This window comes from Faecalibacterium sp. An192 (assembly GCF_002160175.1).
Classification (GTDB): domain Bacteria; phylum Bacillota; class Clostridia; order Oscillospirales; family Ruminococcaceae; genus Faecalibacterium.
Genome location: NZ_NFKB01000014.1, coordinates 1 through 57,196 on the forward strand (window position 1 = coordinate 1; position 57,196 = coordinate 57,196).

General features: G+C 60.5%; 45 protein-coding genes, 1 tRNA gene, 1 other RNA gene, 1 pseudogene and 1 riboswitch (1 of these 49 cut by a window edge). Of the genes and pseudogenes, 19 read left to right on the top strand and 29 right to left on the bottom strand.

The features are described 5' to 3' along the window. Positions 1 to 180 precede the first annotated feature (180 nt). Together B5F27_RS06210 and B5F27_RS06215 are read left to right on the top strand one after the other, a co-directional pair. Positions 181 to 1,062 carry a PRD domain-containing protein gene (locus B5F27_RS06210; protein ID WP_087365501.1) on the top strand — a complete coding sequence of 294 codons (882 nt, stop codon included), beginning with the start codon at positions 181 to 183 and terminating at the stop codon, positions 1,060 to 1,062. A 112-nt stretch (positions 1,063 to 1,174) separates the two neighbouring features. Next, positions 1,175 to 3,310, top strand: coding sequence for a PTS transporter subunit IIABC (locus tag B5F27_RS06215; RefSeq protein ID WP_087365503.1), 2,136 nt, complete (start codon positions 1,175 to 1,177; stop codon positions 3,308 to 3,310). 383 nt (positions 3,311 to 3,693) lie between these two features. Here B5F27_RS06215 and B5F27_RS06220 read toward each other — a convergent pair whose 3' ends face one another. The 3 genes from B5F27_RS06220 to dctP are packed head-to-tail and all read right to left on the bottom strand — an operon-like array spanning position 3,694 to position 6,527. Beyond that, on the bottom strand, positions 3,694 to 4,995 hold the full coding sequence (locus B5F27_RS06220) for a TRAP transporter large permease (RefSeq protein WP_087365505.1): 1,302 nt from the start codon (positions 4,993 to 4,995) through the stop codon (positions 3,694 to 3,696). A 3-nt stretch (positions 4,996 to 4,998) separates the two neighbouring features. Next, a complete protein-coding gene (locus B5F27_RS06225; protein ID WP_087365507.1) occupies positions 4,999 to 5,478 on the bottom strand; it encodes a TRAP transporter small permease in 480 nt (159 codons plus the stop codon). A 26-nt stretch (positions 5,479 to 5,504) separates the two neighbouring features. Further along, a complete protein-coding gene (gene dctP / locus B5F27_RS06230; protein WP_087246212.1) occupies positions 5,505 to 6,527 on the bottom strand; it encodes a TRAP transporter substrate-binding protein DctP in 1,023 nt (340 codons plus the stop codon). A gap of 513 nt (positions 6,528 to 7,040) precedes the next feature. Between dctP and B5F27_RS06235 the strand changes: the two genes are divergently transcribed. Next, positions 7,041 to 7,574 (top strand): FMN-binding protein, encoded by a 534-nt coding sequence (locus tag B5F27_RS06235; protein WP_087365509.1) that lies wholly within the window; start codon positions 7,041 to 7,043, stop codon positions 7,572 to 7,574. A gap of 279 nt (positions 7,575 to 7,853) precedes the next feature. After that, positions 7,854 to 9,263, top strand: a complete 1,410-nt coding sequence (locus tag B5F27_RS06240; protein ID WP_087365511.1) for a S41 family peptidase — start codon at positions 7,854 to 7,856, stop codon at positions 9,261 to 9,263. A 106-nt stretch (positions 9,264 to 9,369) separates the two neighbouring features. Here B5F27_RS06240 and B5F27_RS06245 read toward each other — a convergent pair. Then, a pseudogene (locus B5F27_RS06245) lies at positions 9,370 to 10,835 on the bottom strand (recombinase family protein); the annotation flags it as partial. A gap of 281 nt (positions 10,836 to 11,116) precedes the next feature. Here B5F27_RS06245 and B5F27_RS06250 point away from each other — a divergent pair. Beyond that, on the top strand, positions 11,117 to 11,911 hold the full coding sequence (locus B5F27_RS06250; protein WP_242962112.1) for a glycoside hydrolase family 16 protein: 795 nt from the start codon (positions 11,117 to 11,119) through the stop codon (positions 11,909 to 11,911). A gap of 73 nt (positions 11,912 to 11,984) precedes the next feature. Here the strand turns inward: B5F27_RS06250 and B5F27_RS06255 are convergent, their stop codons facing one another. The 4 genes from B5F27_RS06255 to B5F27_RS06270 form a co-directional block, all read right to left on the bottom strand. Beyond that, on the bottom strand, positions 11,985 to 14,417 hold the full coding sequence (locus tag B5F27_RS06255) for a glycoside hydrolase family 3 protein (protein ID WP_087365515.1): 2,433 nt from the start codon (positions 14,415 to 14,417) through the stop codon (positions 11,985 to 11,987). A 123-nt stretch (positions 14,418 to 14,540) separates the two neighbouring features. Then, positions 14,541 to 15,386 carry a carbohydrate ABC transporter permease gene (locus B5F27_RS06260; RefSeq protein WP_087365517.1) on the bottom strand — a complete coding sequence of 282 codons (846 nt, stop codon included), beginning with the start codon at positions 15,384 to 15,386 and terminating at the stop codon, positions 14,541 to 14,543. Continuing rightward, complete coding sequence (locus tag B5F27_RS06265; protein ID WP_087365518.1) at positions 15,383 to 16,330, bottom strand: sugar ABC transporter permease; 948 nt, start codon at positions 16,328 to 16,330, stop codon at positions 15,383 to 15,385. The genes B5F27_RS06260 and B5F27_RS06265 overlap by 4 nt, the downstream gene beginning before the upstream one ends. Positions 16,331 to 16,406: 76 nt before the next feature. Next, positions 16,407 to 17,816 (bottom strand): twin-arginine translocation signal domain-containing protein, encoded by a 1,410-nt coding sequence (locus tag B5F27_RS06270; RefSeq protein ID WP_087365520.1) that lies wholly within the window; start codon positions 17,814 to 17,816, stop codon positions 16,407 to 16,409. 252 nt (positions 17,817 to 18,068) lie between these two features. Here B5F27_RS06270 and B5F27_RS06275 point away from each other — a divergent pair, with 252 nt between their 5' ends. Both B5F27_RS06275 and B5F27_RS06280 read left to right on the top strand, forming a co-directional pair. Beyond that, positions 18,069 to 20,771 carry a cellobiose phosphorylase gene (locus B5F27_RS06275; RefSeq protein WP_087365522.1) on the top strand — a complete coding sequence of 901 codons (2,703 nt, stop codon included), beginning with the start codon at positions 18,069 to 18,071 and terminating at the stop codon, positions 20,769 to 20,771. Between the two features lie 52 nt (positions 20,772 to 20,823). Then, complete coding sequence (locus B5F27_RS06280) at positions 20,824 to 23,235, top strand: glycosyl hydrolase family 65 protein (protein WP_087365524.1); 2,412 nt, start codon at positions 20,824 to 20,826, stop codon at positions 23,233 to 23,235. A 70-nt stretch (positions 23,236 to 23,305) separates the two neighbouring features. Here the strand turns inward: B5F27_RS06280 and B5F27_RS06285 are convergent, their stop codons facing one another. Next, positions 23,306 to 24,100, bottom strand: coding sequence for an AraC family transcriptional regulator (locus B5F27_RS06285; RefSeq protein WP_087365526.1), 795 nt, complete (start codon positions 24,098 to 24,100; stop codon positions 23,306 to 23,308). Positions 24,101 to 24,965: 865 nt separating this feature from the next. Here B5F27_RS06285 and B5F27_RS06290 point away from each other — a divergent pair. The 3 genes from B5F27_RS06290 to B5F27_RS06300 all read left to right on the top strand — a co-directional run bounded on the left by B5F27_RS06290 (position 24,966) and on the right by B5F27_RS06300 (position 27,809). Further along, positions 24,966 to 26,372, top strand: a complete 1,407-nt coding sequence (locus B5F27_RS06290; protein ID WP_144066489.1) for a relaxase/mobilization nuclease domain-containing protein — start codon at positions 24,966 to 24,968, stop codon at positions 26,370 to 26,372. Next, on the top strand, positions 26,350 to 27,306 hold the full coding sequence (locus tag B5F27_RS06295) for a ParB N-terminal domain-containing protein (RefSeq protein ID WP_087365531.1): 957 nt from the start codon (positions 26,350 to 26,352) through the stop codon (positions 27,304 to 27,306). The genes B5F27_RS06290 and B5F27_RS06295 overlap by 23 nt, the downstream gene beginning before the upstream one ends. Positions 27,307 to 27,512: 206 nt before the next feature. Then, positions 27,513 to 27,809, top strand: a complete 297-nt coding sequence (locus tag B5F27_RS06300) for a hypothetical protein (RefSeq protein ID WP_087365533.1) — start codon at positions 27,513 to 27,515, stop codon at positions 27,807 to 27,809. 21 nt (positions 27,810 to 27,830) lie between these two features. Here the strand turns inward: B5F27_RS06300 and B5F27_RS06305 are convergent, their stop codons facing one another. Both B5F27_RS06305 and B5F27_RS06310 read right to left on the bottom strand, forming a co-directional pair. After that, positions 27,831 to 28,112: a hypothetical protein gene (locus tag B5F27_RS06305; RefSeq protein WP_087365534.1), complete on the bottom strand. Its 282-nt coding sequence runs from the start codon at positions 28,110 to 28,112 to the stop codon at positions 27,831 to 27,833. Positions 28,113 to 28,291: 179 nt separating this feature from the next. Then, positions 28,292 to 28,376: transfer RNA gene (locus B5F27_RS06310), tRNA-Tyr, on the bottom strand. A gap of 451 nt (positions 28,377 to 28,827) precedes the next feature. Between B5F27_RS06310 and B5F27_RS06315 the strand changes: the two genes are divergently transcribed. Together B5F27_RS06315 and B5F27_RS06320 are read left to right on the top strand one after the other, a co-directional pair. Continuing rightward, positions 28,828 to 29,961: a sodium ion-translocating decarboxylase subunit beta gene (locus B5F27_RS06315; RefSeq protein ID WP_087246196.1), complete on the top strand. Its 1,134-nt coding sequence runs from the start codon at positions 28,828 to 28,830 to the stop codon at positions 29,959 to 29,961. A 77-nt stretch (positions 29,962 to 30,038) separates the two neighbouring features. Continuing rightward, entirely contained in the window at positions 30,039 to 30,161 is a 123-nt protein-coding gene (locus tag B5F27_RS06320; protein WP_087246195.1) for an OadG-related small transporter subunit, read from the top strand. Between the two features lie 60 nt (positions 30,162 to 30,221). Here B5F27_RS06320 and B5F27_RS06325 read toward each other — a convergent pair whose 3' ends face one another. Beyond that, entirely contained in the window at positions 30,222 to 31,085 is an 864-nt protein-coding gene (locus tag B5F27_RS06325; RefSeq protein WP_087246194.1) for a patatin family protein, read from the bottom strand. Between the two features lie 286 nt (positions 31,086 to 31,371). On the opposite strand from B5F27_RS06325, the gene B5F27_RS06330 reads away from it, so the two are divergent. Then, positions 31,372 to 31,965, top strand: coding sequence for a xanthine phosphoribosyltransferase (locus tag B5F27_RS06330; protein WP_087246193.1), 594 nt, complete (start codon positions 31,372 to 31,374; stop codon positions 31,963 to 31,965). 58 nt (positions 31,966 to 32,023) lie between these two features. On the opposite strand, the gene B5F27_RS06335 is transcribed toward B5F27_RS06330, so the two are convergent. Then, positions 32,024 to 35,674, bottom strand: a complete 3,651-nt coding sequence (locus tag B5F27_RS06335) for a UvrD-helicase domain-containing protein (RefSeq protein ID WP_087365537.1) — start codon at positions 35,672 to 35,674, stop codon at positions 32,024 to 32,026. Next, a complete protein-coding gene (locus B5F27_RS17405; RefSeq protein ID WP_087365540.1) occupies positions 35,671 to 39,018 on the bottom strand; it encodes a PD-(D/E)XK nuclease family protein in 3,348 nt (1,115 codons plus the stop codon). Before B5F27_RS17405 ends, B5F27_RS06335 begins: the two co-directional genes overlap by 4 nt. A 102-nt stretch (positions 39,019 to 39,120) precedes the next feature. Between B5F27_RS17405 and ruvX the strand changes: the two genes are divergently transcribed. Further along, positions 39,121 to 39,552 carry a Holliday junction resolvase RuvX gene (gene ruvX / locus B5F27_RS06345; protein WP_087365542.1) on the top strand — a complete coding sequence of 144 codons (432 nt, stop codon included), beginning with the start codon at positions 39,121 to 39,123 and terminating at the stop codon, positions 39,550 to 39,552. 3 nt (positions 39,553 to 39,555) lie between these two features. On the opposite strand, the gene B5F27_RS06350 is transcribed toward ruvX, so the two are convergent. Continuing rightward, entirely contained in the window at positions 39,556 to 40,275 is a 720-nt protein-coding gene (locus tag B5F27_RS06350) for a peptidylprolyl isomerase (protein WP_087365544.1), read from the bottom strand. A 246-nt stretch (positions 40,276 to 40,521) separates the two neighbouring features. On the opposite strand from B5F27_RS06350, the gene B5F27_RS06355 reads away from it, so the two are divergent. The 3 genes from B5F27_RS06355 (at position 40,522) to B5F27_RS06365 (ending at position 42,095) form a co-directional block, all read left to right on the top strand. After that, positions 40,522 to 40,836 carry a DUF1292 domain-containing protein gene (locus B5F27_RS06355; RefSeq protein ID WP_087246188.1) on the top strand — a complete coding sequence of 105 codons (315 nt, stop codon included), beginning with the start codon at positions 40,522 to 40,524 and terminating at the stop codon, positions 40,834 to 40,836. Positions 40,837 to 40,867: 31 nt separating this feature from the next. Next, positions 40,868 to 41,072, top strand: a non-coding RNA gene (ssrS, locus tag B5F27_RS06360) — 6S RNA. Positions 41,073 to 41,402: 330 nt separating this feature from the next. Continuing rightward, positions 41,403 to 42,095 (top strand): redoxin domain-containing protein, encoded by a 693-nt coding sequence (locus B5F27_RS06365; RefSeq protein ID WP_087365570.1) that lies wholly within the window; start codon positions 41,403 to 41,405, stop codon positions 42,093 to 42,095. A gap of 50 nt (positions 42,096 to 42,145) precedes the next feature. On the opposite strand, the gene uvrC is transcribed toward B5F27_RS06365, so the two are convergent. The 8 genes from uvrC to B5F27_RS06405 form a co-directional block, all read right to left on the bottom strand. Then, on the bottom strand, positions 42,146 to 43,993 hold the full coding sequence (gene uvrC, locus B5F27_RS06370) for an excinuclease ABC subunit UvrC (protein WP_087365547.1): 1,848 nt from the start codon (positions 43,991 to 43,993) through the stop codon (positions 42,146 to 42,148). 85 nt (positions 43,994 to 44,078) lie between these two features. After that, positions 44,079 to 44,342, bottom strand: a complete 264-nt coding sequence (locus B5F27_RS06375) for an HPr family phosphocarrier protein (protein WP_087246186.1) — start codon at positions 44,340 to 44,342, stop codon at positions 44,079 to 44,081. 238 nt (positions 44,343 to 44,580) lie between these two features. Continuing rightward, positions 44,581 to 45,426: a tRNA (guanosine(37)-N1)-methyltransferase TrmD gene (gene trmD, locus B5F27_RS06380; RefSeq protein ID WP_242962113.1), complete on the bottom strand. Its 846-nt coding sequence runs from the start codon at positions 45,424 to 45,426 to the stop codon at positions 44,581 to 44,583. Between the two features lie 2 nt (positions 45,427 to 45,428). Beyond that, on the bottom strand, positions 45,429 to 45,962 hold the full coding sequence (rimM, locus tag B5F27_RS06385) for a ribosome maturation factor RimM (protein ID WP_087246185.1): 534 nt from the start codon (positions 45,960 to 45,962) through the stop codon (positions 45,429 to 45,431). 67 nt (positions 45,963 to 46,029) lie between these two features. After that, a complete protein-coding gene (locus B5F27_RS06390; protein WP_087246184.1) occupies positions 46,030 to 46,263 on the bottom strand; it encodes a KH domain-containing protein in 234 nt (77 codons plus the stop codon). Between the two features lie 15 nt (positions 46,264 to 46,278). After that, complete coding sequence (rpsP, locus tag B5F27_RS06395; protein WP_087246182.1) at positions 46,279 to 46,521, bottom strand: 30S ribosomal protein S16; 243 nt, start codon at positions 46,519 to 46,521, stop codon at positions 46,279 to 46,281. Positions 46,522 to 46,626: 105 nt separating this feature from the next. Further along, a complete protein-coding gene (gene ffh, locus B5F27_RS06400; RefSeq protein WP_087246180.1) occupies positions 46,627 to 47,967 on the bottom strand; it encodes a signal recognition particle protein in 1,341 nt (446 codons plus the stop codon). Between the two features lie 42 nt (positions 47,968 to 48,009). After that, positions 48,010 to 48,393 (bottom strand): sigma factor-like helix-turn-helix DNA-binding protein, encoded by a 384-nt coding sequence (locus B5F27_RS06405; RefSeq protein WP_242956856.1) that lies wholly within the window; start codon positions 48,391 to 48,393, stop codon positions 48,010 to 48,012. Positions 48,394 to 48,602: 209 nt separating this feature from the next. Between B5F27_RS06405 and B5F27_RS06410 the strand changes: the two genes are divergently transcribed. Together B5F27_RS06410 and B5F27_RS06415 are read left to right on the top strand one after the other, a co-directional pair. Next, the gene (locus B5F27_RS06410) at positions 48,603 to 49,511 is read left to right on the top strand and encodes a pyridoxal-phosphate dependent enzyme (RefSeq protein ID WP_087365549.1); all 909 of its coding nucleotides are present in this window, start codon (positions 48,603 to 48,605) and stop codon (positions 49,509 to 49,511) included. Positions 49,512 to 49,550: 39 nt separating this feature from the next. Then, on the top strand, positions 49,551 to 50,879 hold the full coding sequence (locus B5F27_RS06415; protein WP_087365554.1) for an MATE family efflux transporter: 1,329 nt from the start codon (positions 49,551 to 49,553) through the stop codon (positions 50,877 to 50,879). Between the two features lie 71 nt (positions 50,880 to 50,950). Here the strand turns inward: B5F27_RS06415 and B5F27_RS06420 are convergent, their stop codons facing one another. From B5F27_RS06420 to B5F27_RS06440, 6 genes are all read right to left on the bottom strand, one after another. Further along, positions 50,951 to 52,111, bottom strand: coding sequence for a ribose-phosphate pyrophosphokinase (locus B5F27_RS06420; RefSeq protein WP_087246174.1), 1,161 nt, complete (start codon positions 52,109 to 52,111; stop codon positions 50,951 to 50,953). 207 nt (positions 52,112 to 52,318) lie between these two features. After that, positions 52,319 to 53,470, bottom strand: a complete 1,152-nt coding sequence (metK, locus tag B5F27_RS06425) for a methionine adenosyltransferase (RefSeq protein WP_087246172.1) — start codon at positions 53,468 to 53,470, stop codon at positions 52,319 to 52,321. 92 nt (positions 53,471 to 53,562) lie between these two features. Beyond that, positions 53,563 to 53,661: riboswitch (SAM riboswitch) on the bottom strand. A 93-nt stretch (positions 53,662 to 53,754) separates the two neighbouring features. Next, positions 53,755 to 54,420: a deoxyribose-phosphate aldolase gene (deoC, locus tag B5F27_RS06430; protein ID WP_087246170.1), complete on the bottom strand. Its 666-nt coding sequence runs from the start codon at positions 54,418 to 54,420 to the stop codon at positions 53,755 to 53,757. A 166-nt stretch (positions 54,421 to 54,586) separates the two neighbouring features. Further along, positions 54,587 to 54,727: a hypothetical protein gene (locus tag B5F27_RS16930; RefSeq protein WP_164488778.1), complete on the bottom strand. Its 141-nt coding sequence runs from the start codon at positions 54,725 to 54,727 to the stop codon at positions 54,587 to 54,589. Positions 54,728 to 54,802: 75 nt separating this feature from the next. Beyond that, positions 54,803 to 55,297, bottom strand: a complete 495-nt coding sequence (locus tag B5F27_RS06435) for a GtrA family protein (RefSeq protein ID WP_242962114.1) — start codon at positions 55,295 to 55,297, stop codon at positions 54,803 to 54,805. A gap of 130 nt (positions 55,298 to 55,427) precedes the next feature. Continuing rightward, positions 55,428 to 57,196, bottom strand: partial view of a bifunctional 4-hydroxy-3-methylbut-2-enyl diphosphate reductase/30S ribosomal protein S1 gene (locus tag B5F27_RS06440; protein ID WP_087365556.1) — the 3' portion only. Its footprint extends 139 nt past the window's final position; 1,769 of the gene's 1,908 nt are visible here — the last part of the coding sequence; the start codon falls outside the window, past its right edge — the gene reads right to left on this strand; the stop codon is at positions 55,428 to 55,430.

Consider the following 57,196-nt stretch of genomic DNA (forward strand, 5'->3'; position numbering starts at 1 on the left):
CCTGAATGTGGCTGTATTTTCTGGGCATAGCAAAGACCTCCTGTAGTAGTTTTATTCTACCACAGGAGGCCTTCTTTTTTCACTGTCTACTTTTACTGGAGCGGTTCATTGAGGGGGTTGGTCTTTTCTTTTTCCCGTTTTGCCGTTTAAATTGGCATACTGCGACAAGGAGGCTGCAGGATGCGCATTAAAAAAGTCATCAACAACAACATCCTGTGCGTCATTGATGAAAAGGGGCACGAGAGCATCGTCACCGGCCGGGGGCTGGGTTTTGGCCGGAAGGTGGGCGAATTCGTGAACCCCGCCGGGGTGGAAAAAATCTACCGGATGGAGGACAAAACCGGCCAGCGCCGGCTGCGGGAACTGGTGGAGCAGATTCCCCTGGAACACCTCCAGCTGACCGAACAGATGATCGAGGTCATCCGCGCCGAGATCCACCAGCCCCTCAACGAGTCTCTCCTCATTACGCTGGCCGACCACGTCAGCTTTGCCATCCAGCGCAAAGCCCAGGGCATCGAGTTCAAAAACCCTCTGGCCGGCAGCATCCTCTGTTATTATCCCACCGAATACCATCTGGGCCAGAAATGCCTGGACATGATCCGCACCCAGTGCGGCGTCCAGCTCAACGCAGACGAGGCGGCGTTCATCGCCCTGCACATCGTCAACGCCGAGCTGAACACCGACATGAGCGAAATGTACGGCATCACCCGCCTCATCGACGGGGCGGTGGAGGTGGTGGAATACTTCTATCGGGACCAGGGCGCCTTTGACCGGGAATCCCTGGACTTCAACCGGTTTGTGGTGCACCTGCGCTACTTTGCCCAGCGGCTGTTTCAGGACAAGATGATCCCCGACAGCCCGGACGAAGGCGACGTGGCCTTCCGGGAGATGATCGCCCGCAGCTGTGCCCAGCACTACAAATGCGCCCAGTGCGTGGCCGAGTATGTGCGGAACACCTGGCACAAAGAGCTCTCCCAGGAGGAGCTGGTCTATCTGACCATCCACCTCAAGCGGGTGTCGGCCGGCCTGCGCCGGAACACCGGCACCGCTCCTACCCCGTAACGTCTGCGCCCCGGCGCAGGCTGCACATAGAACCCGCGGCCTCCTGCCTGTCCGGCAGGAACCGCCTTTTGCCCGAATATCCACCCAAAAATGACAGGAGGTAAGCAATTTTATGAAAGACAAGATCTTCGGCGTATTGCAGCGTGTCGGCCGGTCCTTCATGCTGCCCATCGCCCTGCTGCCCGTGGCGGGCCTGCTGCTGGGCATCGGCAGTTCTTTCACCAACGAAACCATGCTGGAGGCCTACGGCCTGACCGGCGTCATCTACCCCGGCTCCATCATCTACACCGTGCTGGACATCATGAACCAGTGCGGCAGTGCCGTCTTTAACAACCTGGCCCTGCTGTTCGCCATGGGCGTTGCCATCGGCATGGCCAAAAAGGAAAAGGAAGTGGCCGCCCTGTCCGGCGCCATCGCCTATCTGGTCATGAACACCGCCATCTGCGCCATGATCAATGCCGCCGGCGGCGTGGAAGCCATGGCCCCCAACACCACCACCTCCATGCTGGGCATCACCACCCTGCAGATGGGCGTGTTCGGCGGTATCATCGTGGGTCTGGGCGTGGCCGCTCTCCACAACCGCTTCTATAAGATTCAGCTGCCCCAGGTGCTCTCCTTCTTCGGCGGCACCCGTTTCGTTCCCATCGTCAGCACTGCTGTCTACCTGCTGGTGGGCATCGCCATGTTCTACGTCTGGCCGGTGGTTCAGACCGGCATCGGCATGCTGGGCAACCTGGTCATCAGCTCGGGCTACGCCGGCACCTTCATCTACGGCCTGGTGGAGCGCGCTCTGATTCCCTTCGGCCTGCACCATGTGTTCTATATGCCCTTCTGGCAGACCGCCGTGGGCGGCACCGCCATCATCGACGGCGTCACCGTTCAGGGCGCGCAGAACATCTTCTTCGCCGAGCTGGCCTCCAAGACCGTCACCGAGTTCTCGGTGGACGCCACCCGGTTTATGTCCGGTAAGTTCCCCCTCATGATCTTCGGTCTGCCCGGCGCCGCTCTGGCCATGTACCGCGCCGCCCGCCCCGAAAAGCGCAAAGTGGTGGCCGGCCTGCTGCTGTCCGCTGCTCTGACCTCCATGCTCACCGGTATCACCGAGCCTCTGGAATTCACCTTCCTGTTCGTGGCTCCCGTGATGTACGCCGTCCACTGCGTGTACGCCGGTCTGGCCTACATGCTGATGCACATCCTCAACGTCTGCGTCGGTATGACCTTCTCGGGCGGTCTGATTGACCTGACCCTGTTCGGCATCCTCCAGGGCAACGCCAAGACCCACTGGATCTGGGTGGTCATCGTGGGTGCTGTCTACTTTGTCCTGTACTACTTCACCTTCACCATCATGATCCGCAAGATGGACCTCAAGACCCCCGGCCGCGAGGCGGACAACGAAGAAACCAAGCTGTACACCCGCGACGACTTCAAGGAAAAGACCGGCATCGGCCCCGACGGCTCCAAAGGCGCCAGCGGCGATACCGTCTCGGCCACCATCCTGCGTGGTCTGGGCGGCAAGGCCAACGTCTCGGACGTGGACTGCTGCGCCACCCGTCTGCGCGTGACGGTGGTGGATTCCTCCAAGGTCAATGACAGCCTCCTCAAGCAGAGCGGTGCCTCGGGCGTGGTTCACAAGGGCAATGGCATCCAGGTCATCTATGGACCTCAGGTGGCCGTCATCAAGTCCAACCTGGTGGACTTCATGGAAACCCCTGCCGCCAGCGCTCTGGACACCGCTGCTCCGGCTCCCCAGCCGGCTGAGCCCGCTCCCAAGCCCGCCGCCCCCGCCAAGACCATGACCGCCGCCGTTCTGGGCGCTCACATGGCCGGCACCGTGGTGCCCATGGCCGAGGTGAAGGACGAGGCTTTCGCCTCCTGCGCACTGGGCGAGGGCGCCGCCATCGAGCCCACCGAGGGCAATCTCTATGCCCCCGCCGACGCCATGGTGGACAACCTCTTTGACACCCACCACGCCATCAGCCTGGTGACCTCTTCCGGCGCAGAAATCCTGCTCCACATCGGCATCGACACCGTCAAGCTGGAGGGCAAGTACTTTACTCCCCACGTCCAGGCGGGCCAGAAGGTCAAGAAGGGCGACCTGCTCATCAGCTTTGACATGGACGCCATCCGGGCCGCAGGCTACCTGTGCACCACCCCCATGATCGTCTGCAACACCGACGATTATGCCGCCGTCAAGGTGCTGGCCTCCGGCCAGGTCAAGCCCGGCCAGGATCTGGTGGGCCTCGAATAATTTCGTTTGCGTTTCTCCTCCTCATTGTTCCAGATACAGCCGCCCGTCTGCACTCCCTTGCAGGCGGGCGGCGCCTTTTTGTGTCCGGCGCTCCCCGCTCTGCGGTAAAGCTCTCCCGGCCAGGACAGCGGAAAAGCGCCCCTCTCTTCGGGCAGAAGCCGCTGTAACCTGCACCAGGGCCGGCCTCGACTGGGTGGACAGCTCCCCCCGCCCTCTGGCCTCCCTCCGCGCCCCAGCTTACCGCCCGGCCCAAGAAAGCCCCCACAGCCCCCGGCTCACCCGCCGGGGGCTGTCTGTATGACAAAGGAAAAGCGGCGCTTTCCAGAGGCGAAAACGCCCGGAAAGCGCCGCTTTCAGCGCAGGGATCTAGAGGGAATGCCGCCTTAGGCCAGACCAGCCAGCTGAGGCAGCGCCATACTGATGGCGGGAATATAGGTCACCAGCATCAGGCCCAGCAGGATGGCTACATAGTAGCACAGCATATAGGGCATGGTCTTGGACAGGCTGGTGCGGCCCACCTTGATGGCCACAAAGAGGGTGTTGCCCACCGGCGGGGTGATGTTGCCGATGCAGAGGTTATACACCAGGATCAGACCGAACTGGATGGGGTCCATTCCAAAGGTCTTGACGATGGGCAGGAACAGCGGGGTAAAGATCAGGATGGCGGGGGTGACGTCCATGAAGGTGCCTGCCACCAGCAGGATCACGTTCATGATGAGCAGGATGATGATGGGGTTGTCGGTGATGCCCAGCAGGGCGGCGGAAACCGCCTGGGGGATCTGCAGGAAGGCCATGACCCAGCCCAGAATGTTGGACACGCCGATCAGAAAGACCACCATGCCGCTCATCTTGGCGCTGTCCACCACGATCTTCCAGAAGCTCTTGAGGGTGATGTTGCGGTAGCAGATGCCCAGGATCAGGGCGTACACCACGGCGATGGCCGAGCCCTCGGTGGCGCTGAAGACACCGGCGATGATGCCGCCGATGACCACGACAATCAGGGACAGGGAGGGAATGGCCTGCAGGGTGGCCTTGCCCAGGTTGGACCAGCTGAACTTGCCGGGGGTGCCCTTATAGCCCTTCTTCTTGGCGATGATGATGGCCACCACCATGCAGCAGACCGCCCAGATCAGGCCCGGCAGGTAGCCGGCCATGAACAGAGCTGCCACCGAAGTGCCGCCGGCGGCCAGAGAATAGGTAATCAGCGCGTTGGAGGGAGGAATCAGCAGGCCGGAGGGAGCCGAAGCGCCGTTGGTGGCAGCGCACAGGGCCTCGTCGTAGCCCTGCTCCTCTTCGCCTTCACGGACCATGGAGCCAACGGCGGCGGCCGCAGCCGAAGCCGAGCCGGAAATGGCGCCGAACAGGGCGTTGGCGCCCACGTTGGTCACCAGCAGGGCGCCGGGCAGCTTGCCCAGGATGGCCATGACGAAGTTGACCAATCGCTTGGCGATGCCGCCCTGGTTCATCAGGTTGCCCGCCAGGATGAAGAACGGAATGGCGGTCAGGCTGAATTTACTCATGCCCACAAAGATGCGCTGGGCGCCGGTGACCACCGAAATATCCAGGGGAACGGTCTGCAGGATGGTGAACAGGGAGGCGATGCCGATGGAGTAGGAGATGGGCACACCCACCACCAGCAGAACCGCGAGGATGACAATAATCATCCCGAGAGATTGCATGGCCATAACTTACGCTGCCTCCTTCTTGCCTTTGCAGATATCGTAGATGTTGAGGATGGTGTAGAGGATGTTGATGACGCCGCAGATGGGCATGGTGACATAGAATACGCCCACCGCAACCCCCAGCGAGGAGGTCATCTGGCCCATGGCCAGCTGGGTGATGGCGTAGCCGCCGTACACCAGGATGATGCCGGAGAAGGCCATAGCCACCAGCTCACCAAAGACAGCGAAGAATTTCTGCAGGGCAGCGGGCATTTTTTCCACCACCACGGGGATGTTCATGTGGCCCCGCTCACCGGTGATGAGGGATGCGCCAAACAGGCTGGCCCAGGCAAACAGATAGCCCACCAGCTCCTCGGACCAGGTGGAGGGGTTGTTCAGGACGTAGCGGGTAAAGACCTGCCAGACGGTCAGGGCCGTCATGGCAATGAGGCTGCCCCCCGCCAGACCATTCATAATGAGATTCAGCACCTTACGGATGGATTGCATAACGTGGAACACTTCCTTTCTCGCGCTCAGGCCTCGTACTCGGCATTGTAGGCCTGGATCCGCTCATAAATGGGGGCCAGGTCGGGGTATTGGGCCAGCATCTCCTCGTGCATGGGGGCCACAGCCTCCTGGAAAGGAGTGATGTCGGGGTAGATGAAGTTGACCCCCTGCTCGTTCTGGGCCTTGTCCTTGGCGGCCTCTACGGCGTCGCCCCAGGCGTCCCGCTGGGTCTGGTTGACGATCTCGAAGCCCTCGTCAAAGATGGCCCGCTCCTCGGCGCTCAGGTCTTCCATGAAGCCCAGGTTGCCGATGAGGATGTCGGGGATCATCTGGTGCATGGTGTAGGAATAGTACTTGCAGACGTCGCCGTGGCCGTTGTCGGTCAGGGCCAGCTCGTTGTTCTCGGCGCCGTCCAGCATCTGGGCCTGAAGGGCGGTATACACGTCACCGAACCCCATGGGGGTGGCCGAGCCGCCCAGCAGGTCCATCATCCGCACGTTGGTGGGAGACTGCTGCACGCGGATCTTGAGGCCCTTCAGGTCGGCGAGGGTGTTGATGGGGGTCTTGATGGTGTAGAAGTTGCGGGTGCCGGCGTCCAGCCAGGTCACCGCCTCAAAGCCTGCCTGCTTGGTGGACTCAAAGATGGGGCCCACCACCTCGGGGTCATCCATGGCGGCATGGTAGGCCTCGGCGCTGGAGAACAGATAGGGCAGGTTGAACAGGGTGTAGTTCTGGGAGAAGGTCTCCAGCAGGGAGTTGGACGCCACGCAGAAGGTGATGGCGCCGGTCTGGGTCAGCTGCACCATCTCGTTCTGGGAGCCCAGCAGCTCGCTGGGGAAGATCTGAACGTCGTACTTGTCCCCCAGCTTTTCCTCGATGAAGGACTCAAAGGCCAGCAGACCGGTGTGGGTGGGGTGGTTGGTGGACTGGTTGTGTCCAATGCGGATGATTTGCAGGCCGTTGTCGGCAGAGCCGGCACAGCCGGACAAACCGCTCGCAGCCAGAACGGCCATCGCCGCCAGGAACGAGCGGCGAGAAATTTTTTTCATAAGCATTCTCTCCTCCTTGGTAACCAAAGTTATCCCGGCGAAAAGCCGCACTTTGTTTCATATTTCTACTATATCCTACTTGCATTCCAAAAGCCAGATGGAATACCTCACCAATTTACTCCCCATTCTTTGTACACAAATGCAATGTATGGCAAATTCTTCCCCGGTTGATGCAGACATTTTGCACAAAAACGGGTTTTATTTGTGCATATAAGTGAGAGGGGGCCAAAAAGCCTTCCTTTTCCTCCCGGTTTTGCCAGCAAAAATCAGCCCCCGGGCCGGTTTAAGACGGCGGGCCGCGGCCCGGCCGCTCCCCTTCCCTCTTGATTTACAAAATTCGTCAAAGACAGCCTTTTTTCTCTACAGAAGAAGTCCATTTCTTAATTTTTCTTTTCAATCAAAATATTTCAGCATAAAATTCTTGACAAGCCTGCGGCAGATTGCTACTATATGTGGTACGGCATTTTGCGATTATACTGTGAAACAGGAAACAATCGGGAGGGTTTTTATATTATGAAGAACAAGATTTTGATGGCAATGGCAGCCGCAGCCGCAACCGCACTGGTGGTTCTGGCAGGCTGCAGCAGTTCCTCCAGCACCGCTTCCAGCGCTGCGGACAGCACCGCCGCCAGCAGCACTGCCAGCAGCGCAGCTGCATCGGAGGAGACCACTGAGACCACCGGCAAGGCCGATGGTGTCTACACCGCCCAGATGGACGACGCCTCGGCTGAGGCTGCCTACGGCTGGCGCGACGAGCTGGTGGTGGAGTACAAGGACGGCAAGATCGTTTCTGCCACCTTCGAGAGCTACGACGCCGACGGCAACAAGAAGAGCGAGACCACCGCGGAGACCTACCCCATGGACCCCTCGCCCGCTGACTGGATGCCCGAGCTGAGCGAGAACATCGTGAAGGCCGGCACTTCCTCTGAGATCGACGGCATCACCGGCGCTACCCTGGCCACCAACAACGCCAAGGCCATGCTGGCCGCCATCGAGGCTGAGGGCGAGCCCGACCAGACCATCGTGGTGTCTGAGCCGGAGGCCTAATCCACTTTTCTGTCACATTCCATAGCATTCCATCCTGAAGATCGGTATAAACCGTAGTCTGGGGCCGCATCAATCCCAGACGCTTTACCATAAAACGCACCGGCAAAGTCTCCCCCAGGGACCGCTTTGCCGGTGTGTTTTTGTTTGGGACAGGCCGGGGGCTTTCTTGACTGGGTCATCCCAGGGTGCTATATTTAACTATATAAAAAGGAAGATTCAACACACTGAATCATCGGGCACCATCCCTTGAGACAGCGCCCATGAAAGGAGACTTTCGCTTTGAAACACCGTATTCTGGCGGCGCTGCTGAGCGCCGCCCTGTTTCTTTCGCTGGCTGGTTGTGCCGCTGCGCCGGATATTCCCCAGCCCACACTGGAGGAGCTGCTGGACCAGGTAAACGCCGAACATCAGAGCATTCAGAGGGAGGAGCTGGACCCTACGCCCTATCTGCGCACCAGCCTTTCCCTGGAGGATCAGTCAAAAGCCAGGGAGTACATGACAGAGACCTTCAGTGACTATGACCCTGATTTGAAACTGGAACACAGCCAGGCTGTGGAGGATGTCAACTACCTGTTTGAGGCCTGCTACTATGCCTATGGACTCTACGATTACTTTGGCGGACACCCGGCGTTTGATGCCGCTCAGGAGGCTATTTTACAGGATCTGGAAGATCAGAACACTGTGACCTGCCAGCAGCTGGAACAGATCATAGCCAGTCACCTGGGCTTTATCAAGGATGGGCATTTCAGCATCAACCAGAACCATCCGGCACCCTTTCAGATCCCCTTTTTCTTCCGTCAGACCGCCTTCCTGAAAACGGAAAACGGCTACCAGACCGTCGATGGTAAAACGGTGGAGTCGGTTGAAAATCATGCAGACCTGGATGAGCTATTCAAGCGTTCCATCTCCAAGCAGGGGCAGATTGTTTACTATCCGGTACTGTTGAAAGAAGCAAGGTTCGATGGACAGTCGGAGTTTGAAAAGCACACCTGTGATGAAGAACTGACGGTTCATTATACCGATGGAACCACTGAAACGCTGACAGCTGAACCCTGGAAACAGTATTTTGAACATCTGCCCAAAAACAAGAATACAGAACTGCGGCAGACAAAGGGAATTCCTGTCTTCCAGTTCAACAATTTTAACACAGAATATAGAGATGAGATTCTGGACGGTGCAGAGCAGCTTAAGGATGAACCCGTTTCCATGCTGGATTTGCGTTCCAATACAGGCGGGGACAGTACCATGGGTGACCAGTGGCTGAGCACCTACGGAAATACCGGGCGAAGCTTTCCCTCCAACAATGAATCTTTCAGTACGTTGAATGGTAAGTCATCGGGCCTGTCTCTGCCAGATAAATGGATCTCTCATGATAACCTGTTGATTCTTCTGGCCGGAAAAGTGTCCGGCTCTGCGGCAGAAGATCTGATTGAGAATGCCTGCAACCTTGAAAATGTGCTGATTATTGGAGAAAATACATTTGGCTCCTTGCTGGCCAATGCAGGATACATTGAACTGCCCAACAGCAAATGCAGTGTGACCATGTCAGCGTCTTATGTTTTTCTTCGCCCGGACAGTGACCCGTTTGAAGAATTCCGGGGTTTTGAACTGGATTTCTGGGTGCCCGTCGGCGAGGCCGAAACCCTGGCCGCCAAGCTGATCCAGCGGCTTTCCGGGGCCGGCGAATGATTGGAGATGGGGGTGTGCCCTTGGGGCGCACCCTTTTTGCTTGGGCGGAACTTCCCCGCCCGGGCCGGGACAACAAAAAATCCCGAGTACCAAAGCACTCGGGATCTGGTGGAGGCAAGCAACCCAAATCCGAACCGCTTTCCCCGGAGGCAGCCAGAGCGGCTACATCATTCAGTGAAATGATTTTGGTACCTTCTTTGTAGTTGAAGGTAATCAGAACTTTGTCATCATACAGGTAAATCGCATTCACAAAGGTGTTGACCAGGGTTTCCCGGTGGCTCTTAATCTCCGGGTTCAGCTTGCGAAACCGGGTTAGCCAGAACCTGACGAAGTCCGGGCTGAGCTTGGGCTTGGCCAGCTTTTCCTCGGTGATCCTGACTTCCAGCTCCTTCTCCTGGGCCTCCAGGACTTCCAGGCGTTCTTTGGTGGAACTGGTCAGGATACCAGCCTGGATGGCGTTGAGCATATTCTGGATGCCAGTTTCGGTCTCCTTCAGCTGTTTTTCCAGTAGGGGCAGTGTGGTGTTTTCCTGATCCTGAAGCTGCATCACCATTTCCACAATGGCGTCAATGGCCTGGTCATCCTGGAGCATCTCCAGGGTAGCATTTACCACCAAGTCTTCTAGCCAGACTTTGCGGACCGTTTTCTTTTTGCAGCTTCGTGTGCGCTTGGCATTGGCACACTTGTAATAGTGGTGGACAACCTTGTTCCGGCCGGTGCCGCACTCGCCAAACATCATGGCTCCGCACATCCCGCAGAACAGTTTGGTGGTAAGCAGGTAGTCGTCCTCTGCTTTGTGCCGGGCCGGGGCCCGGCGATTTTTTGCAATCTTTTCCTGAACGCGATCAAACAGTTCCTTCTCAACGATAACCGGAATCGTATCCGGCATCACAATGTCCTGAAACCGGTTTTCACCGATGTAACGTCGGTTGGTCAGCAGGGTCTGGACGCTGTTATAGGTGAATTTCTGATTGCGGTTGGTTGTCACGCCCTGGCTGTTGAGCCAGTTCATGATCCCTTTCATGGTGGCGCCTTCGGCATAGCGCTTGAAGGCTTCTACTACAAAGGGTCAATCTGAAAAAAGCGATTCTCATCAATCACATATCCGATCGGGACGGTACCGCCATTGTACTTTCCTTTCAGGACGTTCTCCGTCATGCCGCGCACCACCTTCTCGGACAGCTCAGCAGAGTAATACTCAGCCATGCCGGTCAGCATACTTTCCATCATGATGCCGGCAGGGCTGTCTGAAATAGGTTCGGTGGCAGACACCAGCTTTACGTGGTTCCTTTGGAGAATGTGCTTGTAATGGGCTGCATCGTACCGGTCCCGGGCAAAACGGTCCAGTTTCCAGACCAGGACCATATCAAACAGCCGCCGTTCGCTGTCCTTGACCATCCGCTGAAACTCCGGACGATTCGCGGTCTTGGCTGAATAGGCGCGGTCAATGTAGTGCTTGACCACAGTGATGCCGTTCTTTTCAGCGTAGGCGGTACATTCGCGGATCTGGCCCTCGATGGATTCCTCCCGCTGATTGTCGGAGGAATAGCGGGCATAAATGACGGCAGTCATGGCGGCCTCCTTTCAGGCAGGCAAGGCAAAATATATTTCGTATAATATATACCATATTTTGCGCCACTTCGCAAGAAATGTTTTTGTCATATTTTGTCAATCCAAACACGCCTGCTGCATTGAAATCCACTTTGTATTTTGGTTGCGACAAAAATCAAACAGAATCAGCATGGTTCTGGTATCAAACACCCTGGTTCTTCCGATACAATAGACGTATCAAATCGCTCTATGTCGGCGGCCGTTCAGGAAAAGACACATCTCAAAACAAGGAGGAATATTCTATGGAAGACAAAATCACACTCCCTGCGGCAGGCAAGCAGCTTTCATACGAAGGCTACACCCTGCAGTGGGAGGACGACTTCAACGCGCCCCAGCTGAACCGGGGCGACTGGAACGTGGAGCTGCACCAGCCCGGCTGGGTCAACCATGAACTGCAGGCCTACATTGATTCTCCTGAAACCATTTTCATTGAAAACAGCACTTTGGTACTCAAGCCGGTGGAAATCAAACAGAGCGACGGGACCATATCTTATGTCTCCGGCCGAGTGAATACGCAGCACAAGCACGATTTCCAGTACGGCATCTTTGAAGCCCGCATTAAGGTACCGGCCGGCAAAGGCTTTTTGCCCGCCTTTTGGATGATGCCCACCGAGGAAGATCACTACGGCCAGTGGCCCCGGTGCGGGGAGATCGACATCATGGAGGTGCTGGGCCACGACACCGCAAAGACCTATGGCACCATCCACTACGGCAATCCCCACCGCCAGAGCCAGGGCAGTTTTGCCCTGACATCCGGCGACTTTGCAAAGGAGTATCACAATTACGCCGTCCGGTGGGAACCGGGGCAGATCAGCTGGTATCTGGATGGCCAGCTGTTTTTCTCAGAAAGTCAGTGGTATTCGGTCACCGAGGGCCGGGGCCAGGTGCCCTATCCTGCTCCCTTTGATCAGCCCTTTTACATCATTCTGAATCTGGCTGTGGGCGGAGACTGGCCCGGCAGCCCCGATGAAACCACCGATATGAGCAAAGCAGCCCTTTGGGTGGACTGGGTCAAGGTCTACCAGAAAGAAGAATAAATTCCCCCGGCAAACCAAAACCCCCGGCTGTCAGAAACAGCCGGGGGTTTTGCACGCTGTGATTCAGAAAAGATTATCCCCGCAGACGTTTGGTCAGGGCCATGAGCCGGCCTGCACAGGCGCGGATCGCTTCTTCGGAAAGATCGCCCCGGGCCCAGGCAGCCCGGATGTCGGCATCGTCATCCGGATTCCCCGGCATAATGACGTCGTTGCCGGCCCAGGCGCATTTCCAGGGCGTGCTGCCGTCGGCAGGCACGGTGGTGTTCCAGTCTGACATCATCAGGCCGCCGAAGCCCCATTCCTGCCGGGCCACCACCGTGCACAGATCCCGGTTGTTGGCGGAGTAGACCCCGTTGATCCGGTTGTAGGAGGTCATGATGGCGGCGGGAGCAGCTTCCTTGACAGCAATTTCAAACCCGCGGAGATAGATTTCCCGCAGCGTCCGCTCTGAGACTTGGACGTCCACCCCCATCCGGTTGTCCTCCTGATTGTTGCAGGCGAAGTGCTTGATGGTGACGCCGCACCGGCCGTCTTTCTGGACGCCCCGGGTGACGGCAGCCGCCAGCAGGCCCGAAAGCAGCGGGTCTTCCGAGTAATACTCAAAGTTGCGCCCGCACAGGGGGTTGCGCTGGATGTTCATGCCGGGGGCCAGCCACAAGTCCACCCCCAGCTCCTCCATTTCGCAGGCGATGGCCTGGCCGAACTCCTCCATCAGGCCGATGTCCCAGCTCTGGGCCAGGGCAGTGCCCACCGGGAAGGCCGTGCAGAACTGGTACCAGGTATCCGCATCCTTGTGCTGGACCGCCGGCTCCAGAAAGCCGTTTTCCAGAGAACCCAGCACCCCGACACCGTAAACCCTGCCGGTGGCCCGGTCGGTCTGATAGCTCTGGCGGAGCCGCAGACCCGCGGGCCCGTCGGCCATGATCAGAGACGGAATCCCTCTGGTCTCTTCCAGGGCCTCCGACGTCTCTCCCGCCGAGCCCGGTACCCGGACGCCCGCCGACCCCAGGGTGCTGGTGCCCTTGGTGATGTTGCCGTAGAGCAGCGGGAACAAATCCTCCACAGGGCCCTCTGCCTGGGGCGGCTCTGCGCAGGCCGGCTGCGGCTCGGGCTGCGGTACAAAGTCATAGACCGGAAGATGGCTGTCCAGGACAGCGGCCTGCCGGGTGGTTTCGGATGCCCCCAGCTCTTCAAAGGGAATCTGCACCGGGCAGATGGGGTGGGTCTTTTCGATGCAGACGTCTTCCCCTACCCGGATGACGGCGCAGGGCGTCAGCGCGGCGCTGCTGTTCCCGATCCAGATGCCATACAGTCCCTTTTCCACCATCCAGCCCTGCTTTTCCTCAGAGAAAGAGGCAAAGACTTTTTGGGGGATGGAAATGGTCAGGGTCTGGCTCTGCTCCGGCGCCAGCAGAAGGGTCTTGGCGAAGCCGGCCAATCGGCGCAGCTCCCGGGCGCCGCCCTTCTGGGGGCAGGACAGATAGACCTGCACCACCTCCCGGCCCGAAAAGCAGAAGCCCACATTTTTCACTGCGGCACGTACTTCCACACTATGGGGCAGCACCTGCAGCCCGGTCATACGGATCTCAAAGCTGGTGTAGGACAAGCCGTATCCGAAGGGAAACAGAGGCTTTACACCAAAGCTGTCAAAATACCGGTAGCCCACATAGATGCCCTCCCGGTAGACTGATTTTGTCAGGTCGCCGCTGAGGATGCCGAAATGATCGGCCTCGGGATAATCCTGGTAGCGCCGGGCCCAGGTGGCCGTGAGTTTGCCCTCCGGGGTGACTTTCCCCAGCAGGACATCCGCCACGGCTTCTCCGCCCTGCTGTCCCGGCTGGGAAATCTGCACCACTGCCTCAATATGGGTGGCCACATCCAGCAGACCGGCCAATTCAATGGGCCCGCCGGCATTGAGGAGCAGAACGATGGGCAGACCCACACTGTTCAGGCTGCGCAGCTCCTCCCATTCCTGGTCGCTAAGGTAGTAATCCCCTTTTTCCAGCCGGCGGTCCTTCCCTTCCCCCGAAATCCGGCTGAGGACGTAAACGATCACTGAGGCGCCTTCCACATCCTGGGGCAGAACAGGGCGGCCCTGGGGCAGAACAAAGGGATGGGAAGCGTAGGCGTCAAAGGGATTTTCCACCTGTTTGGCTGCTTCCAGCACCTGGGCTTTCCAGGCAGAACGGGCAGCTTTGTAGCGGGCTTCGTAGTCTGCGATCCAGCTTGTACTGGTGATGGTGAGGCCGGCCGCCTGCAGACCCTGGAAAATCGAGACATTGGCCCGGTTGTTGACATCGCCCGAGCCGATGCCTCCCTTGACGGTCCGGCTGGCGCCGGTGCCGAACAACGCCACGGCACAAGCCGGTTCCAGCGGCAGAACACCGGTATTTTTCAGCAGGACGATTCCCGATGCCGCAGCCCGGCGGGCCAGGGCGGCATGGGCGCGTTCACGGGCAGACGGGGTTGGCTGATGCGTGCCGCTGTGGGCAGAGATATATGCCATAAAAACCTCCTGAACATGACACTGCACGAGAAAAGCCGCCATAGCAGAAATCTATGGCGGCTTTCCTCAGCACTGTGTGGAGAAATGATGAAGAAGATGAAGGAGAACGCGATGAGAAGCTTGTTACTCTTTGACGCCGCCGAGGGTAATGCCGGCAATGATGTACTTGGAAAGCAGCAGATAGACCAGGATGATGGGGACGATGGCCACCATGATCATCATGTAAATCTTGCCCATGTCAAAGTTCATGTAATCGGCGCCGCGGAGGGTAGCGATCAGGATGGGGACGGTCATCTTGTCCTTGGACTGGATGATCAAAGCCGGGACGAAGTAGTTGTTCCAGGAGCCCACGAAGGAGAAGATGGCCTGGACTGCAATGGCCGGCTTCATGATGGGAAGGACAATCCGGTTGAAGGTGTGGAACTCGCCCGAGCCGTCGATCCGGGCCGCCTCCACCAGGGACAGCGGCAGAGAGGATTTCAGGTAACTGTACATGAAGTAGAAAACTGCCGGCGAAGCGATGGAAGGGATAATCAGAGGCCACAGGGTATCATACAGGCCCATGTTGGTCATCAACCGCAGAAAGCCCATGGCGGTGACCTGGGTGGGCATGACCAGAATGGCCATGATGAAGGTGAAGGCAAACTTCTTCAGCTTGAAATTGTAGGCGTACAGTCCGTAAGCCGTCAGAGCCGAAAAGTAGGTGCAGAGGGCGGCGGAGCAGGAGGATACAATCAGGCTGTTGAGAATTCCCTTGAACATGGGGAAGCTGCCGTCGTTGGCCACGTTCTTCAAATTTTCCAGGAAGTAGTTTCCCGGCAGCCAGGAGAAGCCTTTCTGCAGGTCCGCGTGGGAGCGGGTGGAGTTGACAATCAGAATGTAAAAGAAGAACAGGCACAAAAAGGACAGGATGGCCAGAACGACATAAGCGAGGATGGTCTCACCGGTTTTGGTTCTGTGATGTCTCATGCCTTGGCGCCTCCTTTCTGTTTGGCGGGCTTGACAGCGGTGTCATCCTTGCCGTTGGTCATCCGGTAGACGAAGAAGCAGAGAATGCCGCTGACGATGAACAGGAACACCGACAGAGCGCCGGCCATGCCGTAGTTGCGGCTCTTGAGGTGGTTGTTCAGGAACATAATCAGGGTCATGGAGGTGCGGTCGGGAGCGCCCTGGCCGTTGGTGAGGATCTGGGGCACGTCGAACATCTGCAGGCCGCCGATGATGGAAGTGATCAGGGTGTAGGCCAGGATGGGGCGGATCAGGGGCAGGGTGATGGAGAAAAACCGCTTGACGCTGCCGCAGCCGTCCAGCTCGGCGGCCTCAAAGATCTCGGGGCTGATGCCCATGATGGCGGCCATCAGCATGATGGTGGTGTTGCCGAACCACATCAGGAAGTTCATCAGTCCGATCAGGGCGCGGGTGCCGAAGGTTGTCCCCATGAAGTCAATGGGCGCATCGGTGATCCCCAGGCTCATCAGGATGGAGTTGATGGGGCCGCTGTTGGAGAACAGGGCGAAGAACAGCATGGCGAAGGCCGAAGCCATAATCAGGTTGGGCAGATAGATGACCACCTTGAAGAACTGTTTGCCCCGGATTTTCAGCCGCATATCGGTGAACCAGTTGGCCAGCAGCAGGGCGATGACGATCTGGGGCACAAAGCCGATCAGCCAGAGGATCAGGGTATTTCCTGCATATTTGAGCAGATCCGACTCCAGCAGGCTCCTGTAGTTTTCCAGGCCCACAAAGTTGGGGCCGATCTCTTTGATGCCCGAGCGGTAGTACTCATAGAAACTGTAGCGGATGGTATCCACCAGCGGGATCAGGGAAAAGATGAAAAAGCTCAGGAAGAACGGGATGATAAAGATATATCCCCATTTTGCATAGCTCAGGTGTTTGCGTTTTGGTTGTTTCATAGGTCACCGTTCCTTTCTCGTAAAAGACCGCCGCCGCAAAAGTGCGCGGCAGCCGGCCTTTCCAAAGAGAGGCAGCTTACTCTGCCCACTCGACTGCGGTGATATCAGGATAGCGCTCCATGATGGCAGTCTCGAAGTTTTCCTTGGCCCGGTCGAAATCCACATTGCCCTGGAAGTAATCGCTGAATGCGTTCTGAATCAGCTCGACGCAGCCCTGGTCGTAGGAAGACAGGGGGGCAATCTTGATGTTCTCAGCCACCGGTGCAAAATACTCGTAGGCATTCTGGCCGCCCAGGAAGCTGGAGGCAAAGCTATCATCGGTGGCAGCATCCCGCATCCCGCTCACGGTATTGGTGAAATCCATATAATCCTTGGAAATCTTGAGCAGGTTGTCTTTATTGGAGGTCAGAGCCAGGATGATATCCCGGACGTGCTCCAGGTTGTCGGTGCCGGTGCAGGCGTGGATGTAAGAGCCGCCCCAGTTGTATTCCTGGGGAGGATTGGTGACAGCCCAGGCTCCTTCGGGGCCGTCCCAGTTGGGGGCCAGGGTGAAGTCGATGCCCCAGGCCGGCAGCAGGAAGGCAAACACCTTGGACGCAGAACCCATGGCCTTGTTCCAGTCGTCGTTGAACTGGCCCTTGACCGTCTTGTCCAGGTAGCCGGCGTCCAGCCATTCCTTGGAATCGCTGATCCAGTTCATGATCTGCTGGTCCACTTTGCAGACCGTCTCGCCGGGGGCCACCCAGGACTGACTGATGCTGTTGCCGTACAGACGGAAGGTGTCGGCGTAGGAAGAGAAGGTGAAATAGCCTTTGGCCTTCAGCTCTTCCGCAGTGGCTTTGAGGGTGTCCCAGTCTTTCACCTTTTCGCCCACGGCGGCGGGGTCATCGGTGCCGAAGACGTCCTTGGCAATATCGCGGCGGTAAACCAGCAGGCCCGGGCAGCACTGCCAGGTGGAACCGCGCTGGACACCGTTCTGGTCCGAAGCGGTGGTCTTGGTAAAGGGATACTGATCGGCCAGGTCGGTGTCGGGGTCGATGCCCAGGTCGGTCAGGGGCATGGCCACGTCGGCCTCGGCGTCGGTGTATTTGTAGACGTAGTCGGTCTCGGACAGGAAGATGTCCACCTTGTCGTCGGTGGAGCCGGAAGCCTGGTTCAGCAGGGCCTCGTCCAGCTTCTGCTGATAGACGCCGTCCTGGTTGGGGTTGATGATCCAGTGGATCTCGGTGCCGTCTTTCAGGGTGGTGACGGTGCCGTCGGACGAGGTGCTGGCCACTTCGGAATAAACAGCTTCCAGACGGGTGCGGAACTCGTCGTTCCAGCTGTAGATATTGATCACTTTGCCTTCCGCCGCAGCCTCTGCGCCGCTGCCCGATGCAGCAGTGGAATTCCCGCCGCAAGCGGCCAAAACGCTGGCAGCGCCCACGGCGCCGGCGCCCTTCAGGAACGAGCGGCGGCTGATGGCGCAGGATTTCTTCTCATTCATAGTACGAACCTCCTCTGTAATCTCATGGCCCGGGCCTCGGTGCCCGGCGTCTTTTGTGCCCCTATTATAGCGAAAGAAATCCCGCCGGATATATAATTATTCCATAAAAAATATCAAATTCTTGACAACGTTTTGTGCTGATAGATAAATAGGGTCATGATTCTGACACTTTGATGCATGGTTTTGATTTTTGCCGCAGACGCCTTTCTATATAATAAAAACCGACATCCTACCATAGAAAGGAGAAGTATCATGAACCACCTGCATTTCGTGGACAAGTACGGCAGCTTCACCATGGACAAGCCGGAAAATGTCAGTTATCTCTACTTTCCGCTGGCCTCTGAGACAGGGCTGAAAAGCTCCCTCACCCCCAATTGGGGCGGGGACGCCAAAATCGATCAGGAGACCTTTTTGCTGGAACCGGTCAGCGCTGAAAATCTCCACAGCAACCGCGGCGTGCGGAACTTTTGGCTGGTGGATGAGGACGGGCAGGCTTTTTCGGTGTCCGGCGCTTCGGCCCGGCAGGAGGCCGACCGCTTCACCCCGGCCCAGGATGACAGCCGGCTCACCGCCGGCCTGATGTGGCAGACGGTGGAGCGCACCGCCCAGGACCTGGGCCTCGATACCGAAGTGACCGCCTTTTGTCCCCGGCAGGACAATGTGGAAATCCTCTGCATCACGGTGCGCAACCAGCAGAATCGAACCCGCCGGCTGACCCCCATCGCAGCCGTTCCCCTCTACGGCCGCAGCGCAGACAACATCCGGGACCACCGGAATGTGACTTCGATGCTCCACCGGATCTGGACCACCGAAAACGGGGTCATGGTCCGGCCCACCATGTCCTTTGACGAGCGGGGCCACCGGCCCAACCACAAAGTATATTATGTAGAAGGATTTGGGCCGGAGGGCCAGAAGCCGGAGGCTTTCTACCCCACCGTGGAGTCCTTCCTGGGCGAGGGCGGCACTTACCTCCATCCCCGGGCCGTTTACGAGCAGTACCCCGGGGTCAAAGCGGGCAGCCGGGCGGAAGGACGGGAGGCCATGGGAGCATTCCGGTTCCCGGCCATCACCCTGGCCCCTGGGCAGCAGGCCCATTATGTCCTGCTGCTGGGGGTCGAGGACAGCGAAGAGGCCGTCAACGCCATTTGGAACAAGTACCACAGCTGGGAACAGGTGCAGGCCGTGCTGGATGAGACCCGCAGCTACTGGAAAGAGAAGGTCAATGTCTCTTTCCGCACCGGAGACCCGGACTTTGACAACCTGATGAAATGGGTTTGTTTCCAGCCCTTCCTGCGGCGGCTCTTCGGCTGCTCCTTCCTCCCCCACCATGACTACGGCCGGGGCGGCCGGGGCTGGCGGGATCTGTGGCAGGACTGTCTGTCCCTGCTGCTGATGGAACCCGGGGACGTGGGCCGGATGATTGAGAAAAATTTCGGCGGCGTCCGGATCGACGGCACCAACGCCACCATCATTGGGGCCGGCGACGGCAATTTCATCGCCGACCGCAACGGCATCGCCCGGGTCTGGATGGACCATGCCCTCTGGCCCCAGATGACCACCAAGCTCTACATCGACCAGACCGGCGATGTGGAAATCCTCAACCGGCAGGCACCTTATTTTAAGGACGCTCAGGCTGTGCGCGGCACCCAAATCGACGCCGAATACCAGCCGGAGCAGGGCGGCTGGCAGCGGACCAGCCAGGGCGAAGTCTACACCGGCACCATCCTGGAGCATCTGCTGATCGAGCAGCTGGCCGCTTTCTATGAAGTCGGCGAACACAACATCTGCCGTCTTCGGGGCGCCGACTGGAACGACGCGCTGGACATGGCGGCTGAGCGGGGAGAAAGCGTCGCCTTCACCTGCGCCTATGCCGGCAACCTGCGGGAGCTGGCCGGGATGATTCGGCTTCTGGAAAAGACCACCGGGTCCAAAACCACCCAGGTGCTGGAAGAGCTGCTGGTTTTGTGCGGCGACCAGACCGAAACCTTTGACGACGCCCGGGCCAAGCAAACCATTCTGACCCAGTACGCAGCCCGCTGCGCCCATCAGATCAGCGGCAAGCGGGTGGAAGTGTGCCTGTCGGATCTGGCCGACAGCCTGGAGCAAAAGGCAGACTGGCTCACCGGCTGGCTCCGGAAACACGAGTGGATCGACGCCGGCACGGCGGAGGGCTGGTACAACAGCTACTATGACAATCACGGCCGTGCGGTGGAAGGCATCTTCCCCGAGGGCGTGCGGATGATGCTGACCGGCCAGGTCTTCGCCATCATGGGCGGCGTGGCCACCGACCAGCAGATCCGGCGGATCACAGCCAGCGCTGACCACTATCTCTACCGGAGGGAAATCGGCGGCTACCGGCTGAACACCGATTTTCATGAGCAGAAATTCGACCTAGGCCGGATGTTCGGCTTTGCCTATGGTGAAAAAGAAAACGGGGCGGTCTTCTCCCATATGGCGGTGATGTATGCCAACGCCCTGTACCGCCGGGGTTTTGTGCAGGAGGGCTGGAAGGCTCTCAAGACTCTGGCAGACACCGCCCTGGACTTTGACACCAGCCGCATCTATCCCGGCATCCCGGAATATTTCCGGGCCGACGGCCGGGGGATGTATCACTATCTGACCGGCGCCGCCAGCTGGTACATGATGACCATGATCACCCAGGTTTTCGGCGTCCGGGGCGAAGCAGGCGACCTCCTGCTCCAGCCCAAACTCACCGCGGCCCAGTTTGACGCCGAGGGCAGTGCCTCGGTCCATGTGACCTTTGCAGGGCGGCGGCTGGAAATCCGCTGCCAGAATCCCGGGCGGCTGGAATACGGGCAGTACCGGGTTCAGAAAGTCCTCTGCGGCGACGCTGAGCTGTGTGCAGGCAGCTGTGACAGCGTCATCATCCCCCGCCGGGTGATCGAGGCTCTGCCCGCCGAGCAGAAACAGGTTTTCACTGTATATCTGGGATAAAACAGGCAGGAATGATTTTTTGATAACGCCCAAAAGGCAGAAAGCAACGAGTATGAGATACGGATATTTTGATGACAAAGCCCGCGAATATGTGATCGATCGCCCCGACACCCCAGCCCCCTGGGTCAACTATCTGGGGTCGCCGGCCTACGGCGCCATCATCTCCAACAACGCCGGCGGCTACAGCTTCGAGCGGTCGGGTGCCAACGGCCGGATTCTCCGGTATGTGTTCAACCAGTTTGACCAGCCGGGCCGGTATATCTATCTGCGGGATGACGACAGCGGGGACTTTTGGTCCGCCTCCTGGCAGCCGGTGGCCAAGGACCTGAACGACTACCAGGTCAAGTGCTGCCACGGCATGGGCTATACCCGGATGGAGGCCAGCTATGCAGGCATCTCCTCCAAGGCTGTCTACTATGTGCCTCAGGGCAAAGCCTATGAGGTATGGGCCCTCACCGTCACCAATGACTCGGACCGGGACCGCAGCCTGACCCTGACAGGCTATGCTGAGTTCACCAACCACAGCAACTACGAGCAGGATCAGGTCAACCTCCAGTATTCCCTCTTCATCGGCCGGACTGTGTTTGAAGGCAACCGGATCACCCAGCAGATCCATGGCAACCTGGACGCCCTGGCCCAGGGAGAAGATGTGGATGACAAGACGGTAACCGAGCGGTTTTTCGGCCTGGCCGGTGCGCCGGTCTCCTCCTACTGCGGGGACAAGACCGCCTTCCTGGGGGCTTACCATGGCTACGGCAACCCTCAGGGGGTGGCAGCCGGAGATCTGGGCAACGTGGAAAGCTACAACGAGAACAGCTGCGGCGCCCTCTCCTGCAAGGTGAAGCTGGCCCCCGGCGAAAGCAAAACCATCCTGTTTGCAACCGGCATGAAACCCTCGGCCGAGGCCGCCGCCATCCTGGCAGGCTATGCCGACCCCGCCGCCCGGGTTCAGCAGGAGGTAGACGCCCTCAAGGCTGAATGGTACAGCCGGTTCAGCCACCTGCAGGTGGAGACCCCCGACCCCGCCTTCAACACCATGCTGAACACCTGGAACGCCTATAACTGCTTCATCACCTTTATTTGGTCCCGGGCTGCCTCCCTGATTTACTGCGGCCTGCGCAACGGCTACGGCTACCGTGACACAGTCCAGGATATCCAGGGCATCATCCATCTGGAGCCGGAGATGGCCTGCGAGAAAATCCGCTTCATGCTGTCGGCCCAGGTGGACAACGGCGGCGGCCTGCCCCTGGTCAAGTTCACCCACAACCCCGGCCATGAGGACACCCCCGACGATCCCTCCTATGTGAAGGAAACCGGTCATCCCGCCTACCGGGCCGATGATGCTCTGTGGCTCTTCCCCACCGTCTACAAATATGTGGCTGAGAGCGGCAATCTCGCCTTCCTGGACGAGGTGATCCCCTTTGCCAACAAGGATCAAGGGACTGTCTACGAGCACCTCAAGCGGGCGGTGGAATTTTCTCTCAACCACCTGGGACCCCACGGCCTGCCCGCCGGCCTGTATGCCGACTGGAACGACTGCCTGCGGCTGGGCGCCAACGGCGAGTCGGCTTTTGTGGCCTTCCAGTTCTATTACGCCATGCGGATTCTGCGGCAGTTCGCCGCACATCGCGGCGCCGACCAGGATGTCCGCTGGCTGGATGAGAAGCTGGCGGAATACCACAGCCGCATCCAGGAGCTGTGCTGGGACGGCGACCGGTTCATCCGGGGCTTCACCGAGGCCGGCGAGCAGATCGGCGAAGCTGCCGCACCCGAGGCCAACTTCTGGCTGAACCCCCAGAGCTGGGCCGTCATCAGCGGGCTGGCAGATCCGCACCAGGCGGATACCGTCATGGAGGGGGTCAGCCAGCGGCTGAACACTGCATACGGCGCGGTTTTGATGGACCCGCCCTACCACGCCCACGCTTTTGACGGCGCACTGGCCGTGATTTACAACCCCGGCACCAAGGAAAATGCCGGCATCTTCTCCCAGTCCCAGGGCTGGCTGATCCTGGCCGAGGCCCTGTGCGGCCACGGAGAGCGGGCTTTCGGCTACTTCACCGAGAACGCCCCTGCCGCCCAGAATGACCGGGCCGAAATCCGCCATCTGGAACCTTACTGCTACGGGCAGTTCACCGAAGGGCCGGCCAGCAAACACTTCGGCCGTTCTCAGGTCCACTGGCTCACCGGCACTGCCTCCACTGTGATGGTGGGCTGTGTGGAAGGCATTCTGGGCCTGCGGCCGGATCTGGACGGCCTGCGCCTGGCCCCCGCCATTCCCAAAGAGTGGGACGCCTTCACCATGGAAAAAGACTTCCGTGGCCATCGGCTTCACATCCGTGTGGAGAACCCCGGCCATCGTGAATCCGGCTGCCGCAGCCTGACCCTCAACGGCCAGGCCATGCCGGACAACTACATTCCCGCTTCCGCCCTTCAGGACGAAAACAACATTATCCTCACCATGTGATCCACAAAAAAGACCGCCGGGTGCTGCCTCTGGGGAGAAGGCAGCACCCGGCGGTGCTTTTGTTTTCAGATCAGGTGGTCAGACCGACGCCGTTCCCGGCGAGATCCGGGCGGGGAGACTCTGCCCCCCATTCCACCATATAGTAGGTGTCACGGTATTTCTTGGGGGTCATCCCCACCACCTCCCGGAATTGCTGGATAAAATGGCTCTGGGAGGAAAAAGAAAGCCGGTTGGCAATGTCAATCATCGAGTCGTTGCTGAACCGCAGCAAATTCTTGGCCATGTCGATTTTTCGGTTGCGTATGTAGGAGCTAACCGAAATCCCAGTTTCCTTTTTAAACAGCCGCGACAAATAACTGGCGGACACGCCCAAAGCATCTGCCAGATCTTCAATGGTGATTCGCTCCTTGATATGGGCGTAGATGTATTCCTTGCAGGCATTGATGTGCTTGGAGTTGGTGTTGCTGTGGTGGTAACGGCGCATCTTCTCGGTGTAGTCCATCACCATCTCGTCGTGCAGGTGCTTGATCTCGTCAGCGGTATGGATATCGTCCAGCTTCTGGATATAAAAATCGCTCAGCCGGAATGCCTGTTCCAGCTCCATGCCGTGCTGGCGGCACATCCGCGTTACCATGGCTGTGGTGACCACGAAATGATATTTCAGGTTGGTAATGGGGTCCCTGGACAAAACGCCAACCCCTTCTGTATCCATAAAGCGGCCCTGTTCGCAATTTTTTCGGACAGCATCCACATCGCCGTTGGCCACGGCACGGTAGAACAAAAATTCCTCGCTGGGTTCACGGTGCTCCATCTCATCGATGTCATCGTTAGCCTCGATTACAAGCCATTCATCTTTGTAACTCATTGCCGCATCTCCTTGAACCGCTTCTTGCTGTTCTGCTTAAAATCCCGCGTTCATGGAATCTTATTATGGTCAAATATACTATAACACAGCAGAGAAAACTTCTCAAGTTCTTAAAGATAGATCTTATCGCCGAATCTTGATTCGGTAAATACCTGAAAGCTGTTATGCGTTCACCAATGGAAGCCCAAAGTTTCTATTCTGTCCAACGGATTAAATCTATTCTTGTAGGATTTTCCAAATCGTTCGACATATCGTTGACATTTGCATTTTTCAGTGATACCCTGTTCCTCAACAAAGCCGCTTTACTCAACGAAAGCTACTACATTGCTTTGTTTGTCCGCTCCGCAGCTTCACCAAACTGTTTTGCCGCCATCCACCCACGACAAAATCTTTTGGTGCTGTGGAGCCTTTTTCTTTTCGAGAGACTTGCAGCCGGACAACCGGCTCGCAATTCTTCATACGTACCTTGACAACTTTATCAGCCGTCCGGACTGGATACAGCGCCATGACCCCGCAGAAATGCGGGCGAGCCTGACAACGCCGCTGCAAAACAGGGGCAGGAACTTAATTCGGATGAGAACGGCAACCCCACCAAGCAGGAGACACTGTGCACTTCCCTACTTTGACCGATTGGAGACCGTTTTGAAATAAAAATTTTCAAAATGGCGGAAAAAGTAAAAGCAAGTATCGACCCGTGGCCACAATTTCACAAATTGAAATGGATGCCGCACGCTCCGGTCGTACTTGTTGGGGAGTGCCTTCCCCAAACCCTGCTCATTTCGCGCTCTGCGCGTTCTTCGGCTGCGCCGCACCATACATAGCTCCCCACATTCGATGGGAGCTAGTCAAACGACAAGGAGGTACAATGACCAACACCAACACTCGTTCGACTAGACACAAAACTCAGCACAGCGGCACACCGAGGAAAACGCAGCTCATCAAGTTCAGAGTCACCCCAGAAGAAAAGCGGGACCTGGAGATCATGTGCGAGATTCTCCATGTCAACATGTCCACCCTGCTTCGCCGCTGCTTACGCACCAAACCCATCAAGCAAACCATTGTTGTCACCGGCGGCGGAGAAGATGCACTGAAACTTCTTCACATTGTCATCGGCAGCGTCCGGGTGCGGGAGATTCCCCGCCAGCCCTATATGGAAAAGCCCTGTGACTGGAAGGAGGGCATAAAGCATCGCTGCACGGCCGCGATGCTCCGGCACCTGCGGGTCGAGACCATGGAGCTTTGCCAGGGGGCCGGACTCTACCAGATCGATCTGCTGAACGGCACTGGTGAACGGATTACAGAACGGGAATACTGGGCGCTGCGGCGCGGCCAGCGCCGCCTCGACCACGCCAACCAGAAGGCAGCCGCTTCCGGTCAGCCCATCCGGCAAACCAAATATGAAACCGAGAAAGCAGCCCTTCGTCGGCAAATCCGTTCTGTTCTGGCCAAGGTTACCAGCTTGGAGGAATTTTCCACTCAGCTTTTGCAGGAGTATGGCGTCACGGTTCGTGAAAGCCGCGGCCGGTTCAGTTACCTCACCGCCGGCCGCACCAAGCCCATCTCCTCCCGCAAGCTGGGCGATGATTTTTCCAAAGATAAAGTTCTGGCTGTTCTCGCAGAGAATGCCGAACGAAAGAAAACCGCCAAACTCTACAGTTCTGATCCTCACCCCGACTGCATCAGCCGCCTGATTGACATTCAGGCCAAGCTGGCCGCAGGCAAGGGCGCAGGCTACGAGCACTGGGCCAAGATTTTCAATCTCAAACAGCTGGCAAAATCTATAGCGCTTTTCACCCGGTACAACCTGAACAGCGAGGAAGAACTGGACGCCCGCGTAACTGAACTTCAGGAAAAACGAGACGAGAGTCTCAAGGTGGTGAAAGACCTGGAAAACCGCATCAAGTCCAACCGGGAACTGAGCCACCATGTTTCATCCTATCTCCAGAACCGGAAGTTTGCCCAGCAGGTCAAGACTGCAAAAAAACCGGAAGTCTTTCGGGAACAGCACCGCGCCGAACTGACAGCTTACCAAGCGGCAGCCGCCTATTTTAAAGCCCAAAAAATCACCAAGCTGCCAAGCCTGAAACAACTGGAAGCGGAACGCGAACAGCTAATCTCGGAAAAAGCCCAGTTCTATGAGTCGTATCGTGAAGCAAAAAAGGCATGGATAGAACTCAGCACCGCACAGCAAAATCTGTTGTCGACCCTCCATCGAAAGGATCGCCACCAGGTACAGGAAGGAGGGCTGCATGACACAGACATTGCACATTGACCCTGAATTCAAGGCACAGATTCCACCCCTGACCCAGGATGAACGCAAACAGCTGGAGGAAAACATTTTGGCCGAGGGCGAGCTGTTGGCTCCGATCCTTGTTTGGAACGGCACCATTGTGGACGGACACAACCGCTATGAAATTCTGCAAAGCCACCCGGAAATCCCATGCATTGTCCGTAACTTGGAGCTGGAAACAAGAGATGAAGTCCTCGTCTGGATTTGCAAACATCAACTTGGCCGTCGGAACCTGACCCCAGAACAGAAAAAGTTTCTGATGGGCAAGCAGTACGACGCCGAAAAGCAGGCTGATGGATTTCATGGAAACCAGCACACGCGCCCGGTCCCGTCTGCCGGTGCTCAAAATGAACACAAGCAGACCGCTGAGAAAACCTGTGAACGGATCGCGCGGGAAAACCATATCAGCGCCAGCGCTGTCCGTCGGGCGGCACTGTTCGCCGCAGGCGTGGACCTCGCAGAGGAGTTGTGTCCCGGCATCCGGCGGCAGGTCCTTTCGGGTGATTTGAAGGCGCCGGACGCACTCTTTGAGCGTTTGGCCAAGGCCAGGCCGGCGGATTATGACGCCCTTCTGGAGCAGATCAAGAACCCTCAGTCCAGGGCAAAGCCTGCCGCCAAGCAGAAATTATTTCAAACGGAGAAAAGTGCATCAAGCGAGCCGTCATTGGCACCACCCCCAGGCGAGAGGAAGTCAGTCCTTGAAGAAACCTCCTCCATTTACGGTCAGCTTGCCAACGCCGTTGCTTCTATGCAGGAAAGCTGGGAGACCATCTTCAAACAAACGCCCACACTGCTTACCGACTCAGAACAGAGAAAAGCTGTGCAGGCTATTCTGGAAAAGCATCTTGCCTATCTGGCTGCGTTGGGTTTTAGCCTGTCAGAAGTGCTAGGGTCAGAACAAGAACAATCGGCGTAGTTTTTCATTCTGTCCAGCTCCGTTAGGGTGGGATTGAGGTGGGCTGGTTTATACTTCCTTTAAAAACTTGGGAGAAAATGCCGGATGGGGCACGTGTTTTGTGTTCCTGCTTGTAAAATTTACCGGCTTTCAAAGTATGAACGTCGGCTTTTCCACACGGGGCTTCAAAGCTTCCGATCAACTGGGTGTGTGGACCAGAATAGGAGGTGTCGTTGAATAAGAAAAAAGCTGTAAACAACTCTTCTTACCCGGACGAAGTCATCGAGCGACTGGCCCGATGTTTTTATCCGGCGATTCTGGAAAGCTTCAACAATGAAGAAGACCAGAAAGCATTTGCCGCATGGCAGGCAGAGCAGGCCCGCTGCCCGGCAAAAGAAAATCAGGACGTTCCCAACGGGGAACGCCCTGACATCCATACACAGCTTTTTTCAAGTTGGGTGCGTCCTTCGGGACGCACCCTTTTTTTATTTTTCAACCAAGAAGAACGAATCAGACTATTCTAGCTCTTCGACGTATCCGTACAATCAGCAATCCACCCACTCCATTTCCTGTTCGACTTCCCAAAAAGTCTTTCCATCAAAAATAGGGGCAATTTGAAACTCTTCCTGTCCTTCAGTGATAGACGAACCGTTATATTCCCAAACATAGCCTTCTTTAGCAGGATCTATTTGGAAAATTTCCATATGGACAGTGTTTTCATTGGGCATATATCCCTGAAACCAATACTTTTTACCTTTATAGATAAACACGGTATCCTGGCATGTGGAAATTCTATCTATAAATTCATTTGTACTTCCGTTTATCATCTTATCTTAATCCCCTTGGAAATTCCTCATCCTTTTCTTTCATAAACATCTTTTTCAAACCGAAATGAAATAAATCAATCTCTCTGCGCTTTTGGAGAGATGCCTTGGTTCAATTCGCCCAGGAAAATGAAAAATCCGAACCCTTCTCCTACAGGAAAAAGGTTCGGATTTTTCTGATTTGGTGGGCGCGGGTGGATTCGAACCACCGAAGCATTAAGCAGCAGATTTACAGTCTGTCCCCATTGGCCACTCGGGAACACGCCCATATTCATTTTCGCGGTGTCCGTTTCGTTTGCCGGACGACTCGTTTATTTTACCACAGGTGAAGCGCCTTGTCAAGAGTTTTTTCAGATTTCTTTTGGATTTCTGTCGGAACCCTTTGGGAAGACATTTGACTCTCCCCCTGCGCTGCCGTAGTTTTCCGGACCGCTTGCTTATTTTATCACCGAAGGCAGATTTTGTCAACGGGTATTTTTCGGTTTTTTGCCCAGGCCCCTTTCCGCCGACAAAATCCTGTTTTCTCTTGTGTTTTTTCAGGCTGTACTTTATAATAATGTCAGCGGCGACAAGGTTGGACGAGGGGTTTTATCTCCCCCCGCGGGCATCTGCCTGGACGGTAGCGGCTGACGGGTCTTTTTTGTTGTGCAAAAACAGCCGTCCGTTCCCAGCCTTCGCCGCGGTCCGCTCAAACCGTGAAGGAGGTATTTTGGAAACAATGAATTTTCTCGAACAATTCCTGGAGCTGTTCTCGAACTTCGGGAACCTGAATTGGCAGATGCTGGTGATGTGGGTCGTCGGCGGTCTGCTGATCTATCTGGCCATTGCCAAAAAAATGGAGCCCAGCCTGCTGCTGCCCATGGGCTTCGGCACCATTCTCGTCAACCTGCCCCTGTCGGGCGCCATCACCCAGGGCGACACCGAAGGCCCCCTGTCGGTTCTGTTTGAGGCAGGCATGTCCAACGAACTGTTCCCCCTGCTGCTGTTCATCGGCATCGGCGCCATGATCGACTTCGGCCCCCTGCTGGAGAAACCCTGGCTGATGCTGTTCGGCGCTGCGGCCCAGTTCGGCATCTTCTTCACCCTGTGCATCGCGGGCCTGTTCTTCCCCCTGAAGGACGCCGCTTCCATCGCCATCATCGGCGCAGCCGATGGCCCCACCGCCATCTTCGTGGCCAACACCCTGATGTCCGACTATCTGGGACCCATCATGGTGGCCGCCTACAGCTACATGGCCCTGGTGCCCATCGTTCAGCCCCCTGTCATCCGCGCCCTGACCACCAAGAAGGAGCGCTGCATCCGCATGTCCTACCAGAAGGGCAGCGTCAGCCGCACCACCCGCATCCTGTTCCCTGTGGTGGTCACCATCCTGGCCGGCCTGGTGGCCCCCGCCAGCGTGGCTCTGGTAGGCTTCCTGATGTTCGGCAACCTGCTGCGTGAGTGCGGCGTCCTGAATTCCCTCAGCGAGACCGCCCAGAACGCCCTGGCCAACCTCATCACCATCCTGCTGGGCATGACCGTGGCCAGCCAGATGACCGCCGACAAGTTCGTCCGCCCCGACACCCTGCTGATCCTGGCTCTGGGCCTGTTCGCCTTTGTCTTTGACACCGCCGGCGGCGTCATCTTCGCCAAGGTTCTGAACATCTTCCTGCCCGAGGGCAAAAAGGTCAACCCCATGATCGGCGCAGCCGGCATTTCGGCTTTCCCCATGAGCGGCCGTGTGGTCAACCAGATGGGCCTAGCCGAGGACAACCAGAACTTCCTGCTGATGTACTCCATCAGCGTCAACGTCTCGGGTCAGATCGCTTCCGTCATCGCCGGCGGCCTGCTGCTGGCCCTGATGGGGGTCTGATCCTCCGTCCCGCTGTCCCGGCGCCTGCCTGCGGCGGGCCCGGCCTCTCCATGTTACCATAAGAAAGGGCTTTGCATATGAACTTCGCTTCCCTGTCCCAGACCCTGCCGATGATGCTGATCGGCATGGTGGGCATCTTTATCGTGATTGTGGCCATCATCCTGGTCATCACCCTGCTGGGCAAGCTGTCCAACCGGTAAGCAAACGCAAAAGAAATCCCGTGTCCCTTTGGGGGACACGGGATTTTTTCGTTTTGGATTTTACAGCTCCGCTTTGGCCCGCAGCAGGAAGGTCTGGATCTGGTCCAGCTGCTTTTCGGCCACGGCGCGGCCGGTGTCATAGACCCGCTGCAGCTCCCGGGGGTCCCGCTCCATGGCGCCGATCTCCAGGGGGATGGGCGGGCGGATCACATAGGCGTCGCCGGCCTCCTCCAGCATCGAGATATAGGACAGGGTCTCGTTGTAGCGCTCGTGGCGGTCGGCCGCCGCGGCCACAAAGGCCGGATAGCGGGCGTACCGTGCCCGGATGATGGGCAGGAACTTGGTTTTCTTTTTCTCAAAGCCCTTGGGCTGGGTCAGGATGATGAGGTTCTTTTTGTAGCCGATGGATTCCAGGAACCGCACCGGGATGGAGTCCGCAATCCCTCCGTCCAGCAGGCGGTGGGGTCCGATCTTTACCGTGCGGGCCGCCAGGGGCATGGAGGCGGAGGCCTGCATCCATTTCAGGTCCTCCTCGCTGCCGGTGCGGCACTTGTGATAGACGGGGTCGCCGGTCCGCAGCTCGGTGCACACCACAAAGAATTCCATCGGGGACGCCGCAAACGTCTCGGTGTCAAACGGGTCCAGCTTTTCCGGGATATCGTGGTAGCAGAACTGCTCGCTGTACAAGTCGCCTGTGTGCAGCAGGTTGTGCATACTGGCGTAGCGCTTGTCGTTGCAGTAGGCCAGATTGTAGCGGATAACCCGCCCGGGCTGGTGCGACTTGTAATTGCAGCCAAACACCGCCCCGGCCGAAACGCCCACCGCCCCGTCAAAGGTGACGTTGTGTTCCATCAAAACATCGGTGACGCCCGCTGTGAACATGCCGCGCATGGCGCCGCCTTCCAAAACCAATCCGGTTTTCATGATCTGCTCTCCCCCTCTGTGACGGCGGGCAGCCCCGCCGGCTGTCGTTGCGGCGGCGGGCCGTGTGAAGCCCCCGCCCGGAAAATGTTTTCTCCGTTGACCACAAGTATAATCAAAAACCGGCAAAAGTACAAGAGGCCCCCGCCCAAAAGGGGGCTGTAAAAAGGCGCGGTTTTTGTAAAATTTTCGCGCAAAAAGCTATTGCCACCCCTGCCTCAATCCGGTATACTGTTGTGTATTGAGAGAAGAAGTGAAACCGCCGTCAGGCGGAGGGAGGAACCAGGCCATGAAACTTTTGGAAGAGCGCATCCGCAAAGACGGCATCATCCGCGAGGGCGGAGTGCTGAAGGTCGACAGCTTCATCAACCACCAGATGGACATTCCCCTGTTCCGGGAGATGGCCCGGGAGTGGAAGCGGCTGTTCGCCGGCAAGCCCATCAACAAAGTCCTGACCATCGAGGCCAGCGGCATCGGCATTGCAGCCATTGTGGCCAGCGAGCTGAACGTGCCGGTGGTCTTTGCCAAGAAGGCCATGAGCATCAATCTGGACTATGACAACTACGAGACCCAGATCCAGTCCTTCACCCACAAGAAGATTTACAACGTGATTGTCTCCAAAAAGTTCCTGACCCCCAACGATCATGTTTTGATCGTGGACGACTTCCTCGCCAACGGCTGCGCCCTGATGGGCCTGCTGACCCTGGCCCAGGAGGCCGGCGCCACGGTGGAAGGCATCGGCATCGCCGTGGAAAAAGGCTTCCAGCCGGGCGGCGATCTGGTCCGCGCCCGGGGCATCCAGCTGGAGTCCCTGGCCATTGTGGAGTCCATGGACGCTGCCACCGGCGAAGTGGTCTTCCGTCCCCAGCCCCACCAGAGCTGAGAAATACAAAAAACTCCGTGTTTCCCCCAGAGGGAAGGCACGGAGTTTTCTTTTTGTCTCAGTCGGCGTCAATGAGGCGGCCCAGGGCGAAGGAATAGATCCCCTTATAGGTGACTTTGCGGGGTGCAAAGCGCTTTTCCACCGCCAGGGCGTAGAGGTTCAGCTGGGGGCGGTAGGCCGCCAGGAACTCGGCCTCGGTCTTGCCCCGGTCGGTCTTGTAGTCCAGCAGTTCCAGATGATCGGGGAACACCAGCAGGATATCCGCGATGCCCTGCACCAGCACCTGTTCCCCCCGGACGGCGGGGGGCATCTCCTCGGGGGCCTGGCCCTGGGCGGCCAGCACCGCCCCCGCCGGCAGAGCCGTGATGAAGGCGTACTCCCGCAGGACTTTTTCCGCCGCCAGCACCCGCCCGAAGGCCTCCCCCGAAAAGAACCGGGCCAGCCGGGCAATGTCCAGCTTTTGGGCGATTTCGGGGGCGGTGAGCCGGGCCGCAGTCTGGCGGTCCCGCTCGGCGGCCAGGGCCTGGTCCAGGGCCTGGCCGCCCTGCCGGGAAGGTCCGGCCAGCGCGTCGAAGTCAGCGTGCTCCATAAAGGCGTGGAGGGCGGTGCCCATCTCGGCGGCGGACAGGCCGTCCTTGGCCAGGAAGGCGGGCCGCTCCAACGTGACCTCCCCCGCCTTGTGGACAATACTGGTGACGCTGACCTTGGCGGGCACCGCCGCCAGCCCTGCCGCCGGGTACTGCCACGCAAAATTGTCCCGCAAAGCCGCCGCTAGGGCGGGGTCCGCCGGGACCGGGGCGGGAGGTTCCGGCGGGGCCACCGGCTGGGCCGGGTCGGGGATGGTCAGAGTAATGACGCTGTCGGTCCGGACAAAGGGCAGCTGCAGATCCCCCGCCTGCCGCCGCAGGGGGCCGCCGTTGGGATGAACCAGCAGCGCGGCCCGCAGCCATCCCGCAAAGGAATTGCACTGGCTGTACAGCACCGGGCCCGCATCCGCCGCCAGGAAGGCCGCGGCCTTTTCCAGGGGATTGGCCGTGCGGGTTATCCCCAGAGGCAGGGTCAGAATCAGACGGTCCTGGGCCCGGGTCAGGGCCACATACAGCAGCCGCATCTGTTCGCTGCGCATCTCCCGCTCGTGGACGGCGGCCAGGGCGGTATAGGCCGCCGTCTTGTACAGCTCGCCCCCCTCCTGCCGCAGCCGCAGGCCCGCGCCGTAGACCCGGTGGAGGAGCACCGGCTCCCGCAGGTCGGCGGCGTTGAACTTCCGGGCGGTGTCGGCCAGAAAGACCACCGGGAACTGCAAGCCCTTGGACCGGTGGATGGTCATAATGGTGACGCAGCCGGGCCGGGCGGCCCCGGGCACCGTGTCACCGGTCTCGCCGCCAGCGTCGCTGGCCGCCTCAATGGAGCGGACCAGGGCCGAAATGCCCCCGCTGCCCGCCCCGGCGCAGAAGGCCGCAAACCGCCGGGCATCCTCCCGGCGCCGCTGGCCGTTTTCCATGGCGCCCAGGGCCGCCAGATAGCCGGTGGAGGCGAAAATCTCCTCCAGCAGCCGTTCCGCCGGCATGCTGCGGGCCATCCGCCGCAGCTCGGTGAGGCGGGCGTAGAAGCCCCGCACCCGGCAGGAAAAGGCGTCCTCTCCCTCCCCGGCGGCCACTTCCGCCACCGCGCCGTAGAGGCTGCCGCCTCTCTTGCGGGCCCGGAGTTTCACCATCTCGTCGTCGGTGAAGCCAAAGACAGGCCCCAGCATGGCCGCCGCCAGGTAGATGTCCTGGGCGGGATTGTCGATGATTTTCAGCAGGGCCACCAGGGGCCGGATGTGGGGCGCTTCAAAGAGGTTTTCCCGGGCGTCGGCATAGACCGGGATGCCCCGGTCCGCCAGAGCACGGGTGTACACCGGAAATTCCGCCCGGGCCGCCAGCAGGATGCAGCAATCCTCATACCGCACCGGCCGGGTGGAACTGCCCTCCCGCACCGGCTCCCCCGCCGCCACCAGGGCCTCAATCCGCCCGGCAATCCATGCGGCGTCGGTCTCCTGCTCGTCGTCGGGCAGCAGACAGGCCTCCACCGCGCCCTGGTATTCCCCCGGAGCGCCGCAGACCAGCCGCTGGCCCTCTCCATAGGCGGTATCGCCCAGATCGGGGCTCATGAGCTGCTCAAAGAAGAAGTTGACCCCCTCCACCACTGCCGGGGCCGACCGGAAGTTGGCATCCAGGGCCAGCATGGCATTTTGGGCGGGGCCATCGGGCTCCGGGCGGGCCCGCCCGCCGGGCAGCGGGGGCCAGGTCTCCAATTTTTCCCGGAAGATGGCCGGGTCGGCCTGGCGGAACCGGTAGATGCTCTGTTTCAGGTCGCCCACCAGGAACAGATTGCCCCCGTCAGGGGCCGCCAGACAGGCGTACAGGGCGTCCTGCAGGGCGTTGGTGTCCTGGTACTCGTCCACCATCACCGCGCCATAGCCCGCCCGGATGCCTTCGCACAGAGGGGTGGGCCGGCCGTCGGGGCCCCGGAGAAGTTTCAGGGCCAGGTGCTCAAAGTCGCTGAATTCCAGCAGCTTCCGCTCCTGCTTTTTGGCGCTGAACCGGGCGTCAAAGTCCCGCACCGCCTCCATCAGGGCCGCCAGACGGGGGGCGGCCAGGGCCCGGTCCTGTTCGGCCTCGGCCTCGCTGCAGGGAATCAGGTCCAGGATTTCCCCAAACAATCCCGCCGCCTCATTGGCGCGGGTGCGGACGGCGGCCTTCCGGGGACCGGCCAGACGGCCTTTCATCCCCTTCAGGCCCGGCTCCGGCTCCATCCCCAGCACATAGGGGGTCAGCAGGTCGTACAGGGCCTCCCATTCCCCCGCCCCGGCCAGCTGTTCCACCCGCTCCAACAGGGTCAGGGCCGATTCCAGCCGTTCCAGGGGCTCGGCAAATTTATCGTTGACCTTGGCGGCCGCAGAGGCCCGGGCCGCGGCTGTCTTTTTGCTCTCCTCCGCCCGGGCCCGCTCCTCTTCCAGGTCGGCCCGGCAGTCGGCAAAGGCCGCCCGCAGCAGCCCGCAGGCCGCCCGGGCCCGCTGTCCGGCCAGCTCCAACAGCAAATCATGCCACGACGACGACGCAAAACTGCCCTCCTGCTGCCAGGGGGCCAGCATCTCGTCCATCTTTTTGTGGTAGTCGGGCAGGGCCCGCAGGAAGTCATAAACCTGCAGCACCGCCCGGCCCGCGGCATCGTCGCTGCGGCCCTTGCCGTACAGGTCGGCAAAGGCGCAGAAGTCGGGGTTTTGGCAGGCCTGTTCCAGGGTGTCGGCCAGGGCTGTCTCCCGCAATACCTGGACGCTGCCGGCGTCGGCGGGGACAAAGTCGGGCGGGATATCCAGCGCCTCAAAGTGCCGCCGCAGCAGATCCAGACAGAAGGCGTCGATGGTGCAGATGGGGGCCCGCTGCAGCAGCATCCGCTGGCGGCGAAGCCAACCGTTGGCAGGGTCCGCCTGGCTGAGATTCAGCAGCTTTTCCCCGATGCGGGCCCGCAGCTCGGCGGCGGCCGCATTGGTAAAGGTGACGATCAGCAGCTGGTCGGCGTCCACCGGGTGGTGGGGGTCGGTGATGAGCCGCACCGCCCGCTCGGTCAGCACAGCGGTCTTGCCGCTGCCTGCCGCCGCACTTACCAGCAGCCCGCCGCCCCGGTCTTGGATGGCGGCCTGCTGGGCCGGTGTCCATTTGGGGGTCATGGCGCTTCCTCCTCTCCTTCGGTTTCTTCAAAGGGCTTGTCGGGGGCCAGGTCTTTCACAATCCGCTCGTCCTGGCCCAGCTCGTGGCAGCAGACAAACCCGTAGTCACACCACTGGCAGGGGCTCCGCCCCGCAATCAGGGGCGCGGCCCCGATCTCGCCGCCATAGAGCCGCTCTCCCATGCCGGTGACCAGGTTGTCCAGGTGGGCCTCGATGCGGTTCAGCTTGGCGGCGTCGGCCCTCCGGGCCTTCTGCCAGGGGCTGGGTTTGCCGTTCACCCAGGTGAAGGGCAGATACCGCCCGGTCTTTTCGGGGTCCATGGCGTCAAAGAGTTTTTCCTCGTCCCGCACCAGGCCGTCCAGCTGACAGGGGGCGGCCGGACCGGCGGCGGCCCGGGCTGCGGTGGAGGGGTTGGGGTCGGCCAGCAGGTAGAGCACACCCGCCGGCTCCGCCCCCGCAAAGCGGCCCTGCTCGTCCCGGGTCAGGCTGAACAGGTACAGCAGCATCTGGCAGTCCAGGCCGCAGTAGACTTCTTTCAGGTCCAGCTTTTTGGTGCCGGTCTTGTAGTCCACCACCCGCACCCAGCGGGTGCCGTCCTGCTCCACCCATTCGTCGGCCCGGTCCACCGTGCCGACCAGCCGCACCGTCCGCCCGTTGGACAAATGATAGGTCTGGGGCTGGACGGCGCCGGCTCCCGCGCCGATTTTCAGCTCGCAGGCCGCCGGGGAAAAGCTGCTCTGGGCCTGCTCGTCCCGCAGATAGCATAGCAGGGACGCCATGCTCTTTTTCAGCCGGGAGAGCAGATACCGCAGCCGGGCGGTGTCCTCGGGCAGGTACCGCCGGGCATATTCATCCACCAGTCCCGCCGCCAATGCTCCCAGCTGGCTGTCGGTCAGCTGGGCAAAGGGCGCGGGCAGAGCGCCCTTGCAGGGGTTGTCGGAGCCGGGATGAGGGTCCAGCGCCATCTGAAGCACCCAGTGCATCAGGGTGCCGCTCTGGTCCGCCGAGAGCCGGGCTTTCTTGCGGGGCTTGAGGCCCAGCACATACCGCAGAAAATAGCCATAGGGGCAGTTGGAATAGGCCTCCATCTGGCTGGGCGAAATGGCCAGCTCCGGCCCCAGCAGCCCGCCCAGGGCCGCCAGGTCCTGGATGTGATGGGGCGGGTTCTGGGCCATCCGGGTCAAAAGGTCCAGGCCGGCGCTGCCGCTGCCCGCCAGAGCCTGGGTCAGGCTGGCCCGCTCCATGTCGGTGAGGGGCCAGCCGCCCCCCAGACAGTCCAGCGCGCTGCCGGGGGTGGCCGCCATATCCAGCAGGGTCAGGTCGGGGGCAGGCGGGTTCAGCGCGTCGGCGATGGGCTGGGCCGCCGCCGAGAGGGTCAGCCCCGCCCCCTTGGGCCAGCTGATCCACAGCCCCCTGGCAGGGGCGGTCATGGCCTTGTAAAAGCAGACCTGTTCCCGGACCACACGGTTTTCAAAGCAGTCGGGCAGCTCGATTTCCTGCCGCATCAGGGCGTCCCGGTCGGCGTGGGTCAGCAGGCCGGTCTGGCCCGGCGCGGCGGGGAATTCCCCTTCCGCCACCCCCAGCACAAAGACATAGTCCGGGGCGTCCAGACGCATCTTGCCCGCCGAGGCCAGCATGACGGCGTCCAGGGTCTGGGGGATATGCCCCAGGTCAGAGGAGCGCAGCAGCAGCCCGAACAGCTCGGCGTATTCCGCCGGGGCCACCGTCTCGCTGCCCAGCAGCTGAGCCATCTGGTTCAGCAGGTCCATCACCACGTTCCACTCCCGGGCAGCCTCCTCGGCGGCCGGGATGCCCCGGACCAACCGCAGGGCTTCCACCTGCTGGTTCTGGGCCTCCTCGGCCCCCAGGGCCTCCAGGCAGAACCACAGGGCCTTGCTGATTTGTTCCGCGCTGGCCTCCCGGCAGCGGCTGCGCAGGGTCTCAATGGGCCCCATCAGAAAGGCCCGGGCCTCCTCGGCCTTTTTCAGGTTGTCCTGTTCCTCGGCGGTGAGCTTTTCGCCGCCGAAGCCACGGGGGCTCTTTTTGAATTCCTCCCGCCACTCCGACGCCCGGGGCGACCAGGTATAGGCATAGTTTTCCAGGGCGCAGACCCGGTCCTCCGGCAGGCGGGTCAGCCCGGTTTTCACCAGGGCCGACAGCTGTTCGGTGTAGTCCGCCCCCCGGACCAGTTCCAGCAGGGCGGTAACGGCCGCCGCCGGGGCGCTGAAGGCCGGTGTGGTGGCCTCGTCGCACCAGAGGGGAATCCCCGCCATCCGGAATTCATACCGCACGGCGGCCCGGTACTTGTCCAGGTCCCGGCAGACCACCGCGATTTTGCCGCAGCGGACTCCCTGAGCCATCAGACGCCGGATGGCGCCGGCGGCGGCCCGGGCTTCCTCCTCCCGGCTGGGGGCCGGATAAAGCCGGATTTCTCCCGCCGGCCCCGGCGGCGGGGTGCAGCGGCCGGCGGCCAGCAGCTCCCCCAGAGCCGCCAGGGAGGGGGCGTCCTGATGGCGAAGGTCTTGTTTCAGCAGCAGGGGCACCGCCACCTCCGACCCGTTTTTCCGGGCCAGACGCCGCAGCTGGGCCCCCACCCCCTTGGCACCCGAAAAGAGGCTCAAATCCCCGGGTTCGGCGGGGGAGCCGTCGTCGCACAGGGCCACCGTCACCTGGGGCAGCGCCGCCAGCATGGCCCCCATCAGCCGCTGTTTGGGGGCGTTGAAGGTGTCGAATTCGTCGATGAACACCGCCCGGCCCTCCAGAAAGGACGGCATCCGGCCCTCGGCCAGGGCGGCTTCCAGACGGTCCGCCGCCAGCTGAATCCGGTCGGAGGGGTCCATGCCGGTCTGGGCCAGCAGGGTCTCGTAGCCCTCATAAATCAGGGCCAGCTCCCCCAGCCGTCCGCTCTCGGGGCCGCAGCCCTGGGCCAGACGGGCAAAGTCCTCCCCGGTGACGCCGGCGCTTTTCAGCTCGTCGATGGTCTCGGCGGCCAGCTGGCAGAAGGCCGCGCTGTGGCGGTGGCGGTAATAGTAGTGGACATTGTCCTGCAGCTCCTCCAGGGCGCGGCGCACCAGGGTGACCCGGCCCGCGTCGGTGAGGGTCTGGACGGCAGAGCCGCCCTCCTCCGACAGAATCCGTTCGGCCAGGCTGGTGAAGGAAAAGCTCTCCACATAGCCCGAGCCCTCGTCCCCCAGTTCCCGGTAGATGCGGCCCTCGGTGGAGGAGGTGAACTGTTCCGGCACCAGCAGGATGCTGTACTCTCCCCGGGCGGCCCGCTCGGCCAGACGGGCGTAGAGCCAGCTGGTTTTCCCGCTGCCCGAGCCTCCCAACACCAGTTTCAGCATGGCGCAATACCTCCCTTTGGTCCAAAGAAAACGCCCCATTGCGCCGCCTGCGGCGGATGTGGTAGAATAGGCCTGCAAAGCAAAAAGCAAAGGAGCGTTCCGATGAAAATTTTAGCAGTTGATTACGGCGACAGCCGCACCGGGCTGGCGGTCTGCGACCCCAGCGAAATCCTGGCCACCCCCATCAAGCCCCAGATCGAAGAAAAGGCCATGGTCAAAGTGGCGGCCAAAATCTGCGAGGCGGCCAAAGAAAACCGCGCCGGGCTGATTGTCATCGGCCTGCCGCGGAATATGGACGGCACCGAGGGAGCCCGGGCCCAGAAAAGCCGCAAGCTGGGGGACATGGTGGCAGAGATGAGCGGCCTGCACGTCCGGATGTGGGACGAGCGCCAGACCACCATCACCGCCGCCGGTTTCCTGAGCGAGAGCGGCACCTTCGGCAAAAAGCGGAAGGCCATTCTGGACTCGGTGAGCGCCTCGGTGATTCTGGAAAATTACCTGGCCTGGCGGAAAAACCACCCCGGCGAGGAATAAGATTTACGGACAGGTTTCCAGGGTGACGCTGTTGATGGTGATGGCCTCGGCGGGGACCTGGTTTTCGTCCACGGCGGCAGCGCCGATGGCGTCCACCACCTCCATCCCCTCATACACCTGGCCGAACACCGTGTCGGTGTAGTCCAGATAGGGCGCACCGCCGGCAGCGGTATAGGCGTCGATGATCTCCTGGCGCCAGCCCTGGGCCGTCATCTGGTCCAGCAGCTCCTGCTCCATGCCGGGGGCGGTCTGGACCACATAAAAGACGCTGCCGCCCTCCCCGGCGTCGGTCATGGCGGCGCACAGGGCCCCCGAATAGTGGTGGAGCTTGTCGGTGTATTCCGGCGGGTAGCCATTGCCGTTCCAGATGGTGGTGGAACCGCCGGCAGCGTCCTGCCCGGCCTCCACCACAAAGCCCGACTCCACCCGGGTCACCGTCAGGCCGTTGTAGTACCCGGCCTGGACCAGGCCCACAAAATTGGCGCAGGCTTGGGGGGCTTCCTCAGGGAAGAGCACCGCCCGGAACACCCCGGCGGACGTATCGAACACCGCCACCGTATCCCCCGACACCGGATGGGTGAACTGAAGCTCGGCGGATTCGATGGTCTCGGGGCGTTTGATCCCGCCCCCGGCCGGGCCGGAGCTGCCCTTCTGGCAGCCCGCCAGGCTCAGACCCAGCACCAAAACAAGGGCCAGCGCGGCCCGTTTCCATTTACCAGACATACTTTTCTCCTTGCGTCATATCATGTACCATGCAGCCCATGGACAAGGCCGGATCTGCACCGGCTGTTTAATGTTCAGTATACCACAGAACGCCCCCCGGCGCGAGGGCACTTGTGTGAAAACTGCAAAAAACCGTTTTTCATGATTTACCATCTTGACGAGGCGGCCAAAAAACGCTACACTATATGCAGGACGGGGACCGCACAACGGTCCCAGATGTGCATTCATAGACTGGAGTTTGGAACGATGGCTGAGGAAATGAAGACCCCCGGGGCTGAGAACGAATACGAGCCCGACCTGATGACCCTCGAGGACGAGAACGGCAACGAAATTACCTTTGAGGTGATTGATGCGCTGGACCACAAGGGCGTCCATTATCTGGCCGTCGTGGAATATGTTGAGAACGAAGAGGACATCGACGAGGACGCCCAGCTGGTGATCCTCAGCGTCGGCGAGGACGCCGACGGCGAGTACCTCGACGTGGTGGACGACGACGAAACCTTGATGGAAGTCGGCGCTCTGTTTGAGAAGCGTCTGAGCGACAGCTTCGACATCGGCTGAGCCCTCCACCGGGCCGGCCCCCAACCCGGCAGTAATCCTGCCCGGCACGACTTGTTGCGGAATATATGATCCTACTAATCATCCATCGGGAGCCTGGAGTCCGGTGGGGGATTGCAGACCGCCCCGTCAGGGTCCACCCTGGAGGCTCGATGCGGGAGCATGAAACCATTGGCAGGGCACCCACCTGTCCGTAAGGGTAGGTTTGATTCATCCGCAGACGACCGGGCGGGATTCTTTTTTAGGCATACAGCCGGAACTGTTGTTCCGGCTTTTTTTGTTATCTGTCCGCGGCTTTGCGGCGGCTGCGGGCGGTGGATGAGGGGAACACACTCCCCTTTCGCCGGCATTCCTTGCGGTTGGACCCGGCTTGCACAATCTCCCTTTTCCCGTGCACGGCCGGACGGATTTGGGTTTTTCCTGGGTGTATCTGAGAAGTCATACGCGCCCCGTCACGCGCAGGGTTCCGCGGTGCGGCCCTGCCGGAGGTGACGGCGCCGAGAAGTTTTCCGCGATGCGCCGGAAAGGCTTTTTTGAAAAATGAAAAAGCAGGAAAGGATGTGTGCATCATGCGGACCGATCATCTGGCCGGTACCTCGATCCCCCGTTTCACCTACGACACCCCCTCGTCGCCGGGCAACGATTTTTTTGACCTGTGCGGCGGGGAAAAACCGCTGGTGATGATCTTTCTGCCCGCCTTTGACCACCCCATCACCCGGGCCTACATCACCCGCTACGTCCAGAGTCTGAAGGACCTGAAGGGGATCAAACTGGCCTGCGTGGTCCGCAGCAGCCCCCAGCACGTGGCCCAGACCCTGGAAGGGCGGGACCTGCCCTTCACCCTCATCTGCGACCGGCCCGGCGTGCTGTACAACTTCATGGGAGTGGAGACCGCCGGCCTGCTGAACTGGAGTTTTGAGGCCCAGCGGATTCTCCGCAGCGCCCAGGCCAAAAACCAGCCCTACGACCGCAAGGCGCCCCAGCTTCTCCCCCTGACCCTGGTGGTGGGCCCGGAAGGGGCCATCCTGTTCACCCACTACGGCCGCAACCTCACCGACATGCCGGGGGACTGCGGGGCCATCTACACCCTCTGCGACGAGGTCTGCGAGCTGACCCGCCGGGCCCAGGCCCAGGCGGCGGAGGAGGACAGCGCCCCCGCCAAACCCAAAGCCGGCCCCCACTCGGACGAAACCCTCACCCTGCCCGATCTGGCCGGGGACCTGTCCGAGGAGGAGGACGCCATCGGCAAACTGTTCGACTAAACCAAAAGCGAGCCCCCTGACCCCAGGGAGCCCGCTTTCTTTTTGTCCGTTTATTCGCCGGCTTCCTCCCGCCGGAACCAGGCGTAAATCTCGGCCGCCAGCTTGTCCCCCACGCCGGGGGTCTGGGCCAGGGCCTCGGGTTCTGCGGCCCGCACCGCCCCCACGCTGCCGAACTGGTTCATCAGGGCCTTGGCCAGCTTGGGCCCCACCCCCGGGATCTGCACCAGGGTGGAGGAATAGCTCTTCTGGCGCATCTGCTGTTTGCGGTAGGCGTTGGCGAAGCGGTGGGTTTCATCCTGAATGTTGGTGATGAAGGTGAAGGTGCCCCGGTTCATGTTGATGGCGATTTCCTGGCCTTCCCCGTCCACAATGGCCCGGGTCCGGTGGTGATTGTCCTTCACCATGCCATAGAGGGGCACATCCGCCAGCGGAGTTCCCAGCAGGGCCTCCTTGGCGGCGTTTACCTGGCCCCGGCCGCCGTCCATCAGCAGCAGGTCGGGCTTTTCGGCAAAGCCGGTGGTCTCCCCCGCCGCGGTGCGGGCTACATACTCCCCTGCCCGCCGGGACACCGTCTCGGCCAGAGAGGCGTAGTCATCGGTGCCCGCCACCGTCCGCATCTTGAACCGGCGATAGTCGGCCTTGCTGGGCTTGCCGTCCCGAAAGACCACCATGCCGCAGACGCTGGTCCCGTCGCCCCAGTTGGAAATATCGTAGCTCTCGATCCGCTTGGGGGCCTCGGGCAGGCCCAGCACCTGGGCCAGCTCGTCCAGCAGTTTCTGTTCCCGGGCCGTGCGGCCCCGCTCCCGGGCCAGGCGCTCCACCGCGTTGGTATGGGCCATCTCCACCAGCCGGGCCTTGTCGCCCCTCTGGGGTTCATACAGCTGCACCTCGCTGCCCCGCTTTTCGCTCAGGGCCTGGCGCAGGGCGTCGGCATCCGCCGGCAGGGCGTCCACCGCGATGACCTTGGGGATTTCCTCGTCGTCCAGGTAGTACCGGGGCAGAAACTCCTCCCGGATTTCCTCCAGGTCCGACCGGTCGTGAAAGACAAACTCCCGCTTGTCGGTCAGCCGCCCCTGACGGTACCGCAGCACCGCCACACAGGCGCTGTCCGGAGTGCCGGCCAGGGCCACCACGTCCATCTCCAGGCTTTCATCCACCACCACTTTCTGGCCCTCGGTGACCTTGGTGATGGCGGCGATCTGGTCCCGCAGCAGGGCCGCCGTCTCAAATTCCAGACGCTCGGAGGCCTCTTCCATCCGCCGGGTGAGGGTCTTGATGATGTCCTTTTTGCCATAGCGGATCAGGTGGATGGCTCCCTTGACGGCCTGGTTGTAGTCCTCACAGCGGATTTTGCCGCTGCACACCCCCATGCACTTGCCGATATGGGCGTTGAGGCAGGGCCGCCCCTTCCCGATATCCTGGGGAAACCGCCGGTTGCACCGGGGCAGCAGAAAGGCGTCCATGGCGCTCTCGGCCATCTCCCGGGCCGCAAAGCTGGAGGTGTAGGGCCCGATATACTCCGCCCCGTCGTCGTCCTTCTGAAGGGCAAAGGAGAGGCGGGGCCACTCCTCTTTGGTGATCTTGACATAGGAGTAGCCCTTGCCGTCCTTGAGCAGGATGTTGTATTTGGGGGTGTGGGCCTTGATCTGGCTGGCCTCCAGCACCAGGGCTTCAAACTCGCTCTGGCAGACAATCACGTCAAAGCTGAAGGCATGGGCGATCATCTGGGTGACCTTGTTGTCGTGGGGAACCCCTTCCCGGAAATACTGGCTGACCCGAATCCGCAGCCGCTTGGCCTTGCCGATATAGATGATCTCATCCGCCTTGTCCCGGATGATATACACCCCCGGCAGCAGCGGCAGCATACAGGCTTTCTGGTACAGCTCGGCCTTGGTCATGGTGTCACCTCTCCTGTGTCAAAAACCAAAAACAAAAAGGGCGGAACATCCGTCCGCCCCAACGTATACCCAATGTTCGCTGTGGTTATTCTGCGAAGCCAGACTCCACCAGCTTGATCAGCGCATCGACCGCAGCCTGCTCATCGGCGCCGTCCGCAATGATGCGGATGCTGGTGCCGCCCACGATGCCCAGAGAGAGCACGCCCAGCAGGCTCTTTGCATTCACACGGCGCTCTTCCTTCTCGACCCAGATTGAAGACTTAAACTCATTGGCCTTCTGGATGAAGAAGGTGGCGGGGCGTGCATGCAGACCGACCTGATTCTCAACGGTAACTTCTTTTACATACATAGTAAAACGCTCCTATCTATTGTCGTATTGGAATGGATGCAATGCATTACACCTGCTGTCTTGTATTATTGTATCGCAAGGGACGAACGTTGTACAGCCTTTTTTGCAATTTTGGCGGTTTTCCCAATCCGATCGGGGACATTTTTTGCAAATTGTACTTTTTTCCCAAAATAAATCCGTCTCTATTGGATGTGCATACAAAAGTTTTCAACACATCCAGGTCCTGCGGCCCCCGGGGTCAGGTTTCCTGGGGGGAATCGGGGGCGGTTTCGGCGGGGATTTCCGCCCCTGCGGGGGCCTCGGGGGCCGGAGAAACCGGCTTTTTCTTGCGGTGGCGGGAGGGCTTTTTGGGCAGCGGCGTGCCGTCCCAGCCGCCCGCCGCCAGATAGGCCTCCCACAGGTCGGGACGGCGCTCTTTGGTGCGCTGGCGGCTCTGTTCGCCCCGCCAGTCTTCCACCGCCTTGTGGTTGCCGCTCAGGAGGATGGGGGGCACGGCACGGCCTTCCCACACCTCAGGGCGGGTGTACTGGGGATATTCCAGCAGGCCGTTCCAGTAGCTCTCCTCCTCATAGCCCTTCTGCTCGGCCAGCACCCCCGGCTGAAGCCGGAGGACGCTGTCCGCCACCACCAGGCTGGCCAGCTCGCCGCCGGTGAGGATATAGTCCCCGATGGACAGTTCCTCGTCGGCAAAGGCCTCGATGACCCGCTCGTCAATGCCCTCATAGTGGCCGCAGACCAGCAGCAGGCTGTCGTACTGGGCCAGGCGGCGGGCGTGTTCCTCGGTGTACCGGGGGCCGCCGGCCGTCATAAACACAATATGGGGCGCGGGGCGGCCCTGTTCGGCCACCTGGCGCTGAATCTCCCGGATGCAGTCGGCGATGGGCTGGGCATAGAGCACCATGCCGCAGCCGCCCCCGTAGGGGTAGTCGTCGGTCTGCTTCTGGCGGTTGAGGGTGTAGTCCCGAATCTGGTGGCAGTGGGTCTCGATATACCCTCTGCGGGCGGCCCGGCCCAGGATGCTTTCATCCAGCACCCGCTGGCACATCTCCGGGAACAGGGTCGCAATGTCCACACGCATCCCCATGGTCAGTCCTCCCGCTCGCTTGCGGCGCCGTCATCCAGCAGGCCGGGAATGGGCGTCACGGTGATATAGCCCTCGGGCGGGTTCCGCTCTTTCAAAAAGGCGTCCACCCCGGGGAACATATATTCCTTCCCGTTGGGGGCCTTGACGGTATAGATATCCTGGGGGCCGGGGCGGTCCACGCTGGTCACCACGCCGTAGACCTTGCCGGTGTCGGCGTCCCGCACTTCGCAGCCGATGAGGTCGGCCACATACCAGCGGCCGGGGGCCAGATGGACGTCGTTGCGGTCAAAATAGAGGGCCTGGCCCCGCAGGGCGCGGGCGGCGTCCATGTCGTCCACCCCGGCGAACTTCACCAGGGCCATCTGGCCCTGGGGGCGGATGCTCTCAAGTTCCAGGCTGCGGCCCCCTGCCGGGGACAGATACAGCCGGGGGGCCGGGCGGAGGAAGTCCACCCCGTCGCACCACAGCTCCATCTTGACCTCGCCCCTGACGCCATGGGTGGTGACCACCCGGCCGGCTTCCAGATACTGCTGCATAGCTTCTCCTTTTATCACAATGAAAAAGAGCCATCCGGCCAAAGCGGCGGACGGCCCAGAAAGCGGTTCAGTCGATCTCGACAAGGATCTTTTCATCAACCCGCACGGCGGCGGCGCGCATGACCACGCGAATGGCCTTGGCGATGCGGCCCTGCTTGCCGATGACACGGCCCATGTCGCCCTCTGCCACGCTCAGGTGGTAGACGACGGTGCCGTCCTCACGCGGGGGGTCCACCGTTACGGTGACGGCGTCCTTGTCCTCCACGAGGCCGCGGGCTACAGTCAGCAACAGCTCCTGCATGTGACCGCCCTCCGCTTACAGAATCTCGGACTTCTTGAGCAGGTAACGGACGGTGTCGGTGGGCTGGGCGCCGTTGGCGATCCAAGCCTTGGCCTTCTCAGCGTCGATCTTGATGACGGCGGGGTCACGCATGGGATCGTAGGTGCCGATCTCCTCGATGAAACGGCCGTCGCGGGGGAAGCGGCTGTCAGCCACAACCACACGATAGAAGGGAGCCTTCTTAGCGCCCATGCGGCGCAGACGAATCTTAACTGCCATGATACATTTCCTCCTGAAATGGAATTTGTTCGCCCGGTGGGGCGGTTTGTTTCTATGCCAAAACCATCCCGCCGGAGCGGTTGGATTTGTACCTTAAAAAATTTCTCAGCCGCGCAGGCCGCCCAGCATGCCGCCCAGCTTCCGCGCAAAGCCCTTGGGGCTCTTGCGCATCTGCTTCATCAGCTTCTGCATCATCTCGTACTGGCGCAGCAGGCGGTTGACGTCCTCGACGCGGGTACCGCTGCCGGCCGCGATGCGGCGCTTGCGCTTGGGGTTGATGATGGAGGGCTTTTCCCGCTCCTCCTTGGTCATGGAGTAGATGATGGCCTCGATCTGGGCGAAGGCCTTTTCATCCACCTGGCCGGCATCCAGATTGGCGCCGCCGGGCAGCATGCTCAGCATGGCGGACGCGCCGCCCATCTTGCGGATCTGGGCGAACTGGGCCAGCAGGTCGTTCATGTCGAACTTGTTCTCCATCATCCGGCGGGCGGTTTCCTCGGCCAGCTTCTCATCGGCGGCCTCCTGGGCCTTTTCGATGAGGCTGAGCACGTCGCCCATGCCCAGGATGCGGCTGGCCATCCGGGACGGATGGAAGGGCTCCAGGTCGTCCAGCTTTTCGCCGGTGCCCTGGAACTTGATGGGCTTGCCGGTGACGGCCAGCACCGACAGGGCTGCGCCGCCGCGGGTATCGCCGTCGGTCTTGGTCAGGATGATGCCGTCCACCCCCACCTTCTCATTGAAGGTCTGGGCCACGTTTACCGCGTCCTGGCCGGCCATGGCGTCCACCACCAGCAGGGTCTCGTCCACAGGCACAGCCTGCTTGATCTGGACCAGCTCCTCCATCAGGACCTCGTCGATCTGCAGACGGCCGGCGGTATCCAGGATCACAATGTCGTTGCCGTAGTCCCGGGCGTGAGCCAGGGCCTTGCGGGCAATCTCGGGGGGCTTGGCGCCGTCCAGGGTGAACACCTGGGCGCCGGCCTGCTCGCCCACCACCTTCAACTGGTCGATGGCGGCGGGACGGTAGATATCGCAGGCCACCAGCAGCGGACGCCGGCCCTGCTTGAGATAATATTTCGCCAGCTTGGCGGCGTGGGTGGTTTTGCCGTTGCCCTGCAGGCCGCAGAGCATCAGGACGGTCTGGCCCTTGTTTTTGATGACCAGGCGGGGGGCTTCCTCGCCGCCCATCAGGTTGGTCAGCTCTTCGTTGACGATCTTGACCACCTGCTGGGCCGGGGTCAGGCTTTCCATGACCTCCTGGCCCATGGCCCGCTCTGCCACCTTGTTGCAGAAGTCCTTGGCCACCTTATAGTTGACGTCGGCCTCCAGCAGAGCCATGCGGACCTCCCGCATGGCGGCCTTGATGTCGGCCTCGGTCAGTTTGCCGTGGCCCTTCAGCTTTTTGAACACGCCGGCCAGGCGGTCGGTCAGGGATTCAAATGCCATGTTGGGCAGTCCTTTCTATCAAAAATTCCGCGCGCCGCCCGGTCAGCTCTCGTTGACCTCGTCGATGGAGCGCAGCATGGAGAGGATTTTATTCAAAACTTTCAGGTACTCGCTGCTGGTCAGCCGGGCGTGGGGTCCCGTGCACTCGAACCGTGCATCGATGACCAGCTGTTCCAGCTCTTCCAGCGTCTGCTGTACCCTGCGGTACCGGGCCGCGAACCCCACCTTGCTTTCCAGCTCCAGCAGGGTGTTTTCACCGTGTTTGATGGCGTCCCGGGCACCCTGGCGGGTGATCCCGAAGTTCTCCCCGATTTCGCTCAGGGACAAGTCATCGTGATAGTACTGGTACAGCATTTCGCGCTGTTTCTCGGTGAGGACCTCACCGTAGAAGTCCAGCAGGTAGCCCATCTCCAGATTTTTCGCCACCGCTCTCCCTCCAGCGCTTTTGTAAAGGCATTTTGCTTTACGGACCCATCTGATTATACCAGACTTGGCCCGCCCTGTCAACAAAATGCGGTCAACTTTTTTGTGAAATAAGGAGAATTTTTCCGCAGGGCCGCCGGAATGCCATGTATACTTGACGTTCCGGCGGCTTTGCGATACGATAACAGAAAAGCGCGAAAGGAGGCGCACCCATGACCCTCTACCCCAACATCTACCGCACCCTTGCCCCCGGGCCCATGGTGGAGCTGCGGGGCTATGCCTCGGCCTGCGGCCTGCCGGGCAGGCTGTACGCCTGTCTGGACTACGGCGGCCCCACCGGCACCGCCCGGGACGGCCTGGCGGAAGGGATGCTGGCGCTGGCGGCCCAGCGTCAGGTGCTGGCCCCCGGCCAGACCCTGATCGAAGCGGGCAGCGGCGCCTTTGCGGCGGCCCTGACCCTGGCGGGCCGCACCAGCGGGCACCCGGTCTGTCTGGCCATGCCCGACAACACCACCGCCGCCCGCCAGGAACTTCTGTCGGGGCTGGGGGCGCAGCTGCTCTTTTCCCCCGCCCGGGAAGGCCCCGCCGGAGCCCGGGCCCTGGCGGCCGGCTGGGCCCAAAAGCGGGACTGGTACTACACCGACTGGCTGGCCTGCGACGATAACCCCGAATACCACCGCCGGGTCACCGGCCCCGCCATTGTGGAGTCCATCGCCCGGGAGGGCAGCAGCCTGGTGGATGCGGTGTTCATCGGGGTGGGCAGCGGCGGCACCATCACCGGCGTGGGAGAATGCGTCAAGGCCTGGACCAACGATGTCCAGATGGTGGCGGTGGAGCCCTACGAATGCCAGGCCCTGGGGGGCGGGCTGCTGGGACCCCACGGCATCCCCGACATCGGCTACGGCCTCATCCCCGAGAACTACAACCCCTATGTGGTGGACAAGATCGCCGCCATCTCCAGCGCCGACGCCGCCCGGGCAGCCCGCACCGTCCTTTTGACCGACGCGGTGCCGGCATCGGTCAGCGGGGGCGCAGCCCTGGCCGCGGCGGCCCGATTTCTGGCCGAGGGGCGCAGCCGGTCTGCCCTCTGCCTCATCCCGGGCCGGGCCAGCCTCCTGTAACCTTTTCCTATTCCAATCAGAAAGAAGCGTTGTTTTTTCATGACACAAAACATGACCAGCGGGCCCATCACCCCGCAGCTGGTACGATTCACCGTCCCCCTGGTGCTGGGCAACCTGTTTCAGCTCACCTACAACGCCGCCGACAGCGTGATTGTGGGCCAGCTGGTGGGCGAGGACGCCCTGGCCGCCGTGGGCACCTCCAATCCCCTCATGACCCTGGCCATCCTGTTCATCAACGGGATGTGCCTGGGCGCCGGCATTCTGGTCAGCACCGCCTTCGGCGCCGGGGATTACGGCCGGCTGGAAAAACAGGTCTCCACCACCGCCATTGCGGGCGGTGTCTTCTCCCTGGCCTTTTCCCTGCTGTGCATCCTGCTGGCCACCCCTCTGCTGCAGCTGATGCAGGTTCCCGCCGAAGTGCTGCCCATCGCCTCCAGCTATCTGCGGGTGGTGTTCGCCGGACTGATCTTCACCTTTTTCTATAACTTCCTGGCCGCCACCCTGCGGGCTCTGGGAGACAGCCAGAGCGCCCTCTATTTCCTGATGCTGAGCGCCGTCCTGAATATCTTCGGGGATCTGTTCTGCATTGCGGTCATGGGCTGGGGGGTGGAGGGCGCCGCCCTCTCCACCGTGGCCAGCGAGGCGCTGTGCTGTCTGTGCTGCGCCGTCTACATCCAGATCCGGGTGCCGGTGCTCCGGCTGGGGAAAAAGTGGCTGGTGTTTGAGCCCTCTCTCCTGCGCCAGACCGTCTCCTATGGCTGGACCACCGCCATGCAGCAGGGCACCGTCCAGCTGGGCAAGCTGGCGGTGCAGGCGGTGGTGAACACCATGGGCGTCAGCGCCATGGCGGCCTTTACGGCGGCCAGCCGGGTGGACGACTTCGCCTACACCCCCCAGCAGAACATCGGCCACGCCATGACCACCCTGATGGCCCAGAACCGGGGCGCCGGCAACAGCGACCGGGTGCGGAAAGGCTTTCTGGCCGGGATGCGGATCGAGGCGGTGTACGGCCTGCTGATTATGGCGGTCTGCTTTTTCGGGGCCGACCCCATCATCCGGCTCTTTGCGGATGACCCCGAGGTGGTGGACCTGGGCGTGCGGTTCCTGCGGCTGGTGTCCCTGTTCTACCTGTTCCCCTCCGCCACCAACGGCATCCAGGGCGGATTCCGGGGCATCGGCAAGCTGCAGATCACCCTCAACAGCAGCCTGCTGAACATGGGCGGCCGGGTGGCCGCCGCGGCCCTGCTGGTGCTGGTGTTCCATATGGACATCGAGGCCCTGCCCTGGAGCTACGGGGTGGGCTGGGTGTGCATGCTGATCTACGAGCTGCCCCTGCTGTTCCGCCTGATGAAAAACAAAGAATTCTGACCCCACTGCATCAAAAAGCGGCCCCTGCCCAAACGGACAGGGACCGCTTTTTTGATTCTTTACAGAAACGCTTACTGCTTTTGCTGAGCGTGGCTAGCCAGCAGAGCCTCGATCTTGCGGATGGGATCTGCAATGGCGGAAACCGAGATGTCGTGGTTCAGAGCCAGGACGAAGTAAGCCGCATACTTCGACACATCCACATCCAGGTACCAGTCGCGCTGGAGCAGCTCGGGCTTGCGGTAGGTCAGGTTGGTGCCCACCATGAAGTCCAGGACGCCCTCCTCCACGGCGGCGTCAAACTTGCCCAGGCCGGAGGTGAACAGGGGGAAGGTGGCGTCTGCAATGATGCGGGCAGCGCCGCGCTTCTTCAGCTCGCGGGCCACTTCCAGCATGCTGTCGCCCGAGGCCACGATGTCGTCGGCCACAAAGACGGTCTTGCCTTCCACCGACTCACCCAGGTACTCGTGAGCCACGATGGGGTTGCGGCCATTGACCACGGTGGTGTAGTCGCGGCGCTTGTAGAACATGCCCAGGTTGCAGCCCAGAACGCTGGAGAAGTACATGTTCCGGCTCATGGCGCCCTCGTCGGGGCTGACCACCATGAAGTCGTTCTTGTCGAAGGACAGGTCCGGCATCTTCCGCAGCAGGCTCTTGAGAACCTGGTAGGTGGGCATGGCGTTGTCAAAGCTCAGCAGGGGGACGGCGTTCTGGACGCGGGGGTCGTGTGCATCAAAGGTGATGATGTTCTTGACGCCCATGTTCTGCAGCTCCTGCAGAGCCACAGCGCAGTCGAGGCTCTCACGAACCTCGCGGCGGTGCTGACGGCCGCCGTACAGGCTGGGCATAATGACCGACACACGGTGTGCCTTGCCTGCCACAGCCTGGATCAGACGCTTCAGGTTGGAGAAGTGATCGTCCGGGGACATATGGTTCTCGTACCCGAACAGTTTATAAGTGACGCTGTAGTTGCCGGGGTCCACCACGATGAAGATATCATCGCCCCGCACCGAATCCTTGACCATGCCCTTGGCATCGCCGCTCTGGAAACGGGGGCACTCGCAGGGAATGATAAAGCTCTTGGGCTCTGTCTCTCCGCTCTCCGCAGCCCACCGCATCAGGTGGCGGTCAATCAGGTTGGTCAGCTCTTCCGCACCGGGGCAGCACAGCAGACGCAGGTCTGCAACGCTGCCGCCCTGAGCAAAGATATCTTTGGCTTCGATCACATTGGACATTGTTTACGGCTCCTTTAATTCCTCTTTACCAGTGTTATGCCTATTTCATACGAAAAAGGATCATGCCGTCTTCATTTTATCACATTTTAGCCGTCCCGCCAGCAGGATTTACAAAATTCTGCGCCTTGCACAGCAGTTATCCTAAAATCAGCCCTGCTCTATCATTTATTGACAAAATCCTGCGTCCGATTTTAAGTCAACTTATTCTTACAAGCCAGCCAGAGCCTCTTTCAGAGCGGCGGCGCGGTCGGTATCCTCCCAGCGGACGCCCAGGTCCTCACGGCCCATGTGGCCGTAAGCGGCCAGCTTGCGGTAGATGGGCTTGCGCAGATCCAGATCCCGGATGATGGCGGCGGGGGTCAGGTCAAAGACCTTTTCCACCGCAGCTTCGATCTTGTCGTCCGAAACGATGCCGGTGCCGAAGGTATCCACCATGATGGAAACCGGCTTGGCCACGCCGATGGCGTAGGCCAGCTGCACCTCGCAGCGGCGTGCCAGACCGGCAGCCACCACGTTCTTGGCCACCCAGCGGGCGGCGTAGGCAGCGCTGCGGTCCACCTTGCTGGGGTCCTTGCCCGAGAAGGCGCCGCCGCCGTGGCGGGCATAGCCGCCGTAGGTGTCCACAATGATCTTGCGGCCGGTCAGACCGCTGTCACCCTGGGGACCGCCGATGACAAAGCGGCCGGTGGGGTTGATGAAATACTTGGTCTGCTCGTCCAGCAGCTCGGCGGGGATGACGGCACGGATCACCTTCTCCATCACGTCGGCCCGCAGGGCGTCCATGGACACGTCTTCCCGGTGCTGGGTGGAGATGACCACCGTATCCACGCGGACAGGGCGGTCGCCCTCGTATTCCACCGTCACCTGGCTCTTGCCGTCGGGACGCAGGTAGTCCATCTCGCCGCTCTTGCGCACTTCGGTCAGGCGGCGGGCCAGCTTGTGAGCCAGGCTGATGGGCAGAGGCATCAGCTCGGGGGTCTCGTCGCAGGCGTAGCCGAACATCATGCCCTGGTCGCCGGCGCCGCCCACCTCGTCGTTGGTGCCCAGCGCAATGTCGGGGCTCTGGCCGTCGATGTTGGAGATGACGGCGCAGGTATCGGCGTCAAAGCCGTACTTGGCGCGGGTGTAGCCGATGTCGGCCACCACCTCGCGGACCAGCTTCTGGAAATCCACATAGCAGCTGGTGGTGATCTCGCCCATGATGTGGACCAGACCGGTGGACACGCAGGTCTCGCAGGCCACGCGGGCGTCGGGGTCCTGGGTCAGGATCTCATCCAGAATGGCGTCCGAAATCTGGTCGCAGATTTTGTCGGGATGCCCTTCGGTGACCGACTCGGATGTGAAAAGATGTCTTGCCATAAAATCTTGCCTCCTGTACAATCAAACATTCCTGTATCTTCAAACGTTTCAAACAAAAAGACACCCGGAACCCGAAGGCTCCGAGTGTCTCACTCTTATCTTCCGGTTTCCCGCAGGATTTGGCACCTTACGCACACGCGCAGGTTGTCGGGCTTCACAGGGCCTGTCCCCTCAGCCGCTCTTGATAAGCACGGTATTCATTTTGTTGCAGGGGATATTGTAGCATTCCTTCGTCAGATTGTCAAGAAGGTAGTCAGACTTTTTATACAGTCTGCCAATATTGCTCAGTACCCCTTGGCCTCCTCGCCCTTGATGAGCTTGATGGCGCGGCTGGTGCCCAGCCGGTCGGCGCCCAGGGCCAGGAATTTCTCCATGTCCTCCACGGTGGAGATGCCGCCGGCGGCCTTGACCTTGCAGCGGCCGGCCACCCCTTCCACCATCAGGGCCACATCCTCAAAAGTGGCGCCGGCGGTGGAGAAGCCGGTGCTGGTCTTGATATAGTCGGCGCCGGCCTCGCAGACGATGTCGCACATCTTCCGCTTTTCGTCGTCGGTCAGCAGGCAGGTCTCAATGATGACCTTCAGCACCTTGTCCCCCACGGCCTCCTTGACGGCACGGATGTCCTCCCGGACGGCGTCGTACTCGCCGTTCTTCAGGCGGCCGATGTTGATGACCATATCCACTTCCGAAGCGCCGTTGGCGATGGCGGTGCGGGCCTCAAAGGCCTTGGATGCGGTGTCCATGGCGCCCAGAGGGAAGCCCACCACACAGCAGACCTTGCAGCGGCCGGCCATGTAGTCGGCGGCCTGCTTCACATAGCAGGTGTTGATGCAGACCGATGCGCAGCCATACTCGATGGCCTCGTCACACAGGGCCTGAATCTGGGGCCAGGTGGCCTCGGGCTTGAGGAGCGTGTGGTCCACGTGGGACAGAATTTCCTTGCGATCCATTGCAGATCCTCCGTTTATGATGTAAAAAACCGGCAAGGCCAGGCGGGGCCGCAGGGCCGGGCGCCCGGCTTGCCGGAACGTTCCGGGAGAAGCCGCGCCTTGGTGCGGTCCTCCTGATCCCCTGCCCGACGGCAGGGTGTGGGGCAGCCTGGATGCGCCGGGGCGCTCAGTGCTGCTTTTTGGCTTTCTTCACCAGGCCGATGCCCACGCCGCTCAGGGCGATGGCGGTCACCGAAGCCACGGCGCCGATGATTCCCAGCACCAGGCCGGAAACCAGAAAACCAAAGCCTTTCAATCCGTGCACCATATTCGTTTACCTCCGTTGGATGGTTCCCGGGGGCAGCCCCGGGGATTCTATGTTGCCGCTGCCGGTCCCGCGGGCTCAGGCCCGCTTTTTGAAGATCAGCAGCTTGTTGAACAGATAATTCAGCACGATGACCAGCACATTGGAAAACGCCTTGACCCCCAGGCCCCAGAGGGCGAGGGCTCCGGCAGGGTCCAGCCAGCGGCCCAGCACAGCCAGCACCAGCCCCTGGCCCGGGGCGGCCAACCAGTTGCCGCCCACAATCATGATGACAGCGTCCAGCACCATGGTGCCCAGACGGCAGGCCACAAACCGGCCGAACTCCACCGCGGCGTCCCGGCCACGGGTCCGGCTGGCAAAGACAAACCGCCGGTTGGTCCCGTAGGCAAAGAGGATGCAGAGAATATTGTCCAGCACATTGCCCCAGCTGTTGGCCGCGGCATAGCCGAACAGGGCCTGAAACAGCCCGTACAGCACCATATTCAGCAGGGTGGTCAGCACGCCGAACACCAAATACCGCAGCGCCTCGCCGTGGGCGCGGGCCGCGGCCAGAATCTTTTTTACAGCAGCCATACCGTCCCAACCTGTCCTGTGCCCGGCCAGGCCGGACACAGCTTTTTCACAAAAGCCCCAGTTACCAAAAACACCCCGCCGCCTTGAACCGGCAACGGGGTAGTTTTTTCACAGTGTCAGAAAAGGCAGATTACTGCTCGTCTTCCTTCAGCAGAGCCTTCATGGACAGGCTGATGCGCTTCTTGTCGAAGTCGACATCCAGCAGCTTGACGTCCACCATGTCGCCGACCTTCAGCACGTCGGAGACCTTCTCCACGCGATCATTGCTGATCTCGCTGATGTGGACCAGGCCGTCCACGCCGGGCAGGATGCGGACAAAGGCGCCGAACTTGGTCAGAGACACAACCGGAGCGTGGAAGGTGCTGCCCACGGGGTAGTTGTTGCGCAGCTGCTCCCAGGGGTTGTCCTCGCTCTTCTTGTAGCCCAGAGAAACCTTGTGGTTCTCCTGGTCGATATCCTTCACATACACCTCGATGGAGTCGCCCACGCTGACGACCTCGGAGGGATGCTTGATGCGGTTCCAGCTCAGCTCGCTGATGTGGCACAGGCCGTCAACACCGCCGATATCGACGAAGGCGCCGTAAGAGGTCAGGCTCTTGACCACGCCGGTGTAGGTCTTGCCGATCTCGACGCTGGCCCAGAACTCCTCACGGCGGGCCTTGTTCTCCTCAGCGGTGACCTTGTTGATGCTGCCCACGATCTTGCGGCCGGAGCACTCGGTAACGACCAGGCGGACGTGCTTGCCCACCAGAGCGGTGTAGTCCTCGTCACGGCGCATGGTGGCCTGAGAGCGGGGCACAAAGACCTTCACGCCCTTGACGTTGACCACAACGCCGCCCTTGTTGTACTCGGTGACGTCGCCCTCGACGACCTCGCCGGACTCAGCAGCCTTGGCGATCTCTTCCATGCCCTTGCGCGAGGCAAGCTTCTTGCGGGAGAGCTGGATGACGCCATCCTGATCCATAACCTTCTCGACGATGAGGTCCAGCTCATCGCCAACCTTGACCAGGTCCTCGACCTTTGCGGAGGAGTCGTCGGTCAGCTCGCTCAGACGGACAAAACCGGTCTGCTTTGCGCCGATGTCGACCTGGATCTCGTTGGCGGAAATGCTGGTCACGACTCCTTTCACAATACTGCCTGCATGAACACGTTTTTCCTCGGATGCGTTCAGCATCTCCTCGAAGCTCATGCTGTCATTGATTTCTGTCATACTGTTAAGTACCTCCTCAATAATAGACGATGGCGTTGAAGCCCCTGCTGTCACGCCCGCCGTCCTCACATCTGCAAACCACTCGGGCTGAAGCTCGCTTGCTGTTTCAACCGTAACGGCCCGCGTATGTTTTGCGGCGACTGCGACTAGCTTCTGGGTATTAGAAGAATGATGACCGCCAATCACGACCACAAGGTCGCACTGACGGCTGAGGTCTTCCGCTTCCTGTTGCCTCGCCCACGTCGCATTACATATTGTATCAAAAATTTCGGCGTTTGTATAGGCTTTTTTCAGAAACTCCGAACATTCTTCCCATTTTGTTGCTTGAAATGTGGTCTGAGCAACCACAAACATCCGTTTTTCGGGATTTTCAGGGCCCTTCCAGCCCTTCAATTCGGCCAAATCTGCAAAGACGAAAGACTCCCCACGGGTATGCCCGACGATTCCCTGGACCTCCGGATGGGTCCGGTCGCCGGCCACAGCCAGGCAGACCCCCTCCTGTTCGGCCCGCCGGGCGATGGCGTGGATCTTGGCGACAAAGGGGCAGGTGGCGTCCTGCCAGGACACGCCCAGGGCTGTCAGTTCATCGTAGACGCTCTGGGGCACCCCGTGGCTGCGGATAACCACCTGGTATCCCGGGGGCACATCCCCGGGGGCCTGGACCACCTTGGCGCCCCGGCGCTCCAGGT

What these genes read in the sequence shown, in the direction of transcription:
- B5F27_RS06210 (WP_087365501.1), top strand. Translation starts at nt 181, where the DNA reads ATGCGCATTAAAAAAGTCATCAACAACAACATCCTGTGCGTCATTGAT.
- B5F27_RS06215 (WP_087365503.1), top strand. Translation starts at nt 1,175, where the DNA reads ATGAAAGACAAGATCTTCGGCGTATTGCAGCGTGTCGGCCGGTCCTTC.
- B5F27_RS06220 (WP_087365505.1), bottom strand. Translation starts at nt 4,995, where the DNA reads ATGGCCATGCAATCTCTCGGGATGATTATTGTCATCCTCGCGGTTCTG.
- B5F27_RS06225 (WP_087365507.1), bottom strand. Translation starts at nt 5,478, where the DNA reads ATGCAATCCATCCGTAAGGTGCTGAATCTCATTATGAATGGTCTGGCG.
- dctP (WP_087246212.1), bottom strand. Translation starts at nt 6,527, where the DNA reads ATGAAAAAAATTTCTCGCCGCTCGTTCCTGGCGGCGATGGCCGTTCTG.
- B5F27_RS06235 (WP_087365509.1), top strand. Translation starts at nt 7,041, where the DNA reads ATGAAGAACAAGATTTTGATGGCAATGGCAGCCGCAGCCGCAACCGCA.
- B5F27_RS06250 (WP_242962112.1), top strand. Translation starts at nt 11,117, where the DNA reads ATGGAAGACAAAATCACACTCCCTGCGGCAGGCAAGCAGCTTTCATAC.
- B5F27_RS06255 (WP_087365515.1), bottom strand. Translation starts at nt 14,417, where the DNA reads ATGGCATATATCTCTGCCCACAGCGGCACGCATCAGCCAACCCCGTCT.
- B5F27_RS06260 (WP_087365517.1), bottom strand. Translation starts at nt 15,386, where the DNA reads ATGAGACATCACAGAACCAAAACCGGTGAGACCATCCTCGCTTATGTC.
- B5F27_RS06265 (WP_087365518.1), bottom strand. Translation starts at nt 16,330, where the DNA reads ATGAAACAACCAAAACGCAAACACCTGAGCTATGCAAAATGGGGATAT.
- B5F27_RS06270 (WP_087365520.1), bottom strand. Translation starts at nt 17,816, where the DNA reads ATGAATGAGAAGAAATCCTGCGCCATCAGCCGCCGCTCGTTCCTGAAG.
- B5F27_RS06275 (WP_087365522.1), top strand. Translation starts at nt 18,069, where the DNA reads ATGAACCACCTGCATTTCGTGGACAAGTACGGCAGCTTCACCATGGAC.
- B5F27_RS06280 (WP_087365524.1), top strand. Translation starts at nt 20,824, where the DNA reads ATGAGATACGGATATTTTGATGACAAAGCCCGCGAATATGTGATCGAT.
- B5F27_RS06285 (WP_087365526.1), bottom strand. Translation starts at nt 24,100, where the DNA reads ATGAGTTACAAAGATGAATGGCTTGTAATCGAGGCTAACGATGACATC.
- B5F27_RS06290 (WP_144066489.1), top strand. Translation starts at nt 24,966, where the DNA reads ATGACCAACACCAACACTCGTTCGACTAGACACAAAACTCAGCACAGC.
- B5F27_RS06295 (WP_087365531.1), top strand. Translation starts at nt 26,350, where the DNA reads ATGACACAGACATTGCACATTGACCCTGAATTCAAGGCACAGATTCCA.
- B5F27_RS06305 (WP_087365534.1), bottom strand. Translation starts at nt 28,112, where the DNA reads ATGATAAACGGAAGTACAAATGAATTTATAGATAGAATTTCCACATGC.
- B5F27_RS06315 (WP_087246196.1), top strand. Translation starts at nt 28,828, where the DNA reads ATGAATTTTCTCGAACAATTCCTGGAGCTGTTCTCGAACTTCGGGAAC.
- B5F27_RS06320 (WP_087246195.1), top strand. Translation starts at nt 30,039, where the DNA reads ATGAACTTCGCTTCCCTGTCCCAGACCCTGCCGATGATGCTGATCGGC.
- B5F27_RS06325 (WP_087246194.1), bottom strand. Translation starts at nt 31,085, where the DNA reads ATGAAAACCGGATTGGTTTTGGAAGGCGGCGCCATGCGCGGCATGTTC.
- B5F27_RS06330 (WP_087246193.1), top strand. Translation starts at nt 31,372, where the DNA reads ATGAAACTTTTGGAAGAGCGCATCCGCAAAGACGGCATCATCCGCGAG.
- B5F27_RS06335 (WP_087365537.1), bottom strand. Translation starts at nt 35,674, where the DNA reads ATGACCCCCAAATGGACACCGGCCCAGCAGGCCGCCATCCAAGACCGG.
- B5F27_RS17405 (WP_087365540.1), bottom strand. Translation starts at nt 39,018, where the DNA reads ATGCTGAAACTGGTGTTGGGAGGCTCGGGCAGCGGGAAAACCAGCTGG.
- ruvX (WP_087365542.1), top strand. Translation starts at nt 39,121, where the DNA reads ATGAAAATTTTAGCAGTTGATTACGGCGACAGCCGCACCGGGCTGGCG.
- B5F27_RS06350 (WP_087365544.1), bottom strand. Translation starts at nt 40,275, where the DNA reads ATGTCTGGTAAATGGAAACGGGCCGCGCTGGCCCTTGTTTTGGTGCTG.
- B5F27_RS06355 (WP_087246188.1), top strand. Translation starts at nt 40,522, where the DNA reads ATGGCTGAGGAAATGAAGACCCCCGGGGCTGAGAACGAATACGAGCCC.
- B5F27_RS06365 (WP_087365570.1), top strand. Translation starts at nt 41,403, where the DNA reads ATGCGGACCGATCATCTGGCCGGTACCTCGATCCCCCGTTTCACCTAC.
- uvrC (WP_087365547.1), bottom strand. Translation starts at nt 43,993, where the DNA reads ATGACCAAGGCCGAGCTGTACCAGAAAGCCTGTATGCTGCCGCTGCTG.
- B5F27_RS06375 (WP_087246186.1), bottom strand. Translation starts at nt 44,342, where the DNA reads ATGTATGTAAAAGAAGTTACCGTTGAGAATCAGGTCGGTCTGCATGCA.
- trmD (WP_242962113.1), bottom strand. Translation starts at nt 45,426, where the DNA reads ATGGGGATGCGTGTGGACATTGCGACCCTGTTCCCGGAGATGTGCCAG.
- rimM (WP_087246185.1), bottom strand. Translation starts at nt 45,962, where the DNA reads ATGCAGCAGTATCTGGAAGCCGGCCGGGTGGTCACCACCCATGGCGTC.
- B5F27_RS06390 (WP_087246184.1), bottom strand. Translation starts at nt 46,263, where the DNA reads ATGCAGGAGCTGTTGCTGACTGTAGCCCGCGGCCTCGTGGAGGACAAG.
- rpsP (WP_087246182.1), bottom strand. Translation starts at nt 46,521, where the DNA reads ATGGCAGTTAAGATTCGTCTGCGCCGCATGGGCGCTAAGAAGGCTCCC.
- ffh (WP_087246180.1), bottom strand. Translation starts at nt 47,967, where the DNA reads ATGGCATTTGAATCCCTGACCGACCGCCTGGCCGGCGTGTTCAAAAAG.
- B5F27_RS06410 (WP_087365549.1), top strand. Translation starts at nt 48,603, where the DNA reads ATGACCCTCTACCCCAACATCTACCGCACCCTTGCCCCCGGGCCCATG.
- B5F27_RS06415 (WP_087365554.1), top strand. Translation starts at nt 49,551, where the DNA reads ATGACACAAAACATGACCAGCGGGCCCATCACCCCGCAGCTGGTACGA.
- B5F27_RS06420 (WP_087246174.1), bottom strand. Translation starts at nt 52,111, where the DNA reads ATGTCCAATGTGATCGAAGCCAAAGATATCTTTGCTCAGGGCGGCAGC.
- metK (WP_087246172.1), bottom strand. Translation starts at nt 53,470, where the DNA reads ATGGCAAGACATCTTTTCACATCCGAGTCGGTCACCGAAGGGCATCCC.
- deoC (WP_087246170.1), bottom strand. Translation starts at nt 54,420, where the DNA reads ATGGATCGCAAGGAAATTCTGTCCCACGTGGACCACACGCTCCTCAAG.
- B5F27_RS16930 (WP_164488778.1), bottom strand. Translation starts at nt 54,727, where the DNA reads ATGGTGCACGGATTGAAAGGCTTTGGTTTTCTGGTTTCCGGCCTGGTG.
- B5F27_RS06435 (WP_242962114.1), bottom strand. Translation starts at nt 55,297, where the DNA reads ATGGCTGCTGTAAAAAAGATTCTGGCCGCGGCCCGCGCCCACGGCGAG.